General features: G+C 65.6%; 52 protein-coding genes, 1 other RNA gene and 1 pseudogene (2 of these 54 running past the window's edge). 36 read left to right on the top strand and 18 right to left on the bottom strand.

What is annotated here, in order from left to right:
- Together OU994_RS08755 and OU994_RS08760 are read right to left on the bottom strand one after the other, a co-directional pair.
- Nucleotides 1–1,966 carry the 5' portion of a S9 family peptidase gene (locus OU994_RS08755; protein ID WP_281610438.1) on the bottom strand. It extends 251 nt beyond the left edge of the window, so 1,966 of the gene's 2,217 nt are visible here — the first part of the coding sequence; the start codon lies at nt 1,964–1,966; its stop codon lies beyond the left edge, outside the window.
- Nucleotides 1,967–2,102: 136 nt separating this feature from the next.
- Entirely contained in the window at nt 2,103–3,491 is a 1,389-nt protein-coding gene (locus OU994_RS08760; RefSeq protein WP_281610439.1) for an MATE family efflux transporter, read from the bottom strand.
- 165 nt (nt 3,492–3,656) lie between these two features.
- On the opposite strand from OU994_RS08760, the gene OU994_RS08765 reads away from it, so the two are divergent.
- From OU994_RS08765 to OU994_RS08775, 3 genes and pseudogenes are all read left to right on the top strand, one after another.
- A complete protein-coding gene (locus OU994_RS08765; RefSeq protein WP_281610440.1) occupies nt 3,657–4,298 on the top strand; it encodes a beta/gamma crystallin-related protein in 642 nt (213 codons plus the stop codon).
- 66 nt (nt 4,299–4,364) lie between these two features.
- A pseudogene (locus tag OU994_RS08770) lies at nt 4,365–4,535 on the top strand (DnaJ domain-containing protein); the annotation flags it as partial.
- 7 nt (nt 4,536–4,542) lie between these two features.
- Nucleotides 4,543–4,773 (top strand): chaperone modulator CbpM, encoded by a 231-nt coding sequence (locus OU994_RS08775; RefSeq protein WP_281610441.1) that lies wholly within the window; start codon nt 4,543–4,545, stop codon nt 4,771–4,773.
- Between the two features lie 341 nt (nt 4,774–5,114).
- Here OU994_RS08775 and OU994_RS08780 read toward each other — a convergent pair whose 3' ends face one another.
- Nucleotides 5,115–6,461, bottom strand: coding sequence for a hypothetical protein (locus OU994_RS08780; protein ID WP_281610442.1), 1,347 nt, complete (start codon nt 6,459–6,461; stop codon nt 5,115–5,117).
- 131 nt (nt 6,462–6,592) lie between these two features.
- On the bottom strand, nt 6,593–7,510 hold the full coding sequence (locus OU994_RS08785; protein ID WP_281610443.1) for a LysR family transcriptional regulator: 918 nt from the start codon (nt 7,508–7,510) through the stop codon (nt 6,593–6,595).
- A gap of 100 nt (nt 7,511–7,610) precedes the next feature.
- On the opposite strand from OU994_RS08785, the gene OU994_RS08790 reads away from it, so the two are divergent.
- From OU994_RS08790 to pncB, 3 genes are all read left to right on the top strand, one after another.
- On the top strand, nt 7,611–8,225 hold the full coding sequence (locus OU994_RS08790) for an FMN-dependent NADH-azoreductase (protein ID WP_131147224.1): 615 nt from the start codon (nt 7,611–7,613) through the stop codon (nt 8,223–8,225).
- A gap of 264 nt (nt 8,226–8,489) precedes the next feature.
- Nucleotides 8,490–9,356 carry a cysteine hydrolase gene (locus OU994_RS08795; RefSeq protein ID WP_281610444.1) on the top strand — a complete coding sequence of 289 codons (867 nt, stop codon included), beginning with the start codon at nt 8,490–8,492 and terminating at the stop codon, nt 9,354–9,356.
- 1 nt (nt 9,357) lies between these two features.
- Nucleotides 9,358–10,578, top strand: a complete 1,221-nt coding sequence (gene pncB, locus OU994_RS08800; protein ID WP_281610445.1) for a nicotinate phosphoribosyltransferase — start codon at nt 9,358–9,360, stop codon at nt 10,576–10,578.
- A 115-nt stretch (nt 10,579–10,693) separates the two neighbouring features.
- Here the strand turns inward: pncB and OU994_RS08805 are convergent, their stop codons facing one another.
- Entirely contained in the window at nt 10,694–10,996 is a 303-nt protein-coding gene (locus OU994_RS08805) for a hypothetical protein (protein WP_281610446.1), read from the bottom strand.
- Between the two features lie 138 nt (nt 10,997–11,134).
- Nucleotides 11,135–11,434: an antibiotic biosynthesis monooxygenase gene (locus OU994_RS08810; protein WP_281610447.1), complete on the bottom strand. Its 300-nt coding sequence runs from the start codon at nt 11,432–11,434 to the stop codon at nt 11,135–11,137.
- Nucleotides 11,435–11,492: 58 nt separating this feature from the next.
- On the opposite strand from OU994_RS08810, the gene OU994_RS08815 reads away from it, so the two are divergent.
- Nucleotides 11,493–12,038: a GNAT family N-acetyltransferase gene (locus OU994_RS08815; RefSeq protein WP_281610448.1), complete on the top strand. Its 546-nt coding sequence runs from the start codon at nt 11,493–11,495 to the stop codon at nt 12,036–12,038.
- A 47-nt stretch (nt 12,039–12,085) separates the two neighbouring features.
- Here the strand turns inward: OU994_RS08815 and OU994_RS08820 are convergent, their stop codons facing one another.
- The 5 genes from OU994_RS08820 to OU994_RS08840 all read right to left on the bottom strand — a co-directional run bounded on the left by OU994_RS08820 (nt 12,086) and on the right by OU994_RS08840 (nt 15,374).
- Complete coding sequence (locus tag OU994_RS08820; protein ID WP_281610449.1) at nt 12,086–12,484, bottom strand: hypothetical protein; 399 nt, start codon at nt 12,482–12,484, stop codon at nt 12,086–12,088.
- Between the two features lie 168 nt (nt 12,485–12,652).
- Nucleotides 12,653–13,201 carry a PEP-CTERM sorting domain-containing protein gene (locus tag OU994_RS08825; protein WP_281610450.1) on the bottom strand — a complete coding sequence of 183 codons (549 nt, stop codon included), beginning with the start codon at nt 13,199–13,201 and terminating at the stop codon, nt 12,653–12,655.
- Between the two features lie 73 nt (nt 13,202–13,274).
- Entirely contained in the window at nt 13,275–13,805 is a 531-nt protein-coding gene (locus OU994_RS08830) for a PEP-CTERM sorting domain-containing protein (RefSeq protein ID WP_281610451.1), read from the bottom strand.
- Nucleotides 13,806–13,874: 69 nt separating this feature from the next.
- A complete protein-coding gene (locus tag OU994_RS08835) occupies nt 13,875–14,402 on the bottom strand; it encodes an FxDxF family PEP-CTERM protein (protein WP_281610452.1) in 528 nt (175 codons plus the stop codon).
- A gap of 363 nt (nt 14,403–14,765) precedes the next feature.
- Nucleotides 14,766–15,374, bottom strand: a complete 609-nt coding sequence (locus OU994_RS08840) for a PEP-CTERM sorting domain-containing protein (protein ID WP_281610453.1) — start codon at nt 15,372–15,374, stop codon at nt 14,766–14,768.
- Between the two features lie 1,573 nt (nt 15,375–16,947).
- On the opposite strand from OU994_RS08840, the gene OU994_RS08845 reads away from it, so the two are divergent.
- Nucleotides 16,948–17,448, top strand: a complete 501-nt coding sequence (locus OU994_RS08845) for a PEPxxWA-CTERM sorting domain-containing protein (RefSeq protein WP_281610454.1) — start codon at nt 16,948–16,950, stop codon at nt 17,446–17,448.
- Between the two features lie 676 nt (nt 17,449–18,124).
- Here the strand turns inward: OU994_RS08845 and ssrA are convergent.
- The 5 genes from ssrA to ompA all read right to left on the bottom strand — a co-directional run bounded on the left by ssrA (nt 18,125) and on the right by ompA (nt 22,200).
- Nucleotides 18,125–18,455: a transfer-messenger RNA gene (ssrA, locus tag OU994_RS08850) on the bottom strand.
- A gap of 210 nt (nt 18,456–18,665) precedes the next feature.
- Nucleotides 18,666–19,637, bottom strand: a complete 972-nt coding sequence (locus OU994_RS08855) for a hypothetical protein (RefSeq protein ID WP_281610455.1) — start codon at nt 19,635–19,637, stop codon at nt 18,666–18,668.
- Between the two features lie 93 nt (nt 19,638–19,730).
- Nucleotides 19,731–20,420 (bottom strand): HAD family hydrolase, encoded by a 690-nt coding sequence (locus OU994_RS08860; RefSeq protein WP_281610456.1) that lies wholly within the window; start codon nt 20,418–20,420, stop codon nt 19,731–19,733.
- A gap of 43 nt (nt 20,421–20,463) precedes the next feature.
- Entirely contained in the window at nt 20,464–21,165 is a 702-nt protein-coding gene (ubiG, locus tag OU994_RS08865) for a bifunctional 2-polyprenyl-6-hydroxyphenol methylase/3-demethylubiquinol 3-O-methyltransferase UbiG (RefSeq protein ID WP_281610457.1), read from the bottom strand.
- Nucleotides 21,166–21,486: 321 nt separating this feature from the next.
- Nucleotides 21,487–22,200: an outer membrane protein OmpA gene (gene ompA, locus OU994_RS08870; protein ID WP_131147211.1), complete on the bottom strand. Its 714-nt coding sequence runs from the start codon at nt 22,198–22,200 to the stop codon at nt 21,487–21,489.
- Nucleotides 22,201–22,689: 489 nt separating this feature from the next.
- Here ompA and gyrA point away from each other — a divergent pair, with 489 nt between their 5' ends.
- From gyrA to OU994_RS08955, 17 genes are all read left to right on the top strand, one after another.
- Nucleotides 22,690–25,416 carry a DNA gyrase subunit A gene (gyrA, locus tag OU994_RS08875; protein WP_281610458.1) on the top strand — a complete coding sequence of 909 codons (2,727 nt, stop codon included), beginning with the start codon at nt 22,690–22,692 and terminating at the stop codon, nt 25,414–25,416.
- 85 nt (nt 25,417–25,501) lie between these two features.
- Nucleotides 25,502–26,083, top strand: coding sequence for a DUF2059 domain-containing protein (locus OU994_RS08880; RefSeq protein WP_131147209.1), 582 nt, complete (start codon nt 25,502–25,504; stop codon nt 26,081–26,083).
- A 10-nt stretch (nt 26,084–26,093) separates the two neighbouring features.
- Nucleotides 26,094–27,182: a 3-phosphoserine/phosphohydroxythreonine transaminase gene (gene serC / locus OU994_RS08885; RefSeq protein ID WP_281610459.1), complete on the top strand. Its 1,089-nt coding sequence runs from the start codon at nt 26,094–26,096 to the stop codon at nt 27,180–27,182.
- Between the two features lie 147 nt (nt 27,183–27,329).
- On the top strand, nt 27,330–28,403 hold the full coding sequence (gene pheA, locus OU994_RS08890) for a prephenate dehydratase (protein ID WP_281610460.1): 1,074 nt from the start codon (nt 27,330–27,332) through the stop codon (nt 28,401–28,403).
- A 27-nt stretch (nt 28,404–28,430) separates the two neighbouring features.
- Nucleotides 28,431–29,567, top strand: a complete 1,137-nt coding sequence (gene hisC / locus OU994_RS08895) for a histidinol-phosphate transaminase (RefSeq protein WP_281610461.1) — start codon at nt 28,431–28,433, stop codon at nt 29,565–29,567.
- On the top strand, nt 29,557–30,480 hold the full coding sequence (locus OU994_RS08900; protein ID WP_281610462.1) for a prephenate dehydrogenase/arogenate dehydrogenase family protein: 924 nt from the start codon (nt 29,557–29,559) through the stop codon (nt 30,478–30,480). Before hisC ends, OU994_RS08900 begins: the two co-directional genes overlap by 11 nt.
- 13 nt (nt 30,481–30,493) lie before the next feature.
- On the top strand, nt 30,494–31,846 hold the full coding sequence (gene aroA, locus OU994_RS08905; protein WP_281610463.1) for a 3-phosphoshikimate 1-carboxyvinyltransferase: 1,353 nt from the start codon (nt 30,494–30,496) through the stop codon (nt 31,844–31,846).
- 217 nt (nt 31,847–32,063) lie between these two features.
- The gene (gene cmk, locus OU994_RS08910) at nt 32,064–32,732 is read left to right on the top strand and encodes a (d)CMP kinase (protein ID WP_281610464.1); all 669 of its coding nucleotides are present in this window, start codon (nt 32,064–32,066) and stop codon (nt 32,730–32,732) included.
- A gap of 151 nt (nt 32,733–32,883) precedes the next feature.
- Nucleotides 32,884–34,560 (top strand): 30S ribosomal protein S1, encoded by a 1,677-nt coding sequence (gene rpsA / locus OU994_RS08915; protein WP_130185743.1) that lies wholly within the window; start codon nt 32,884–32,886, stop codon nt 34,558–34,560.
- Nucleotides 34,561–34,599: 39 nt separating this feature from the next.
- Nucleotides 34,600–34,905 (top strand): integration host factor subunit beta, encoded by a 306-nt coding sequence (locus OU994_RS08920; protein ID WP_130185742.1) that lies wholly within the window; start codon nt 34,600–34,602, stop codon nt 34,903–34,905.
- A 108-nt stretch (nt 34,906–35,013) separates the two neighbouring features.
- Complete coding sequence (locus tag OU994_RS08925) at nt 35,014–35,313, top strand: lipopolysaccharide assembly protein LapA domain-containing protein (protein WP_131147203.1); 300 nt, start codon at nt 35,014–35,016, stop codon at nt 35,311–35,313.
- 48 nt (nt 35,314–35,361) lie between these two features.
- Nucleotides 35,362–36,537: a lipopolysaccharide assembly protein LapB gene (gene lapB, locus OU994_RS08930; RefSeq protein ID WP_281610465.1), complete on the top strand. Its 1,176-nt coding sequence runs from the start codon at nt 35,362–35,364 to the stop codon at nt 36,535–36,537.
- Between the two features lie 117 nt (nt 36,538–36,654).
- The gene (gene rfaE1 / locus OU994_RS08935) at nt 36,655–37,596 is read left to right on the top strand and encodes a D-glycero-beta-D-manno-heptose-7-phosphate kinase (RefSeq protein WP_281610466.1); all 942 of its coding nucleotides are present in this window, start codon (nt 36,655–36,657) and stop codon (nt 37,594–37,596) included.
- Between the two features lie 149 nt (nt 37,597–37,745).
- Nucleotides 37,746–38,315 carry a transcriptional regulator gene (locus tag OU994_RS08940; RefSeq protein WP_281610467.1) on the top strand — a complete coding sequence of 190 codons (570 nt, stop codon included), beginning with the start codon at nt 37,746–37,748 and terminating at the stop codon, nt 38,313–38,315.
- Nucleotides 38,316–39,368: a sensor histidine kinase gene (locus tag OU994_RS08945; RefSeq protein ID WP_281610468.1), complete on the top strand. Its 1,053-nt coding sequence runs from the start codon at nt 38,316–38,318 to the stop codon at nt 39,366–39,368. It abuts the gene before it with no gap.
- On the top strand, nt 39,365–40,105 hold the full coding sequence (locus OU994_RS08950) for a LytTR family DNA-binding domain-containing protein (protein WP_281610469.1): 741 nt from the start codon (nt 39,365–39,367) through the stop codon (nt 40,103–40,105). The genes OU994_RS08945 and OU994_RS08950 overlap by 4 nt, the downstream gene beginning before the upstream one ends.
- A gap of 194 nt (nt 40,106–40,299) precedes the next feature.
- Nucleotides 40,300–40,605 (top strand): helix-hairpin-helix domain-containing protein, encoded by a 306-nt coding sequence (locus OU994_RS08955; RefSeq protein ID WP_281610470.1) that lies wholly within the window; start codon nt 40,300–40,302, stop codon nt 40,603–40,605.
- 172 nt (nt 40,606–40,777) lie between these two features.
- Here the strand turns inward: OU994_RS08955 and OU994_RS08960 are convergent, their stop codons facing one another.
- Complete coding sequence (locus OU994_RS08960; RefSeq protein ID WP_281610471.1) at nt 40,778–41,152, bottom strand: hypothetical protein; 375 nt, start codon at nt 41,150–41,152, stop codon at nt 40,778–40,780.
- 374 nt (nt 41,153–41,526) lie between these two features.
- On the opposite strand from OU994_RS08960, the gene OU994_RS08965 reads away from it, so the two are divergent.
- Both OU994_RS08965 and OU994_RS08970 read left to right on the top strand, forming a co-directional pair.
- Nucleotides 41,527–42,267: a PEP-CTERM sorting domain-containing protein gene (locus OU994_RS08965; RefSeq protein WP_281610472.1), complete on the top strand. Its 741-nt coding sequence runs from the start codon at nt 41,527–41,529 to the stop codon at nt 42,265–42,267.
- Between the two features lie 70 nt (nt 42,268–42,337).
- Nucleotides 42,338–43,303, top strand: a complete 966-nt coding sequence (locus OU994_RS08970) for a questin oxidase family protein (protein ID WP_281610473.1) — start codon at nt 42,338–42,340, stop codon at nt 43,301–43,303.
- A gap of 26 nt (nt 43,304–43,329) precedes the next feature.
- On the opposite strand, the gene OU994_RS08975 is transcribed toward OU994_RS08970, so the two are convergent.
- Nucleotides 43,330–45,087, bottom strand: a complete 1,758-nt coding sequence (locus OU994_RS08975; protein ID WP_281611605.1) for an FAD-dependent oxidoreductase — start codon at nt 45,085–45,087, stop codon at nt 43,330–43,332.
- A 313-nt stretch (nt 45,088–45,400) separates the two neighbouring features.
- Between OU994_RS08975 and OU994_RS08980 the strand changes: the two genes are divergently transcribed.
- The 9 genes from OU994_RS08980 to OU994_RS09020 all read left to right on the top strand — a co-directional run.
- Nucleotides 45,401–46,480, top strand: coding sequence for a LacI family DNA-binding transcriptional regulator (locus OU994_RS08980; protein ID WP_281610474.1), 1,080 nt, complete (start codon nt 45,401–45,403; stop codon nt 46,478–46,480).
- Nucleotides 46,481–46,482: 2 nt separating this feature from the next.
- Nucleotides 46,483–49,341 (top strand): TonB-dependent receptor domain-containing protein, encoded by a 2,859-nt coding sequence (locus tag OU994_RS08985; protein ID WP_281610475.1) that lies wholly within the window; start codon nt 46,483–46,485, stop codon nt 49,339–49,341.
- Nucleotides 49,342–49,350: 9 nt separating this feature from the next.
- A complete protein-coding gene (locus tag OU994_RS08990) occupies nt 49,351–50,772 on the top strand; it encodes a glucoamylase family protein (protein WP_281610476.1) in 1,422 nt (473 codons plus the stop codon).
- Nucleotides 50,773–50,792: 20 nt separating this feature from the next.
- On the top strand, nt 50,793–52,049 hold the full coding sequence (locus OU994_RS08995; protein WP_281610477.1) for a sugar ABC transporter substrate-binding protein: 1,257 nt from the start codon (nt 50,793–50,795) through the stop codon (nt 52,047–52,049).
- Nucleotides 52,046–52,921, top strand: a complete 876-nt coding sequence (locus tag OU994_RS09000; RefSeq protein WP_281610478.1) for a carbohydrate ABC transporter permease — start codon at nt 52,046–52,048, stop codon at nt 52,919–52,921. Before OU994_RS08995 ends, OU994_RS09000 begins: the two co-directional genes overlap by 4 nt.
- On the top strand, nt 52,918–53,727 hold the full coding sequence (locus OU994_RS09005; protein ID WP_281610479.1) for a carbohydrate ABC transporter permease: 810 nt from the start codon (nt 52,918–52,920) through the stop codon (nt 53,725–53,727). Before OU994_RS09000 ends, OU994_RS09005 begins: the two co-directional genes overlap by 4 nt.
- Nucleotides 53,724–56,909: a discoidin domain-containing protein gene (locus OU994_RS09010; protein WP_281610480.1), complete on the top strand. Its 3,186-nt coding sequence runs from the start codon at nt 53,724–53,726 to the stop codon at nt 56,907–56,909. Before OU994_RS09005 ends, OU994_RS09010 begins: the two co-directional genes overlap by 4 nt.
- Complete coding sequence (locus OU994_RS09015; RefSeq protein ID WP_281610481.1) at nt 56,906–57,145, top strand: hypothetical protein; 240 nt, start codon at nt 56,906–56,908, stop codon at nt 57,143–57,145. The genes OU994_RS09010 and OU994_RS09015 overlap by 4 nt, the downstream gene beginning before the upstream one ends.
- A gap of 123 nt (nt 57,146–57,268) precedes the next feature.
- Nucleotides 57,269–57,369 carry the 5' portion of a GH36-type glycosyl hydrolase domain-containing protein gene (locus tag OU994_RS09020; protein WP_281610482.1) on the top strand. The gene runs 3,685 nt beyond the window's last position, so only the first 101 of its 3,786 coding nucleotides appear in the window; it begins with the start codon at nt 57,269–57,271; its stop codon lies off the right edge, out of view.

Below are 57,369 nucleotides of genomic sequence, written 5' to 3' on the forward strand. Positions count from 1 at the left end.
TGTCGGCATAGCCTTCCTTGTTCTCGGACGGCTTGTCCATGAAGCGTTCCGTGTAGTGCGTGTCGTACAGCGCCCAGTCGGTGACGGGCGCGCCGGAAACGCCGGCGGCGATCTTGTCCGAGCCCTGCGACAGCAGGCGCAGCGTCATGAAGCCGCCATAGCTCCAGCCATACACGCCGATGCGCTTCGGATCGACGAAGGCCTGCTTGCCGAGGAAGTCGATGCCGGCCAGCTGGTCCTGCACTTCCACCTTGCCCAGGTTGCGGTAGATCGCGTCCGTGAAGGCGCGTTCGCGGCGGCCCGAGCCGCGGTTATCGAGGCGGAACACCACGTAGCCCTGCTGCGCCATGAACATGTCGAACGGATCGCCCCACTTGCGCGACACGTGCTGCGGGCCCGGGCCGCCGTAGGTGGACAGGTACACCGGATACTTCTTCGCCGGATCGAAGCGGTAGGGCTTGATCATCGACCAGTACAAGGTCTGCCCGTCGCTGGCCTGCAGGGTGCCGTATTCCACCGGCAGGTGGTCCGACTTGTACTGGTAGTACGGGTGCGAGGCATTCACCTCGTTCTTCTCCAGCCACGTCAGGATCGCGCCATCGGGTTTGCGGATCGACACCTGCGGCGGGTTGGCCGGATCGGACCAGGTGTCGACGAACAGCTGGCCGTTGCGCGCGAACGTGGTGTCGTGCCAGCCGTCGGCCTGCGTTACGCGCACGGGCTTGCCGGCGTTGCGGCCGTCCAGCGAGACCGCGTAGGTCTGCTTGTCGATGATGGCGTCCTTGTTCGACGAGAAGTAAACCTTGCCGGCCTGTTCATCCACGGCCAGCAGGTTGTCGATGCCCCATTCGCCCTTGGTCAGCGCATGCTTCACGTTGCCGTCCATGTCGAACAGGTACAGGTGGTTGCGGCCGGTGCGGTGCGACGACCAGACGAAGCCACGGCCGCCGGACAGGAAGCGCAGGTCGTCGTTGATGTCGGTCCAGGTCTTCGCCGTTTCGGTGACGAGCACCTTCTGCGCCAGCGTGGCGGTATCGACGGCGATCAGTTCCAGCTTTTTCTGGTCGCGCGTCTGGCGCTGGAACAGCAGCTTTTTACTGTCGGCGGAAAAATCGGCGCGCACCAGGTAGATATCCTTTTCCGCGCCCAGGTCGATTTCCTTCGTCGCGCCGCTGACCGGATCGACGATGCGCAGTTCCACGATCGCGTTCTTGTCGCCGGCGGCCGGGTAGCGCTGCTCGATCACGTCGGTGCGGTCGGCATAGATCTCGAAGCGGCGCGCCACCGGCACCTGCGCCTCGTCATAGCGGCGGTAGGCGATGGCCGAATCGTCCGGCGCCCAGTAGTAGCCGGTGTACTGGTGCATCTCTTCCTGAGCGACGAATTCCGCCTCGCCGTTGTGCAGCGTGCCCTTGCCATCCGTGGTCAGCGCTTTTTCCTTGCCGGTCGCCAGGTCGATCACATACAGGTTCTGGTCGCGCACGAACGACACGTACTTGCCCTTCGGCGAAATCTTCGGATCGGTCACGTTGCCCGAAGCGACCAGGCGCGCCGCATCCGGTTTGGCGACATCGATCAGGTACAGGTTGCCGGCGATCGGCACCAGCAGCCGCTTGCCGTCGGGCGACCAGCTGTAGTTGATGATGCCTTTCAGCGCGGCGGTGCGCTCGCGCTCGCGGCGCGCCTTCTCGGCATCCGACAGGTTTTCCTCGGCCACCAGCACCTTCGAGTCGACCAGGCGGCGCGTCGATTTGTCCTTCAGGTTGAATTCCCACAGGTCCATCTGGAACTGGTTGTCCGGGCGGCCGCGCAGGAACGTCACCCGGGCGCCATCCGGCGACACCTTCAGCGCGCGCACGCCGTTGCCGGCAAGGGCGGGATCGCTGTGCAGGCGGTCGAGGGTCAGGCGGTCGGCGGATGCCGTGCCGGCGGCCAGCAGGGCCAGGATACTGAGAGCGGTGCGCATGGGAGTCCCGAAATGAACGGTTTGTTATTGGAAGGAAAGCGCAAAACGATACCAGACTGGACAGCGCCTGACGAGGCAGGAAAATTCGGAATACAAGTGCTGCTGCCGACTTTCCTTCGGCAAGCCAGGGAGCCCTTCAGGCCCCGGCCAGCGCCCGCTGGCGCGACAGCCGCTGCAGGTACAGCGTCAGCAGCACGGCCGCGATCGTCAGGCCCAGCACCAGGCCGATCCAGAAGCCGGTGGCGGACATCGGTTCGCCCGGCGCGAACGGCAGCCATTGCGGCGCCAGGCCCAGCACGCAGCCGACCGGCAGCGCCACGCCCCAGAACGCGATCAGCTGGATCACCATCGGCCCGCGCGTGACCTTGTAGCCCCGGATTGCGCACGATGCCGCCACCTGCGCCGCGTCGGACAGCTGGAACAGCGCGGCGAACAGCAGCAGGTGCGCGCACATTTCCTGCACCGCCACGTCCGACGTATAGGCCGCGGCGATGTGGTGGCGGAACACGGCGATGAACAGGGCCGACAGCACCGCGAAGCCGGTGGACATCCACAGGCCCACGAACGAAGCGAAGCGGGCGCGCTGCGGATTGCCTTCGCCCAGCGCCTGGCCGACGCGGGCTATCATCCCGATGCCGAACGACAGCGGCACCATGAAGGTCAGCGAGGCGAAGTTCAGCGCGATCTGGTGCGCGGACACGGTGACCACGCCGAAGCGCGCCACCAGCAGGCTGACGGCGCCGAACACGCTGACCTCGGCGAAATAGGTGACGCCGATCGGCACGCCCAGCTTCAGCATGTTCCACACCTCCGGCCAGTGCGGCCATTCCCATTTGTCGAACGGGTACGAGGTGCGGTAGGCGGGGGCGATGCGGATCCACAGCACGATCGCCAGCAGGTCGAGCCAGACCACGGTGCCGGTGGCCACCGCGCAGCCCAGCGCGCCCATCTTTGGAAAACCGAGGTTGCCGAACACCAGCACCCAGTTGACGGCGATGTTGACGAGCAGGCCGATGATGGCGATCACCATCACGGGCTTGGTCTGGTTGATGCTGGCGCTGTAGCCGTACAGCGCGCGGTAGGCGGCAAATGGCAGCAGGCCGATGCTGACGATGTGCACGAACATCGAGGCGCGCGCATTGACCTCGTCATCGAGCTGCAGGTGGTCGAACAGCAGCGTGGCCAGGTTGGCCGCCAGCGCGGCGACGATGCCCACGCCCACGGCCTTCCACAGCGCCTGCCGCACCGAGTGCGGGATCCGGTCGAACGCGCCGGCGCCCACCTGGTGCGCGACCACCGTGTTCACGGCCATCATGGTGCCGTTGACGGTGACGAGGATGATCGACCATACCGAGGCGCCCAGCGACACCGCGGCCAGCTCGGCGGCGCTGGTGTGGCCCGTCATCGCCACGTCCGCCACGCCCATGCCCACCGTCGCCAACTGGCCGATCAGGACCGGCCAGGCCAGCTGCCACAGCGCGGCGGCTTCTTTGCGGATATTGGGCAAGGTGAACGAATAGGGCATGGGCAGGGGCGGAAACGGGGGAACTTGCGATTCTACCCATGAACGCCTGGTGGCCGCAGTAGGAATTTGTTACAGCTGGCGCGTGCACCGGCCATGCCGCCATTGCGTTATGGGAAGCATGCCGCGCGCGCGTCGCGCCCGGCCAACGCACCAGATGGAGTACACATGAAACGCCTGTTCGCCGCCGCCACGCTGCTGGCATCCTTCAACCTCGCCGCCGCCGGCGAATTGGCGCTGTATTCGCAGCCCGATTTCCGCGGTGCCCAGATCAGCGTGCGCGACACCGTGCGCAATTTCCAGGACACCGGCTTCAACGACCGCGCATCGTCGGCCACCGTCCTCTCCGGCGCCTGGGAAGTGTGCGAGCACAAGGACTTCGGCGGCCGGTGCACCGTGCTGGAACGGGGCGAGTACCGCGACCTGGGCCACCTGGGCAACGCGATTTCGTCGGTGCGCGAACTGGCGCGCGGGGACGACGGCCGCCGCGACCGCAGGGACGACGACCGGCGCGGCTGGCGCGATCGTGGCGATCGTGACGAGCGTGGCAATGATCGGCGTGGCCCGCCGGTCGAGCTGTATTCCACCCGCCAGTTCGGCGGGGACCGCGTGGTGCTGGCGGGCGATGTGCACAGCCTGCGATCGCGCGATTTCAACGACCGGGCCGGCTCGATGGTGGTGCGCGAAGGCGAGTGGGAAGTCTGCGAGCATGACGACTACCGCGGCCGCTGCAGGGTGTACGGGCCGGGCCGCTATCCCGCGCTCGAAGGCTTGAACAACCAGGCCTCGTCGGTGCGCCGGTTGCGCTGACGAAGGTCTTGCAGCGACATCGTTGTAACCTCATGTTCCTCTGGACGACGACCTGGAGAGCATGACGTGGACTACAAGGATTACTACGCGGTGCTGGGCGTGCCGAAGTCGGCCAGCGCCGACGAGATCAAGGCGGCATACCGCAAGCTCGTGCGCAAGTACCATCCGGACGTGAGCAAGGAAACCGACGCGGACGCCAGGACCAAGGAACTGAACGAAGCCTACGGCGTGCTGGGCCTGCGCCGTGGAACGGGGCTGGGTGGTGCAGCGGGTGCGCACCGGCATCCTGCTGGGCGGCACCGGCGATGCACCGGAAGCGTGGCGCTTCACCAGCGTCGACCTGGTGCGCGCGCGCAGTCTCCTGAGGATCGAGCGCGATTTCGACGCGAACGAAGAGGTGGCGGCACTGGTGGTGGATTTGACGGAAGAGGTGCGGCGGCTGCGCCGGCGCTTGCGGGCGGCCGGCTTGCAGTAAGCCGCGCCGAGGCGCGAATGCTGTTCAGCTAGCGACTCAATACGGCCAGCAACGGTCGCGCCTTGGGAGTGAATGTTGGCTTTCGGACCCCAACGGCAAATTCCGGGGTCAGGGTGGAGAACTGGCTGGTAGGCCAGTACCGCTACGCCGGCAAGGAGCGATGCTCCTTGAAACCCCGGCTACGCCCCGGCGGGGTGAAGCAGGGGTTTCGCGAAGCATGCTTCGCGCCTGCGGAAGGGTGCTGGCATGCAGGCCAGCATTCCTTCCTGACCCCAGCCCTTCGCTGTTGGGGTGAATGCATGCGCTTTCAATGTGCCGGATGACGCCCGGCACCGTCCAGCCTATCGCTGGTCTTCCGACCCGCCCCGCGAGCCGCCACCGCCGGACTGCTTGTTGCCCAGGTCATCGATATCGTGACCCGGTTCACCCGGCGAGCCCTGCATGCCGAGCTGGCGGTCGGCCTGCTCGTTGTCGCTGCGGTTGTTCGGGCGCGCCTGGTTCGACCAGGTGTCGGCCTGGGCATTGCCGGCCTTGTCCGATTGCTGGCTGTGGCCACGGCTGCCCATGCCCACGCGCTCGCCGCCCATCGCATCGGCCGGCAGCGCATCGAGGCTGTCGCGGTCGGCCGACTGGCTGCCGCCGCTGCCCAGCGTGGTCTGGCCGATCAGGTTGTCGCCGGATTGCTGGTTGCCCTTGCTGGACCCCTGCATTTCGACGTTGTTGCCGCCCAGGCCGCCGCGGCCCGTCTGGCCGCTCTGCGCGCCCACGTTGTGCAGGTCGCCGCCCCGTTCACCGCCCATGCCGCCCGAGTGCTGGCCGCCATGGCCGCCACCCGTGCCGGCGCGCGGCTTGTCGGCCGATTGTTCCATCTGCTGAGACTGGCCGTTGCCCGGGCCGCCTTGCTGCTGCTGTTCCTTCATTTGCGACAGGCCATTGCGGCCAGGACCGCCCTGGCTGTTCTCGGACTGCTGGTTACTGGATTGCTGACTACCGGATTGCTGGTTGCCGGGACCGCCCTGCTTGTTGGCTATGGTGCCCGAGCCGCCCAGGCTGCTCGACTGCAGGTCACCCCCTTCACCGCTACCCTGCTGCGGCTGTTGCTGCTGCTGGGAAGACCCGCCGCGGTAGTTTTCCTGCGGCGCGCGCTGCACCCCGCCATCGTCGCGGCCGGCGCTGTGCTGCGATGCCTGGCTGCCGCCGTGGGCGACCTGCTGCTGGCTGCGGCCGTCGCCGACTTCGCCCGAGGTGGCGCCCGACTGTTGCGCGCCATAGCTGTCGCGGTTGGATTCCTGCGGGTCGAGCTGGGTGCGCGGGTCGTTGCGCACGCCACCCTGGCCGCCGGGCGAGCCGCCCAGGTAATCCGATTGTCCGTGCATCGAATGGCCTTGCGAGCTTTGCTGGCTTTGCCCGCCCTGGTCGATGCCCTGGCCACTCTGGCCGCCCTGCGTGCCGGATGGGGTGCCGCTGATGCCGTCCTGCGCGCCCTGGCCGCCGATCGATTGTTGTGTCATGTCCGTTCCTCCCGAGCTGCCGGCGGGGCTGCTTTGCTTGCTTGCCGCCTGGTTGATGTTGGGTGCCCTGTTGACTTGCGTGGTGTCGTTGGCAGGCTCGCCGGCGGCATGGTTGCCGCTCTGCGTGTAGTAGCCCGCGTCTTCGGTGTTGGTGAGCTGGTCCTTCTCTCTGGTCATGTCGATCTCCTCTTCAAGTCGCGGCCGGAGCGGCTGTCACGCGGCCCCGGCAGAGGTTTATCGTAGGACGGCAGGCGCGCAGCGGGTGTCAGCGCACATGCCGCGCTGCTGTAGGAGTCTTGAAATGGAAGTCAATACGCCTCGTGCGGCAAGGCATAGTCCAGCGCGAGGATCTGTTCTTTCAGCCAGCGGCCGGCCGGGCCGAGCTGATTGTCGGCACGGTGGATGACGAACAGCGGGTATTGCAGCGCCGCGCCGTCCTGCAGGTGCAGGCGGACCAGCCGGCCGCTGGCCAGGTCTTCGCTGATCATCGCTTCCGGCATGCTGCCCCAGCCCAGGCCCCCGCGCAGCAGCGCATGCTTGGAATGCAGGTCGGCCAGGCGCCAGTCGCGCAGGCCCAGCACGCCGAAGTCCTGGCCCGACGTCAGCGGGCTGCGGTCGGTCAGCACCAGTTGCAGGTGTTCGCGCAGCGCGGCGGTGGGCACCACACCCTCGTACCGTGCCAGCGGATGGAAGGGCGCGCAGACGGGCATCATCGTGACGTGGCCGGCCAGTTGCCGGTCGATATTGTCCGGCAGGTGTACCGGCATGCCGCTCACGCCCAGCTGGCAGCGGCTGTCCAGGACCATTTGCGCCACGCCGCACAGCGCCTCGGTATGCAGCCGCAGCGCCACCGTCGGGTACTCGCGCTGGAACGACTCCAGCAGCATGACAAGGCGGCACATGGGGAACATCACATCGACCACCAGGCATATTTCCGCCTCCAGTCCCGCGCCGAGCGCACGGGCGCGGGCGCGCATGCCGTCCACCCTGGCCGACACGGCACGCGCATCGGCCAGCAGCGCCTTGCCCGCTTCGGTCAGCGTGACACGGCGCTTGCCGCGGTCGAGCAGCGCGATGTTCAGCTGTTCTTCCAGGTTGGCGATGGTGTAGCTGATGACCGATTGCGTGCGGTGCAGCGCCCGCGCGGCATGGGCGAAGCCGCCATGGTCGATCACGGCGATGAAGACCCGAAGCTGGTCGAGGGAGGGGAGACCGGGTTCTCTCATATCAATAAAATCGATCAAGTCGATTGAAATTATGTGGATTTCATCGATATTAAACCCGTTCTATGATGGCTGCAATTCACCACTTATCGAGGAGTTCATCATGGCAAACGTCCTGTACATCAATAGCAGCGTGCGGTCTTCCGGTTCGCTTTCGCGCCAGCTGTCGGCCGAGTTCATCACCAAATGGAAAGCCAGCCACCCGTCGGACACCGTGGTCGAGCGCGACCTGGCGGCCCGGCCGGTACCGCACCTGACCGAGGAAATGCTGGGCGCGTTCTTCACGCCGCCCGAGGCGCGCAATGCCGAGCAAGCCTTTACCGTGAAGCTGTCGGACCAGCTGGTCGACGAAGTGCTGGCCGCCGACGTGATCGTGATCGGTGCGCCGATGTACAACTTCTCCGTACCGTCCGGCCTGAAGGCTTATATCGACCACATCGCCCGCGCCGGCCGTACCTTCAAGTACACCGAGACCGGCCCGGTCGGCCTGGCCGGCGGCAAGAAGGTGTACGTGTTCACCGCCAGCGGCGGCGTCTACAGCGAAGGCCCGGCGGCCGGCTACGATTTCCTGGCCACCTACCTGCGCGCCGTGCTGGGCTTCCTCGGCATCACCGACATCACCTTCGTCCAGGCCGAAGGCGTCGCGCTGGGTGAGCAGGCGCTGGCCGACACTCTGGCGAAAAGCCGCCAGTCGATCGACGCCCTCGCCGCCGCGTAATGCGGCCTTGCCGCGGCCCAGGCCGTGTCATGGTGTAAGGCACCGTGACACGAGCTCTGCTGCAAGAAATGGCTCAGGCCGTGTCATGGGGGTGATGGAGGGGTTTCGCGAAGCCTGCTTCGCGCCTCCAGAACGGTGCAGCCTTGCAGGGCTGCACTCCTTCCAGGCACCGTGACACGAGCTCATTCATTCGATTTTGCAGGTGTTTGGTCGATTTTCATGCCAGCCGGTATGATGGGGCTTGCTGTCCGACGGAGCCTATCAATGAAAGACCGACTGCACCTGCTTGTCATCGATCCACAGAACGACTTCTGCGACCTGCCCCCCGAATCCCTGCCGATCGACACGGAAACCGGCCGCGCGCGCATGCCCGCGTTGCCGGTGCCGGGCGCCCACGACAACATGCTGCGCCTGGCGCAACTGATCGAACGGGGCCGCGCCGGCCTGGCGGCGATCACCGTCACGCTCGATTCCCACCACCGCTACCACGTGGCGCACCCGACCTTCTGGGTGGCCGGCGATGGCGGGCCGGTCATGCCATTCACCGAGATCACCGCGGCCGATGTATGTGCCGCGCGCTTCCTGCCGCGTGATCCGCGCGGGCGCGAACGCGCGCTGGCCTACCTCGACGCGCTCGAGGCGGCCGGCCGCTACCGCCTGATGGTGTGGCCGGTGCACTGCGAAATCGGCACCTGGGGCCACAACGTGCATGACGCCGTGCGCAACGCCTACAACCGCTGGGAAGACGCGGCGCTGGGCGTGGTGGCGAAAGTCGCCAAGGGCTCGAACCCGTGGACCGAGCACTATTCGGCCGTGATGGCCGAAGTGCCCGATGCCGGCGAACCCGATACGCTGGAAAACCGCCAGCTGCTGGCCAGCCTGCGCGATGCCGACCGCGTGTACATCGCCGGGGAGGCCGGCAGCCATTGCGTGAAGTCGACCGTCGAGCACATCGCCGAGCGCTTCGGCGCCGATGCCTCGAAGCTGGTGCTGATCACCGATTGCATGAGCCCTGTGCAAGGCTTCGAAGCGCAGCAACAGGACTTCTTCGACCGGATGCGCGCCGCGGGCGTGGGCTTCGCGCAAGCCTCCGATGTGGTGCAGGAACTGCTCGTCAACGCTGGGCGCTGACATGACCGATATGACCGACATGACCGAAAACTTCCAACCCGTCGTCCGCAGCCTGCTGGAAACCGACCTGTATAAATTCTCCATGTGGCAGGCGCTGCTGCACTGGCACCCGGGCGCGCAGGCCGAGTATGAATTCAAGTGCCGCAACCAGCCGGCCTATCCGCTGGCCGAATTGAAGGACGAGATCGAGCGCCAGCTCGACCACCTGTGCACGATGACGTTCCGCGAAGAGGAACTCGAGTATCTGCGCTCGCTACGCTACATCAAGAGCGACTTCGTCGACTTCCTCACCGTGTTCCGCTTCCAGCGCAAGTTCATCTCCGTGGAAACCAATGGCGACGAACTGCTGATCCACGCGCGCGGGCCGCAGGTGCACGTGATGGGCTTCGAGATCTTCGTGCTGTACATCGTCAATGAACTGTATTTCCGGCGCTTCGACCAGGAAGCCGCGCTGGCCGAGGGCCGCCGCCGCCTGGACGCCAAGATCGCCGCGCTCAAGGCGTTCGGCAAGGAGCCGATGCAGCGCAACCCGTTCGAGTTTTCCGACTTCGGCGTGCGCCGCCGCTTCTCGGGCGAATGGCACGACGAAGTGGTGCGCCGGCTGGCGGCGGAAGTGCCGGAATTCTTCAAGGGCACCTCGAACGTGTACCTGGCGATGCGCTACAAGATCCACCCGATCGGCACCATGGCGCACGAGTACATGCAATCGTTCCAGGCCTTCGGCGTGCGCCTGCGCGACTTCCAGAAAGCGGCGCTGGAGGACTGGGTGCAGGAATTCCGCGGCGACCTGGGCACGGCGCTGACGGACGTGGTGGGCATGGATGCGTTCCTGCGCGACTTCGACCTGTACTTCGCCAAGCTGTTCGACGGCCTGCGCCATGATTCGGGCGACCCGGTCGAATGGGGAGAGAAGGCCATTGCCCACTATGCGCGGCTGCGCATCGATGCCAACACGAAGCGGCTGGTGTTCTCCGATGGGCTGGACCTCGACAAGGCGATCCACCTGTACCGCCATTTCGCCGACCGCATCATGACCGGCTTCGGCATCGGTACCTGGCTGACCAACGACCTGGGCGTGAAGCCGCTGAACATCGTGATGAAGCTGGTGCGCTGCAACGGCCAGTCGGTGGCCAAGCTGTCGGACTCGCCGGGCAAGACGATGAGCAAGGATGAAACCTTCCTCGCTTACCTGCGGCAGGTATTCGAGCATCCCGCTGCCTGACAGGAACTGACGGGGAAACTGGCCGGGAAACTGTCATGGAGCGATGCCTGGCTGCGCTGAGCGGCAAGGCATCGCTGATGCCGCGCCGCGCCCCGACCGTTCCAGGCCCGCGCGGTCAGGCTTCGGTGCCGCCGTAGCGCAGCATCAGTGCGGTGGCCTGTTCGCGCTGCTCGCCGCTGTCGACATCGACGGACAGCAGCGCGGCGGGGCGGTGCACCGGACGGTCGGTATCGTCCGCATCGTCCGGCGTCAGCGATTCCATGATGTTTTCAACGGCCAGGGTGGGCGTGTCGACAGCGCGCGCGTCGTGCAGGTTCAGTTGCACGGACGAGCCCTGGAAGCCGGCTTCCAGCAGCGCGGCACGGGCCGATTCGGCATCCTCGACCGTCTTGAAGTTGCGGTGAATGGTGTCTGGCATGGCAGTTCCTGTAAGGGTTGACCTGCCCGCATTGTGCTGCAAAAACAACAATGGCGGCGCGCCGATGCGGGGCGCCACGGTCTGCCCCGAAGCCGCGGGACCCTCCGTGCGGAGCACATCCCGTGCCCCGCCATCAGGTCAGAACCCGTTGACCACCGTCTCCAGGTGCTCGACCTTCGGCGGCTCGGCAAAATAACCGCCCACCAGCGCACGCCAGGCCTGGAAATCCTCGCTGCCGCGGAAGTCCACGGTATGGTTCTCGAGGGTTGCCCAGCCGATCAGCAGGCGATAGGTTTCCGGGCGTTCGATGGTGCGGTCGATGCGCATGGATACGCACCCTTTGGCACGCCGGAACAGCGGCACGGCTTCGCGCACGGCGGCTTCGAAGGCTTCCGCGGTGCCCGGCTTGATGGTGATTTCGGCGATTTCGTGGATCATGAAATGTCTCCTGATGAGTAATCCAGGCATTGTGCCTCAACCTTCCCATGAACGCAGCGTGGTGTTGACGACCGACAGGCTGCTGCTGCGCCTGTGGCGCGACGCCGACGTGGCGCCGTTCGTGGCGCTCAATGCCGACCCGGCCGTGACGGAATACCTGCCCGGCCCCGTGACGCCGGAACAGGCCGTGCAATTCTTCAGCGCGCAAAACGCGATGCATGCGCGGCATGGCTGCTGCTACTTCGCCGCCGAGCTGAAGGAAACGGGCGAACTGGCCGGCTTCGTCGGCTTGAAATACCAGGATTTCGCCACGTCTTTCGCGCCCTGCCATGAGGTGGGCTGGCGGCTGGCGTCGCGCCATTGGGGCAAGGGCCTGGCCAGCGAAGGGGCGCGTGCCGCCTTGCGCTTCGGCTTCGGGCGTCTCGGCCTGCACGAGATCATGTCGTTCACGGTGGCGGAGAATGCGCGCTCGCGGCGCGTGATGGAGAGGCTGGGGATGGTGCGCGACCCGGATGGGGATTTCGCGCACCCGGCGTTACCGGTGGAACATCCTTTGTCGCAACATGTCCCGTACCGCCTGCCAAGGGCCGCTTTCGGCACCTGATCGGCAGGCTCGGCAACGCCACCGGCTCGCGGTGGCGCTACCCGGCATCAACCCTGCTGGTCGTCGCCGCTCGATTGCTGGTTGCCGGCCGAGCCTTGCAGGCCGGTCGGATCGCTGGGGCGGCCGCCGCCGGACAGGCTTTGCTCACGATCCTCGTTGCGATCCTTCTGGCGGTTGCCCGCGCCCGAGCCGCTTTCGCTGCCCAGGGTATTGGTGCCGTCGCTGGCGTAGCCCTGGCCATCCTGGTCCGCGGCCGAACCGTCGGACAGCAGGTCATCGGTGCGCGCCGTCTGCATGCTTCCTTGCCACGGGGTGTTGGCCGCTTCGTCGTAGCCTTCGTCGGTGCCGGTGCGGCCCGTGCCGCCCGTGCCCATGGTGCCCGCGCTGCTCGTACCGTTATGGGTTTTCTGGTCCAGGGTACGTCCGCCGTTGCCTTGATTTTGCATGATGGTCTCCTGATTGATTGATTGCAGGCCATCATAGGACCCGGCCGGAGGGGGCGGAATAGGCGCGCGGGAGTGGTGGGTGTAGGAGGACAGGCAATGAAAAACGGCGGGGCCGCAGCCCTGCCGTGCGTGTCGCGTCAGTGCGTGTCGCCTCAGTGCGTGCCCGCCTCAGCGCAGCAGCGCTTTGCGGCGGGCCGTGAAGCCCACGGCCGCGAGACCCAACCCGAGCATCAGCCAGGTGGACGGTTCAGGCACCGCCGCCACGGGCCCCGGCATGATGGACCCCGGGCCGCCGATGGTGAAGCTGTATGCCCCGAATTCCGAGTCGTTGAAGCCGGTGATGACGAACGTGTATTGCAGCCCGGCCGTCAATTCCGCCTGGAAGCCGGACGTGTTGGGTGTGAGGATGTCGTCGTTGAACCGGATCAGGTTGTCGTTCGGCGCGCTGGCGTCGAAACCGCCTTCATACAGGATGATCATGCTGTCGAAGCGGGCCGCGGCCAGGAATTTGTAGCGGCCGTCCGTGTCGACATGGAAGTCGAACGCCTGGTAGGGCACGGCGGTTCCCACGCCATTGAAGGCGGCATCGACGTCCCAGGTGGGCTGGCCGGTGGAGTCGCCGACATGGCTGAAGAATTCTGCGCTGGCCGTGCTGGCGAAGCCGGTGAACAGTGCGCATGCCGCGAGCGCGGCGCTGAAAAATTTCCTGATATTCATGACGTTCCTCGTGAATGGCTCGATGATGGTGGACAGCTAACTGGACAGCTGGACAGCTGATAACTGCGGCGCTTCAGCGCCGCGCGGCGCGCTGGCGTGCATGCGCGATGGCGGCCAGGCCCAGGGCCAGCATCATCCAGGTGGATGGTTCCGGCACGGGCGCCACACTGCCGGGTCCGCCGATGGTCAGGCTGTATTTGCCGAATTCGTCATCCTCCAGGCCGGTCACCACCAGCGTGTAGCTCAGCCCGGGAAACAGGTTCGAGACGAAGCCGGAAGTGTCCGGCGAGAAGATGTCGTTGTTGTGCCGGATCAGGTTCGTGGTCGGAGAAGCTGCGTCGAACTCGCCCGCATACAGGAAGATAGCGCTATCAAAATCAGCCATCGCGAGGAACTGGTACGTGCCGCCAGCGCTCACCGTAAAGGTCAGCTGGTCGTAGGGCACGGCGTTGCCGGCATCGATGTAGATGGCGCCCACGTCCAGCGTGGCAAGGCCGGTGGTATCGCCGCGCTCGATGTGGAAATCGGCCTTGGCGGTATGCATGAGTCCGGCGAACAGCGCACAGATCGTGAGCGCGTTGCGGAGCAGTCTGGTGATATTCATCGCAGGTTCCTTATGGGAGTGGGTGGGGAGATGAATGCATGGCGGAGCGCGAGCCCCGCCATCGGTGAATCAATGCTGCGTTTTGCGGCGCGCCGTGTAGCCGACTGCCGCCAGGCCGACGCCCAGCATCAGCCAGGTCGAAGGTTCGGGTACTGCGGAGATCAAGCCAGGGCCGCCGATCGTCGCGCTGTAGAAGCCATATTCCGGATCGTCGGACCCGGTGACGATAAAGAAGTAGGTGGAGCCGGTTTCCAGGTCCGCCGCGAAGGCAGCCGTGGTGGACGAGACATTGTCGTCGCTGCCGTTGACGAAGTTGGCCGTGGTATCGGCTGGATCGAAGCTGTTTTCAAACAGCAGGATCGCGGCGTCGTATTCGGCTGTTACCTGGAAGGTATATTCGCCTGCGGTATCGACCGTGAACGCGTATTGGGTGTAAGGAATCGCGCTGCCCGGGAACGCCCACGGTGTCAGGTCGAGGGTCGGGCCGCCGGTGGTGTTGCCCGTGTGTGTCGTGATTTCAGCGTTTGCTGTCTGTGCAATACCGATGAACAGTGCGCTCGCAGCGACCGCCGTACGCAGGAACTTCGTGATTTTCATGTCTTCTCTTGCTCCAATGATGAGTTTTTTTTTGCCGAAGAGTTATCTCAACGGTAGGGCAAGTATTGCATGACTTTTTTACATGGATGCGCAGGGGTTTAAGCTTTATTTAAGTATGTGTTTATGATGTTTTTTATGGAAAATAAGAGTTTCTTTATGGAAGCTTCTCCAGAGGGAAACGTGTGCGAACTGATGAATAGAGAGCGCACATGCAGTGTTGGAAATTAGCGACACTGCGTTACGCCGCAGTGTTGTTGACAGGGGCGTGGGCCTGGACAGCGTGCGGTGGGGCAGGACGACGGCGGGGCGCCAACGTGAAAAAACCCGCACGCGGCGGGTTTTAGCGGAACGACGCAGGCTTGCTCAGGCGTTATGACGGCGGCGGGCCAGCCACCCCAGCATGCCACCGCCGACGAGCAACATGCCCCAGGTCGACGGTTCCGGCACGGCCGACACGTGCAGGTCGTCGTAGGCGTACGCATCGTTGTTACCGATCAATTCCACGCGGGCGATGCCATTGCCTGCCACACTGAGCTGCGTCCAGTTCGTCGAGAAATCCGCGACCGCGCTGTCGAGCAGCGTGCCGGCGGCATCGTAGGCGTTCATCGTGAACGTTCCGCCGGAGCTGCTGGCACCCCAGATCGACACGAATGCCGATGCGGTGGCGAACGCAATATTCTCGACATTACCGGTCGTCGGGGCATTGAACGCCAGGAAGTTCGTGCCGCTGAGGGCGTCGAAGCCGAAGTTGCTTGCCTGGTCGAGGATGTAACCGCCGCGGGTGTTTTGCGGGGTCGTCGTGCCGCTGAAGGTGATGCCGAGTGGCGCGTAGCGTTCGGTGAGCGGGGTGCTGTAGATGAACAGGGAGCTTTCGGCCTGTTCGTCGAAATTGAGCGTGGTCGCGGCACTGGCAGCGCTGGCAGCGAGGACGGTGGTGGCGGCGAGGGCGAAGACGGATTTGACGAAGGCCATGATGGATCCCGGGTTGAAAGTTGAGAATTTATCATGCATCTTAACAATATACAATTATAATTTCCTAAAGAATATGTCTCTCTGCAGCGCGTAATGCCAGATGAACTGCGGCGCGCGCTATCCGTAGCGGCAGGGTCGGCAGACGCGCGCGGGGATGGCTTGGCGTACTGATATACTGTATAAAAACACAGTATATTTTGCGTCGTGAGTAACTTTTATCCTCCATCGCTCACAAAAGAGCAGCTTCACGAGATAGGCCTGCGGCGGCATGAGCCGGCGCCGGGAGATGTCCAGGCATTGCTGTGGGAGATTGCACGCCTGCGTTCGATTGCTACCAGGGCGCACCAGTATCTCATCGGGCCTGATGGGCTGATCGAGGATGTGCTGCGGCGCGAGCTGGACGAGTGTGCATGTGTGAAGGAGCAACAGCGCATGCGGGAAGAGGGGGCCAGAAAGGAATAGAGCCAGTCGTGCGGGGGCGATAGCGGTGGACCGCTATGGATGGCATCGCACTATTGGGGAGGACGGCACTTAGTCGTTGTGGTGACACTGGCAGTGCCAGCCCGAGCAGGATCAGGTCGGCACGAATGCCCTGCACCAGCATCGCACCGGGATGCCGGTACCGTAGTGCCTGCTACGTTGCCGGCGAAGTCGGGCTAGTGGTGGCAAGCAAGCCCGCCGGGCGGTAGCGACCTCGCGGAGCGAGGTCGTGAATGGGCGAATCAGAGAGCCCGGAGGGTTGCGCTGGTAAGCGCAACCCGCTTGGCAGCGCGCCGCAGTGCGGCGTGAAACCCTGCCAAAGCCGCTTGCAAGCGCAAGTCCCTTTGGCGGCACCGAGCGGTACTCGGTGAGACTCCGCCAAGCCCATCGGCCACCGCTGGCAAGCAAGTGGCCGCTCCATGGGCAGGCCGCAGGCGGCCTGAATTCACCGTTCCGCCGTCCGTGAACGGATGCGGATAGGAGTCCCGGAGTCGGGACCAGAGAATAAAAGAAAATGGCCCAGGCAAAGATACCCCCGCGCATGGGCTGTTGGCTCATCTGCTGCCGAAGGCCGATCGCCGAAATGGCGCAAAACTGTGCCGCGAAATTTCGCAGTAGTTCGCATCCGTGTGCGTACGAAGTTCGTATGAAGCCGCCGCCGCTTGCAACCAGCCAGACGAAAGTTGTCCGCTTGGTCTGCACCTGGCAATCGCCGATATTTTGAGGTCACATCACGGCGGTGGCCGGCTTTCGACACGGCATCTGCTGAATTAACAGGGATTTGCTGATTCAACAGCCGCTTTAATAAATCAATATTCGGTTTTCCCATGTGAATCAGTGTCTTAGGTCGATTACGTTTGATTAACACGTTCAAAAGGGAGGGCGGGCGCGTGGGGAATAAGGGTGTCCAGTGGTCGAGACCCCAGACTTTGCACCGCCCCCTGTCAACAGCTAGCCTCCCGGTCTACTTTGCAACGATGACAATAAGACAAGGGAGTTGAACAAAATTGAGTCAGATCATGCTAATCTGACAATGTCATGTCGGTGCAGGCCATCGCATGACATCCATATCAACCACTTTCTAAGGACTGAAATGAAATCGACCCGCATATTGAGCAGCGTCGTGTTTGCGGCTGCGCTACTCTCGGCTAGCGCCGCTAACGCAGAACTATATAAGTTCACCGTAAGTGGCGACTATTCGGCCACGTGGCAGCTTGATAGCGATGAGGCGCCGGCTGCCGTCTTTCTAGGGCAAAGTTTTCGTTACGACGGCGTCAATGGCTTGTTTTCCGGATCTCACGAGGGGACTGCCGACCTATATTTCCGGAACGGCTCGAAACGCGGTGGACTGTTTATTGTTGATTACCCACGCAACGTCGCCCTGATGCTCAGCTACGGCCCGCAGCTCTATAGCGGCAGCGAAGATAATTTCGAGTTCAAGGCAGGTACCTTTGAGCTGACCGATACCTGGTTCGGGACGGAGCGATACACGCTGACCATTTCCGCCGTTCCTGAACCGGCAACGTACGGAATGATGCTGGCCGGCCTAGGCTTGGTCGGTATCGCACTGCGCCGTCGCCAAGCTAATGTCTAAGTGAGCGGTGCGCGCTAACCTGGCGGCATGGCCACGAGCGCCGTCCGCGTGAATGGCGCGCATCCCCGGGTCCTTCGCCGCTGGTCAGTCGATCGAGTGGCCACCGTTGATCCTGCTCGGCGCTGGCGGGTCATTTCCGCCAGCATCGCGCGCGTGCGCGTACTGGTCGCAAATGCCGCGGTCGGAACAGAGAACAAGAGAATTGGGATCAGGCAAAGCCCGCCGGGCGGTAGCGACCTCGCGGAGCGAGGTCGTGAATGGGCGAATCGGAGAGCCGGGAGGGTTGCGCTGGTAAGCGCAACCCGCTTGGGCAGCGCACCGCAGTGCGGCGTGAAACCCTGCCGAAGCCGCTTGCAGGCGCGGGTCGGATTTGCGGCACCGAGCGGTGCTCGGCAAAACCCCGCCAAAGCCCATAGGCCCCCGCTGGCAGGCGGGTGGCCGCTCCACGGGCAGGCCGCAGGCGGCCTGAATTCCCCGTTCCGCCGTCCGTGAACGGACGCGGATTGGATTCCCGGAGTCGGAACCAGAGAACAAAAGAAAACGGCCCAAGCAAGCCCGCCGGGCGGTAGCGACCTCGCGGAGCGAGGTCGTGAACGGGCGAATCGGAGAGCCCCGCGCTGGTAGGCGCGGGTCGGATTTGCGGCAGCGAGCGGTGCTCGCCGAAACCCCGCAAATCCCCCGCGTCCGCAAGCACTCCACAGACAGTTCTACATACTTAGCACTATCAATTAATTTAACCGGAACAACGGGGACGTGCACCCTTTGTTCAAGCGAGTTACCTTAAATTTCGGAAGCAACCAAGTAACCCGGTTGAGTCCTAGCCTCTGTAAATGACTCCACAGCTTTTAACGGCCCACCCCAGAGGCGAGGTGTTGTGGAGCTAACAGCGATTAAGCTGCCAGTGCGTACGAGTTATCGTTTGCAGTTAGTTTGTTTCTGGATGTATTTACGAGGTGACCAGCCCTCGGTATGCCCTGTTCTGCTTTGCAACCCACGTCGAAGCCAGGTCGTCCCCACAGAAGGAAAGAGCATTGTACCCCAAAGCGGCGGCCAGTGCATGCGAATGCAGCGCGGCTGTGCAGGTTCCGGCGCCGTTTAAGCGCCGGTTAAGGGGCGATCGAGCGTCGAAGGAGCGTAGCCTGAGATTCGCCTAGGCGCCGAGCGACCGCCGTGTGAGCGTTGCCTGAGCATCGATCACGCGCCGCCGAAAGCCCGGATCAGGCGCGCAGGACAGGCAGGGGCCGAGCGTTGTCGGGCAAGCGCTGGATAACAGGTGCACCCGCCGTGAACGAGCACTCGAACAGGTGACGGCGCGAACGGCCGGCCTGGGCGGATTCCAGGTCGTAGAACCCATCGGCACCCTGGAAACCGAGGTCGACCGTCAGCTTCGTCAGGAAATACGTGTATTGCAGCTCGGCCAGGTGGTCGCGCCGGTTGCCCAGTTCGATCTCGCTGCGCAGGCGCGACGTGGGACCCTCGAAATAGCCGATCAGCGCGCCTTCCAGCAGATCCACGTGGGTGCGCATCGATGCTTCTTCGGAAAGGTCGGTCGCAGCCGTCTCCACCTTCACATCGAAACGCTGGATCAGCAGGAACATGTCGCTATCCACCATGCCAGCGTCGCGTGCCCGGTTCACCGCCATGTGATGGCCCTTGGCCAGCCGGCCGGCCGGGTCGTGCGTCTGGCCGACGTAGAGCACGGTGCCGGGGAACGCCAGCCCCGTCTCGTAGCGCTGCACCAGGTCGTGGATGCTGAGCGTTTCCACCAGCGCGCCCCAGTTCAGCAGCAGGAATTTGTCCTGCACCTGCACGAGCGGTTTCTTGTAGGTGGCTTCGAATGGAACGTCGAGGTCGATGGTGATCGTGCTCTTGCGCTCTTCCGCGCCGATCAGCACGGGAATGGTCAGCTTCAGCGAGAAAAAGCTCCAGCTGACATTGCGCTGCAAGTCGAAGCGCAGGCGCGGGCGGGCGACGAGGAAGTACAGCAGGCGCTTTTCCATCGTGCCGTCGATGGCGAACTGCACGCGGCGCAGGTAGCGGCCGACAGGGTCGCGGAAGTCCGGCAGCGGACTGCCATCCACCAGCAGGTCATACCAATAGAATTTCGTCTCTGCTACCGTGGCTGTCCAGACTTGCGGCGCACTGCTGCGCGGGATGTGAGACGGTTCGGTCGCGTTTTCGCCAGGCATTGCTGCCTCCCCGGTGAAAGTTGCTGGTTAATTAATACGTGTTACCTCTATGGTACGACGATTACTTAACTTAGGGCAACTTGAATTGGGTGATCAAGCCGCCAGCGTGACGCCGCCGACGGAAGCCAGCACGAGCGCCAGCAGTGCTTCCGGCGTATCGACCAGGTGGTCCGCCTCCCAGCTGGCCGGTTCCGATGCGCCACAGTAGCCCCACTGGCACGCCACCGTCGTCATGCCGGCGGCGCGGCCACCCTGGATGTCGCGCAGGTCGTCGCCCACGTACCAGCATTGTTCAGGCGCGACGCCGATGCGGCGCGCCGCTTCCAGCAGCGGGGCAGGGTGCGGTTTCGCGTGCGGCGTGGTGTCGCCCGAAATGACGCAGCCGGCGTGATCGAGGCCGATCAGCGGCATCAGCGGATCGGTGAAACGGGCCGACTTGTTGGTGACGATGCCCCAGGCCAGGCCGGCGTCCGCGAGGCCGGCAAGCAGGGTGCCGACGCCGGGGAACAGCGAGCTGTGCACCATCATCGCGTTTTCGTAGTAGCTGAAGAATTCATCGCGCAGCTCCACGAAGCCTTCGTCTTCCGGCTTCAGCCCGAAGGCGGCGCCGATCATGCCACGCGCGCCGTGCGATGCGGTCGGGCGCAGGATGTCGTACGGCGTGGGCGCCAGGCCGCGGTCGGTGCGCAGCCGGTTGACGGCGGCCGCCAGGTCGGGGGCGGTATCGGCAAGGGTGCCATCGAGGTCGAACAGGATGGCGCGCGGGGCGGTCGTGAAGCTCATGGTCGGAGTCGTTCAATTATGGGCGGCCGGGCGGCCGCCCGGGTCACTCAGGGCGAATGCACGACATCATGTAGTTCACACTGGTGTCGTTGTTCAGCGAATAAAACTTGGTCAGCGGGTTGTAGCCCAGCCCCTTCAGGCTTTCCACCTGCAGCCCGGCGCTGCGCACATATTGCGACAGCTCGGCCGGCGTGATGAATTTTTCGTAGGTATGCGTGCCCTTCGGCAGCATGCGCAGCACGTATTCGGCGCCGATCACCGCAAACAGGTAGGACTTCGGATTGCGGTTCAGCGTGGAGAAGAACACGTGGCCGCCCGGCTTCACCAGCGTGGCGGCGGCGCGCACGATCGCGGCCGGATCCGGCACGTGCTCGAGCATTTCCATGCAGGTCACCACGTCGTACTGGCCCGCTTCCTCGGCTGCCATGTCCTCGGCGGCGATCAGCTTGTAGCGCACCGGCACGCCCGATTCCAGGCTGTGCAGGTCGGCCACCTTCAGGGCGCGCTTCGACAGGTCGATGCCCGTCACGGTGGCACCCTTCTTCGCCATCGATTCGGACAGGATGCCGCCGCCGCAGCCGATGTCGATCACGTTCTTGCCCGCCAGCGGGGCGCGCGCGTTGATCCATTCCAGGCGCAGCGGATTGATGTCGTGCAGGGGGCGGAATTCAGACGTCGGGTCCCACCAGCGGTGGGCCAGCTCGCTGAATTTTTGCAATTCAAGTGGGTCGGCGTTTGCGTTCATGACGCGAATCATAACGGTTATTGGTCGGGTTCCAAAGTACGGCTGAAAAATGTGCCCCAGGAAACGTTGCCGAAAATCGGGGACAGTCCCTAATGCCGCTAAGTTAAGCGTTGCCCGATACGTTGGAAGCGCATGCATTCACCCCAACAGCGAAGGGCTGGGGTCAGACCCGCCGGGTCTGACCCCGGAATTTGCACTTGGGTGGGCTTATCTAAGCGGCATTAGGGACTGTCCCCGGTGTTGTAAAGCTACCAGCAGGCGCGGCTGTGGGATGGGCAAAAAAAATCCCGCCGAAGCGGGATTTTGTGGCGTGAGCCGGGATTACTTGTTGCGGGTACCGACGACTTCGATTTCCACGCGGCGGTTCTTCGCGCGGCCTTCGGCGGTCTTGTTGTCGGCGACCGGCTGCTTCTCGCCCTTGCCTTCGGTGTACACGCGGTTCGCGTCGACGCCCTTCGACAGCAGGTATGCCTTCACGGATTCGGCGCGGCGCACGGCCAGCTTCTCGTTGTAGGCATCGGTGCCCACGGAGTCGGTGTGGCCGACGGCGATCACGACTTCCACGTTGATGCCGCCCAGCTTGCCCGACAGCTCGTCCAGCGCCTGCTTGCCTTCCGGCTTCAGCACGGCCTTGTCGAAGTCGAAGAACGCATCGGCGTTGTAGCTGACTTTTTCAGACGTCGGCACCGGTGCCGCGGCTGGTGCAGGTGCCGGGGCAGGGGCCGGTGCCGGAGCGGCCGGCGGCGGCGGTGCCACGCACTTGCCGTTTTCCAGGCGCTCGGGTTCCACGCAGATCGGCAGGTCGCAGCCTGGCACCGCGTCGGCCGGCGTCCAGTAGCCGGTGCGCCAGCACAGGCCGAACGGGTTGCGGGCGATCACGCCGCGCTGGTCCTGCACGTAGGCGCTCTTCGGTTTTGGCGCCTGGATATCCTGGGTCACGGGCGCGAAAGGCGGCGCGGTCGGCTTGTCTTGCGCGACTGCGGTGCCAGCAAGGACGGCCGACGCTGCGAAGATGCTGGAGATCAATTTTTTCATGTTTTTGTTTCCTTTCGGTGTGTTATCGGCAGCCTGCGCCGCGCGACGTACGTTGCATATTGCTAAAGTGCGAGCGGCGCGAATACTAACATGTGGCTCGGTATTGGGTCCCCGACCCCGGCGATATCCGATGAGGCGCGGGGAAGTGACTGCCGATTTGCGATTCAGCCAAGTTTGTATTTCCGTCATTTTGCCATACGCGCTGGCATCGCACGAATCGCGCTCCGACCCGGCCGCCCGCCGCATTCGACCAAAATGTTGTGTTGTTGCAACGCTCATATAACACTTATGGCATTGTGCGGCGATGGTAAGCCGTGAATATGTCGGCACGATTACATGTCGATTCTGCACCGTCCCCGGCGGACGTGGCGCGCAGTGGCTGAGAGGAAAGTTGCGGATCGGCCGGGGTACATGGCCGCATGGTAAAATCCCACGATTGTCTGCGGTCCCAAGCAGCCTGAACCAACGTCAGAGAAGATCGACCCGCCAATGGATCAATTCGCAAAAGAAACAATCCCTATTTCCCTCGAAGAAGAGATGCGCAAGAGCTACCTCGATTACGCCATGAGCGTGATCGTGGGCCGGGCCTTGCCGGATGCACGCGATGGCCTGAAGCCGGTACACCGCCGTGTGCTGTTCTCCATGCACGAAAGTAATTACCACTACAACCGGCCGTACGTGAAGTGCGCCCGCGTGGTGGGTGACACGATGGGTAAATACCACCCGCACGGCGATGCGTCGATCTACGACACGCTGGTGCGGATGGCACAGGACTTCTCGCTGCGCTACACGCTGGTGGATGGCCAGGGTAACTTCGGCTCGATCGACGGCGATGCCGCGGCGGCCATGCGTTACACCGAGTGCCGCCTCGACAAGATCGCCGGCGAACTGCTGGCCGACATCGACAAGGAAACCGTCGACTTCCAGCCGAACTACGACGGCAAGGAAAAAGAACCGACGGTGCTGCCGACGCGCGTGCCGAACCTGCTGATCAACGGCTCGTCCGGCATCGCGGTCGGCATGGCCACCAACATCCCGCCGCACAACCTGGCCGAAGTGATCAGCGGTGCGCTGCACGTGCTGGCCAACCCGGACTGCACGGTGGACGAGCTGATCGAACTGATCCCGGCGCCAGACTTCCCGACCGGCGGCACGATCTATGGCGTGTCCGGCGTGCGCGACGGCTACCGCACGGGCCGCGGCCGCGTCGTCATGCGCGCCAAGACCCACTTCGAGGAATACGGCAAGGACGGCGGCCGCATGGCGATCATCGTCGACGAGCTGCCGTACCAGGTCAACAAGAAGTCGCTGCTCGAGCGTATCGCCGAGAACGTGCGCGACAAGAAGCTGGAAGGCATTTCCGACATCCGCGACGAGTCCGACAAGTCGGGCATGCGCGTGGTGATCGAGCTGAAGCGGGGCGAAGTGCCGGAAGTGGTGCTGAACAACCTGTACAAGCAGACCCAGTTGCAGGACACCTTCGGCATGAACATGGTGGCGCTGGTGGACAACCAGCCCAAGCTGATGAACCTGAAGGACCTGCTGTCGGTGTTCCTGTCGCACCGCCGCGAAGTGGTCACGCGCCGCACCGTGTTCGAGCTGCGCAAGGCGCGCGAGCGCGGCCACGTGCTGGAAGGCCTGGCCGTGGCGCTGGCCAACATCGACGACTTCATCGCCATCATCAAGGCCGCGCCCACGCCGCCGCTGGCGAAGACGGAGCTGATGGCGCGCGCCTGGGATTCGTCCCTGGTGCGCGAAATGCTGGCCCGCACGGGCGATGGCGGCATCGTGGACATCAACGCCTTCCGTCCGGAACACCTGCCGAAGCATTACGGCATGCAAGCCGATGGCCTGTACAAGCTGTCCGACGACCAGGCGCAGGAAATCCTGCAGATGCGCCTGCAGCGCCTGACGGGCCTGGAACAGGACAAGATCGTCAACGAATACAAGGACGTGATGGCGCAGATCGCCGATCTGCTGGACATCCTGGCCAAGCCGGCCCGCGTGACGGCGATCATCAGCGACGAGCTGACCGCCGCCGTGACCGAATACGGCGCGAAGGACGTGCGCCGCTCGACGATCGAGCACAACGCCACCGACCTGGAAACGGAAGACCTGATCACGCCGCAGGACATGGTGGTCACGCTGTCGCACATGGGCTACATGAAGGCGCAGCCGATCTCCGAGTACCGCGCCCAGAAGCGCGGCGGCCGCGGCAAGCAGGCCATGGCCACCAAGGACGAGGACTGGATCGACCAGCTGTTCATCGCCAACACGCACGACTACATCCTGTGCTTCAGCAACCGCGGCCGGATGTACTGGCTGAAGGTGTGGGAAGTGCCGCAAGGCTCGCGCAATTCGCGCGGCAAGCCGATCGTCAACATGTTCCCGCTGCAGGACAATGAAAAGATCACCGTGGTGCTGCCGCTGTCCGGCGAAAACCGCACCTTCCCGGAAGATCACTATGTGTTCATGTCCACCAGCCTGGGCACCGTGAAGAAGACGCCGCTGAAGGATTTCAGCAACCCGCGCAAGGCCGGCATCATCGCCGTGGACCTGGACGAGGGCGACTTCCTGATCGGCGCCGCGCTGACCGACGGCAAGCACGACGTGATGCTGTTCTCCGATGCCGGCAAGGCGGTGCGCTTCGACGAGAACGACGTGCGCCCGATGGGCCGCACGGCGCGCGGCGTGCGCGGCATGAACCTGGACGAAGGCCAGAACGTGATCGCGCTGCTGGTGGCCGAGAACGAGCAGCAGACCGTGCTGACGGCCACCGAGAATGGCTACGGCAAGCGCACGCCGATTACCGAGTACACGCGCCACGGCCGTGGCACGAAGGGCATGATCGCGATCCAGACCACCGAGCGCAACGGTAAAGTCGTGGCCGCCACGCTGGTCGATCCGAGTGACGAGATCATGCTGATCACCACCGGCGGCGTACTGATCCGCACGCGCGTTTCCGAGATCCGCGAGATGGGCCGCGCCACCCAGGGCGTGACGCTGATCGCCGTCGAGGATGGCACGCACCTGTCGGGCCTGCAGCGCATCGTCGAGGCGGATGCCGACGAGGTGGATGCCCTGGCCGAGGCCGCGGCCGGTGCCGTGGCCGATCCGGCGCCGGAGGCCGCGGCCGGCGATGCGCCAGCCGACGATCTGCCGGGCGACGATTCGCCGGCAGCTGATTCATCTGACGCAGACCCATCAGCAGAGTAAGTACAGCCCGCGGGCCCCGTCCGAACCACCGGACCGGGCCCGCGGTTTTTTGTCCCACTGGTCCCACTGAACGGATGCCCTGAACATGAAAAAAATCGCTGCAACCCTGCTCGTATCGCTGGCCTGCGCCGGCGCCTTCGCCCAGAACGCGCCGGCACCGCTCACCACCCAGGCACCGGCGCCGGATCCCAAGGCCGCCGCCGCCGCGCGCGAACTGCTGGATGCGATGAATTACCGCGCCACCACGGCGGCCGCCATGAAGCAGATGACCAACAACATGCCGGCCATGATGCGCTCGGGCGCGGAAGGTTCGATCCGCAACAACCCCAAGCTGTCGGAGAAGGAAAAGGCCGACAAGCTGGCCGAGCTCGACAAGATGGTGCCGCAGGCCGTGAACGCCGTCAAAAAAGTGCTGGAAGATCCGAAGCTGGCCGACGAGATGATGGCCGAAGTGGTGCCGCTCTACGCGCGCTACTTCACGGCCGACGAGATGAAGCAGCTGGCCACGTTCTACCGCACGCCGATCGGCAAGAAATCGCTGCAGGTGATGCCGCAGCTGATGGGCGAGGGCATGCAGGTGGGCCAGCGCGTCATCGGTCCCCGCATCAACAAGCTGATGCAGGAACTCAACCAGCAGCAGCTCAACCAGCAGCAATCGAAGAAATAAGGAGCCGCGCGTGACGACCATCTACAACTTCTCCGCCGGCCCGGCCGTACTGCCGAAGGAGGTGCTGCAGCAGGCCGCCGCCGAGATGCTGGACTGGCACGGCAGCGGGATGTCCGTGATGGAGATGAGCCACCGCGGCCCCGAATTCATTTCGATCTACCGCCAGGCCGAGAGCGACCTGCGCGAGCTGCTGGCCGTGCCGGACAATTACCGCATCCTGTTCATGCAGGGTGGCGGCCTGTCGCAGAACGCGATCATCCCGATGAACCTGGTCGGCAGGAAGGGCCCGGGCGCCACCATCGACTTCGTCCATACGGGTTCGTGGTCCGGGAAGTCGGTCAAGGAAGCCGCGCGCTACGCCAAGGTCAACGTGGCGGTATCGGCCGAAGCCAGCCGCTATACGGTGGTGCCGCCGCAGTCGGAATGGAAGCTGACGCCGGATGCGGCCTACCTGCACCTGTGCACCAACGAGACCATCGACGGTGTCGAGATCGACTTTGCGCCCGAGGTGCCGGCCGGCGTGCCGATCGTGGCCGACATGTCGTCGCACATCCTGTCGCGCCAGGTCGACGTGTCGAAATACGGCCTGATCTTCGGCGGCGCGCAAAAGAACATCGGCCCGGCCGGCGTCACCGTCGTCATCGTGCGCGACGACCTGGTCGGCCATGCGCTGCCGGCGTGCCCGTCCGCGTTCGATTTCAAGAACGTGGCCGACAACGAATCCATGTACAACACGCCGCCCACGTACGGCATCTACATCGCCGGCCTGGTGTTCCAGTGGCTGAAGAAGAACGGCGGCGTGGCGGCGATGGAACAGCGCAATATCGAGAAAGCCAGGCTGCTGTACGCGGCACTGGATGCGGACGACTTCTACCAGAATCGCGTCGCCCCCCAATACCGCTCGCGCATGAACGTACCGTTCTACCTGCGCGACGAATCGCAGTACGAGGCATTCCTGGCCGGCGCGAAGGCGCGCGGGCTGCTGCAGCTGAAGGGCCACAAGTCCGTCGGTGGATTGCGCGCATCGATCTACAATGCGATGCCGATCGAAGGCGTCCAGGCGCTGGTCGATTATCTGAACGAGTTTGCAAAGCGGTAGTTCCTGCAATCGATGACGCAGCGGGACTACCGGCTGCGTTAGCCCCAAGGGCGTAACCCTGGGGTCGGACCCGCCGGGTCCGACCCCGGCATCTGCCTCGGGGGTATGCATGAGCAATCGTTTCGCTACCAGATCCCAAGCAAAACCATGACAGACAAACTGAAACCCTTGCGCGACCAGATCGATGCGATCGACGCGCAAATCCTGTCCCTGCTGAACCAGCGCGCCAAGGTCGCGCAGGAAGTGGGGCATGTAAAAGCCGAAACCAACGCCCCGGTATTCCGCCCCGAACGCGAAGCCCAGGTGCTGCGCAGCGTGGCCGAGCGCAATCCGGGCCCGATCGGCGATACCGAGGCGCAAACGATTTTCCGCGAGATCATGTCGGCCTGCCGCGCGCTGGAAAAGCGCGTGACCGTCGCCTACCTGGGCCCGTCCGGCACGTTCAGCGAACAGGCCGTCTACCAGCAGTTCGGCCACGCCGTCGAGGGCATGCCGTGCGCTTCCATCGATGAAGTGTTCCGCGCCACCGAGGCCGGTACCGCCGAGTTCGGCGTCGTGCCGGTCGAGAACTCGTCCGAGGGCGCCATCAACCGCACCCTCGACCTGCTGCTGCAGACACCGCTGATCATCAGCGGCGAAGTGGCGATCGCCGTGCACCACAGCCTGATGAGCAAGACGGGCACGATGGGCGGCGTGACGGCGATCTGCGCCCATTCGCAGGCGCTGGCCCAGTGCCAGGTCTGGCTGAACGAGCATTATCCGCACGTGGAGCGGCGCGCCGTCGCGTCGAACGCCGAAGCGGCGCGGCTGGCCAGCCTCGATCCTTCGGTGGCCGCGATCGCCAGCGAGATCGCCGGCACCCAGTACAACCTGGGCATCGTCAACAGCCATATCCAGGACGATCCGCACAACCGCACCCGCTTCGTCATCGTCGGCCAGCTGCAGCCGGGGCCGTCCGGCAGCGACCGCACCTCGCTGGTGCTGGCCGTGCCGAACAAGGCCGGCGCCGTGTACCAGCTGCTGGCGCCGCTGGCCAGGCACGGCGTGTCGATGACGCGCTTCGAATCCCGTCCCGCGCGCGTGGGCACGTGGGAGTACTATTTTTATGTCGACATCGAAGGCCACGTCCAGAACCAGGCCGTGACGCAGGCGCTCGCCGAACTCAAGGGGAACGCCGCCTTTTTCAAGGTGCTGGGCTCTTACCCGACCAGCCTGAACTGACGCAGTTGAACCCTAGAGAGAAAATTTATGTCCAAGCAATTTGGTCCAGCGCATTTTGGCCCCGAATATGTCCGCGCGATCGCTCCCTACCAGGCGGGCAAGCCCATCTCGGAAGTGGCGCGCGAGTTCGGCCTCGACGAGGCAAACATCGTCAAGCTGGCATCCAATGAAAACCCGTTCGGCGTGCCCGAATCGGCCCAGCAGGCCATGGCCAAGGCCGCAAGCGACCTGGGCCGCTATCCCGATGCCAATGCCTTCGAACTGAAGCAGGCCCTGTCGCAGCGCTACGACGTGCCGCCCGAGTGGATCACGCTGGGCAACGGCTCCAACGACATCCTGGAAATCGCCGCCCACGCGTTCGTGGAACGGGGCCAGTCGATCGTCTACGCCCAGTACTCGTTCGCCGTATACGCGCTGGCCACCCAGGGTGTCGGCGCGCGCCATATCGTGGTGCCCGCGAAAGACCATGGCCACGATCTCGACGCCATGCTCGACGCGATCGAGGAAGACACCCGCCTGGTCTTCATCGCCAACCCGAACAACCCCACCGGCACCTTCGTGCCAGGCGCAGAGATCGAAGCCTTCCTGCAGAAGGTGCCGTCCAACGTGGTGGTCGTGCTGGACGAGGCCTACAACGAATTCCTGGCCGAGGAAAACCAGTACGAATCGGCGAGCTGGGTGCGCCAGTACCCGAACCTGCTGGTCTCCCGCACGTTCTCCAAGGCCTATGGCCTGGCCGGGCTGCGCGTCGGTTTCGCGCTGGCGCAGCCGCAGCTGACGGACCTGATGAACCGCATCCGCCAGCCGTTCAACGTCAACTCGCTGGCGCAGGCCGCCGCGATCGCCGCCCTGAACGACAAGCAGTTCCTGGAAAAGAGCGCGCGCAACAATGCCGCCGGCTACCGGCAGTTCGTCGAAGCGTTCGAAGCGATGGGCCTGCAGTACGTGCCGTCGTACGGCAACTTCGTGCTGGTCAAGGTCGGCGACGACCTGGCCGCCGGCGCCCGCGTCAACCTGGCCTTGCTGAAGCAGGGCGTCATCGTGCGCCCGGTGGGCAACTACGGCCTGCCCGAGTGGCTGCGCATTTCCATCGGCCTGCCGCAGGAGAACGCCGTGCTGATCGCCGCCTTGCAGAAGGCGCTGGCGGACGGCCGTGCTGAATAAGATCGTCGTTTATGGCGTCGGCCTGATCGGCGGCTCGTTCGCGCGCGCCCTCAAGGCGGCCGGCGCCGTGCGGCACGTGGTCGGCATCGACCGCTCCGAGGCATCGGCACTGCGCGCGCTGGAGCTGGGCATCATCGACGAGGCAGTGGTGGGAGCACAAGCGGATGCGGCAGCGGAAGCGGCAGCCATTCGGAGTGCCGATCTGGTGGTGCTGGCTACGCCCGTCGCGCAAACCGCGCGCATCCTTCAAGGGCTGCTGCCGCATCTCGGCGCGCAGACCATCGTCACCGATTGCGGCAGCACCAAGGCCGATGTCGTGGCGGCGGCGCGCGCCGTGCTGGGCGACCGCATCGGCCAGTTCGTGCCGGGCCATCCGATCGCCGGGCGCGAGACCAACGGGCCGGATGCGGCGATCGCCGACCTGTACATCGGCAAGAAGTTCGTCGTCGCGCCGCTGGCCGAGAACGCACCGGAAGCGGTGGCACGCGTGACGGATGCATGGCGGGCCTGCGGGGCGATCATCCATCGCCTGACGCCGGAAGAGCACGACAAGGTGTTCGCTTCCGTCAGCCACCTGCCGCACCTGCTGGCCTACGCGCTGGTCGACGATATCGCCGGCAAGCCGCATGCCGACCTGCTGTTCCAGTACGCCGCCAGCGGCTTCCGCGACTTCACCCGCATCGCCGGCTCGTCGCCGGAAATGTGGCGCGACATCAGCCTTGCCAACCAGGCCGCGCTGCTGTCCGAACTGGACGCCTACATGGCGCAACTGACGCACCTGCGCGAACGCCTGGCGGCAGGCGACGGCGCTACCCTCGAAGCCGTGTACGGCAACGCGCAGCGCGCGCGCCGGCGCTGGATCGAGGCGATCGAGGCGGCCGAAGCGCCGCCCCCAAAAGACACCGCAGAATAAAAGGATTTCTATCATGGCTGAATTGAATCACCCGCCGTTCATCGACCTGAAGCCGGTGATGCACGTGGAAGGCGTGGTCCGCCTGCCGGGCTCGAAGAGCATCTCCAACCGCATCCTGCTGCTGGCCGCGCTGGCCGAAGGCGAAACCAAGATCGTCGACCTGCTCGATTCCGACGACACGCAGGTGATGCTGGCCGCGCTGCGCACGCTGGGCGTGGAATGGAAGGAAGAACCGCAGGAGGCAGTGAACGGCACCGCGCGCACGATCCACCGCGTGCACGGCGCCAACGGCAGCTTCCCGAACCGCCAGGCCGACCTGTTCATGGGCAATGCCGGCACCGCGATCCGCCCGCTGACGGCGGCGCTGGCCGTGATCGGCGGCGACTACAAGGTGAGCGGCGTGCCGCGCATGCACGAACGCCCGATCGGCGACCTGGTCGACGCGCTGAACGCCGTCGGCGCGAACATCGAGTACACTGGCAATGCCGGCTTCCCGCCGCTGCATATCCGCGATGGCCAGTTCAACACGAACAAGCTGTCGGTGCGCGGCAACGTGTCGAGCCAGTTCCTGACCGCGCTGCTGATGGTGGCGCCGCTGATGGCGCATTCCCATGCGGTGACGATCGAGGTCGAGGGCGAACTGATCTCCAAGCCGTACATCGAGATCACGCTGAACCTGATGCGCCGCTTCGGCATCTCGGTGGAGCAGGACGAATGGCAGTCGTTCACGATCGCCTCCGGCCAGCGCTACCAGAGCCCGGGCAACATCCATGTCGAAGGCGATGCCTCGTCGGCGTCGTACTTCATGGCGGCCGGCGCGATCGCCGGCGGCCCGGTGCGCGTCGAAGGCGTGGGCCGCGATTCGATCCAGGGCGACGTGCGCTTCGTGCACGCGCTGCAGGAAATGGGCGCGCAGATCACGATGGGCGACAACTGGATCGAAGCGAAATCCTCCGGCCCGTTGAAGGCCATCGACGCCGACTTCAACCACATCCCGGACGCCGCGATGACGATCGCGATCGCCGCGCTGTACGCCGAAGGCACCAGCACGCTTCGCAACATCGCCAGCTGGCGGGTGAAGGAAACCGACCGCATCGCCGCCATGGCCACCGAGCTGCGCAAGCTGGGTGCCGAGGTGGAAGAGGGCGCCGACTACCTGAAGGTGACGCCGCCGAAGGTGCTGTCCGCCGCCACTATCGACACCTATGACGATCACCGGATGGCGATGTGCTTCTCGCTGGCCTCGCTGGACGGCGCCGCCCGCCGCGGCGCCGACGTGCGCATCAACGACCCGAAGTGCGTGGCCAAGACCTTCCCCGACTACTTCACCGCCTTCGCCGGCATCGCGCACGACGCGAAGTATTAATCTCCAGCAAGCCGTTGGCGTAATTCAACCCAGCGGCAACTGCCGGGGGCAGAACCGTCGGGGTGAAGCAGGGGTTTCGCGAAGAATGCTTCGCGCCTGCGGAACGGTGCTGGCATGCAGGCCAGCACTCCACCCTGACCCCAGGGTTTGCTTCTGGGGTTGATTTTGGCGCCACCAACGCTCTGCTTATCACAGCCGCCGGGTTAAAATCCGCCCCATGCCTACCTCCCACATCCCCGTCATCACGATCGACGGCCCCACCGCATCCGGCAAGGGGACCGTTGCCCACAAGGTCGCCGACAAACTCGGCTTCCACCTGCTCGATTCCGGTGCGCTGTACCGCCTGACGGCGCTGCAGGCGCTGCGCCGCGGCACGCCGCTGACCGATGAACATGCTCTTGCGAAACTTGCCGAGCACCTCCACATCCACTTTTCGGGCGACGCGATTTTCCTGTCGAACGAAAACGTGAGCGACGCCATCCGCGCGGAAGAAGTCGGCAATACCGCATCGAAGATCGCCGCGTTGCCCGCCGTGCGCCAGGCGCTGTACGGCTTGCAGCTGGGTTTTCGCAAGGCGCCCGGCCTGGTGGCCGATGGCCGCGACATGGGCACGGTAATCTTTCCACATGCGCAATTAAAAGTGTTCCTGACCGCAAGTGTGGAAGCGCGCGCGGATCGCCGCTATAAGCAATTGATCGGCAAAGGAATTTCTGCTAATATGGACGACCTCCTGATGGATTTGCGAGCGCGCGACGACCGGGATACGCACCGGGCCATCGCACCTCTCGTCCCCGCAGAGGGGGCGCATGTACTCGATACCTCGAACATGACGGTGGAAGCCGCCGTAGAACAGGTGCTGGGATGGTATGCGGCCGCCGGGAGGTAGCGAGTAGTAAGGCTATGAAGCCATGCAAGGCTTTGAAGCTATGTTGTAGAGCAGGAGCTGCGGCGTGCTCTGTCCGTGCGCAGTGTGTTTAACCCCTAACCCAGTTGAAGTCGCATGTTGCGAGCCTTACTGGATAACCTGGAATATTTAAATGGAAAGTTTCGCAGCCCTCTTCGAAGAGTCCCTGTCGCGTCAAGACATGCGCTCTGGCGAAGTGATCTCCGCTGAAGTCGTGCGTCTGGATCACAACTTCGTGATCGTTAACGCCGGCCTGAAATCGGAAGCTTTCATCCCCGTTGAAGAATTCAAGAATGACCAGGGCGAACTGGAAGTCAAAGTAGGCGACTTCGTTTCCGTGGCCATCGAATCGCTGGAAAATGGTTTCGGCGATACCATCCTGTCGCGCGACAAGGCCAAGCGCCTGGCATCGTGGCTGGCACTGGAAAAAGCCATGGAATCGGGCGAGATCGTCACCGGTACCGTGAATGGCAAAGTCAAGGGCGGCCTGACCGTTCTGACCAACGGCATCCGTGCCTTCCTGCCGGGTTCGCTGGTCGACACCCGTCCGGTCAAGGACACCACCCCGTTCGAAGGCAAGACCCTGGAATTCAAGGTCATCAAGCTGGACCGCAAGCGTAACAACGTCGTCCTGTCGCGCCGCGCCGTCATCGAAGCATCGATGGGCGAAGAGCGCCAGAAGCTGATGGAAACGCTGAAAGAAGGCACGGTCGTGACCGGCGTCGTGAAGAACATCACCGACTACGGCGCGTTCGTGGACCTGGGCGGCATCGACGGCCTGCTGCACATCACCGACCTGGCATGGCGCCGCGTGCGTCACCCGTCGGAAGTGCTGACGGTTGGCCAGGAAATCACCGCCAAAGTGCTGAAGTACGACCAGGAAAAGAACCGCGTTTCGCTGGGCGTGAAGCAGCTGGGCGACGATCCTTGGACCGGCCTGTCGCGTCGTTACCCGCAAGGCACCCGCCTGTTCGGTAAAGTCACGAACCTGACCGACTACGGCGCGTTCGTGGAAGTGGAACAGGGCATCGAAGGCCTGGTCCACGTGTCCGAAATGGACTGGACCAACAAGAACGTGGCCCCGAACAAGGTCGTGCAGCTGGGCGACGAAGTCGAAGTCATGGTTCTGGAGATCGACGAAGAGCGTCGCCGTATCTCGCTGGGCATGAAGCAGTGCAAGGCCAATCCTTGGGACGACTTCGGTGTCACCCACAAGAAGGGCGACAAAGTCCGTGGCGCGATCAAGTCGATCACCGACTTCGGCGTGTTCATCGGCCTGGCTGGCAACATCGACGGCCTGGTGCACCTGTCCGACCTGTCCTGGACCGAGTCCGGCGAAGAAGCCGTGCGCAAGTTCAAGAAGGGCGACGAACTGGAAGCCGTGGTTCTGGCGATCGACGTCGAGCGCGAGCGCGTTTCCCTGGGCGTGAAGCAGCTGGAAGGCGACCCGTTCAACAACTTCGCAGCCCTGAACGACAAGGGTTCGCTGGTGACCGGCACCGTGAAATCGGTGGAGCCGAAAGGCGCCGTGATCCAGCTGAACGAAGAAGTCGAAGGCTACCTGCGCGCTTCCGAAATCTCCCGCGACCGCGTGGAAGATGCCGGCACGCACCTGAAGGCTGGCGACAAGGTCGAAGCACTGGTCATCAACATCGACCGCAAGGCACGCAGCATCCAGCTGTCCATCAAGGCCAAGGACAATGCTGAAACCGCCGAGCAGATGCAGAAGATCGCTTCCGACAGCAACGCCGCATCGGGCACCACCAGCCTGGGCGCACTGCTGAAGGCCAAGTTCGACAATAAGAACTAAGCACGAAGTAAATAACCAACAGACTTTTCTGGAACGCAGATGACCAAGTCCGAACTGATCAACCGCCTGGCTGAGCGTTATTCGCAGCTGGTGGCCAAGGATGCGGAGTATGCCGTGAAGACCATTCTCGACGCGATGACCGGTGCCTTGTCGGCCGGCCAGCGCATCGAGATCCGGGGCTTCGGCAGCTTTGCCCTGAACAGCCGGCCACCGCGCATCGGCCGCAATCCGAAGTCCGGTGACAAGGTGATGGTGCCTGAAAAACGGGTACCGCACTTCAAGCCGGGCAAGCAGTTGCGCGAGCGCGTGGACGCGATGGTCGGGCAACCGATCATCGAGGATTGAAGTCTCCGCTTACAGATGGTCGAAAAGGGGTGGGCGAAAGCCCGCCCTTTTTTTTTAGCCTGAAAAGTTGTAATGTCCGGCATGAGTGAAAAACGGGAACGCTAAAGCATGAAAATCATTTCCACGGTCGTTGGCATAGTGCTGTTTATCCTGTTCTTCGGCTTTGCCCTGAAAAACACCCACGAAGTCGACCTGCACCTGTTCCTCAACTACGAATTGCGCGGCCCCCTGGTGCTGGTGCTGCTGGCCTTCTTCGCGGCCGGCGCCGCCCTCGGCGTGCTCGCACTGACACCCTCGATCGTCCGCCAGCGCCGCGAAGCGACGCGGCAAAAGACCATGATCCTCACGCTGCAAAGCGCCGCGCTGCAGGTCAACCGCGCGCCCGACAACGTCAACGCGCAGCAGTAACGCCGCCGCCGCCGCGGCCCCCACTTCAATAAGAACAAACACGCACACATGGAATTCGAACTCTGGTGGTTACTGGGCATCCCGGCCTTCTTCGGCCTGGGCTGGATTGCCGCGCGCGTCGACATCCGGCAACTGGTGTCGGAATCGCGCACGCTGCCGCGCGGCTATTTCAAGGGCTTGAACCACCTGCTGAACGACCAGCCGGACAAGGCGGTCGACTCCTTCATCGACATCGTCAAGCAGGACCCCGAATCGACCGAGCTGCATTTCGCGCTGGGCAACCTGTTCCGCCGCCGCGGCGAGACCGAGCGGGCGATCCGCATCCACCAGAACCTGCTGTCCCGCCCCGACCTGCCGGCCGACGAGCGCGCGCACGCGGAATATGAACTGGGCCAGGATTACCTGAAGGCGGGCCTGCTGGACCGCGCCGAGGAAACCTACACGCGCCTGCTCGACACGTCGTACGCGGTGCAGGGCCGCCGCGCACTGCTCGAGATCTACCAGCGCGAAAAGGAATGGCAGCGCGCCATCGAGGCGGCGATCGCCCTGCAGGAAGCCGGCGCCGGTTCGCGCCAGAAGGAAATCGCCCAGTTCTACTGCGAGCTGGCCCAGGACGCGCTGGTGCACATGCATCCGGACGATGCGATGCCATTGCTGGACAAGGCGCTGCACGCCGACCGTACCAGCGTTCGTGCCACCATCCTGTGCGGCGACGTGCACATGGCCAAGGGCGACGCGGAAGGCGCGCTGGCCATGTGGCGCCGCGTGGAACAGCAAAGCGTGCCGCACGTGGCGCTGGTGGCCCAGCGCATCATGGACGGCTACAGGAAAGTGGAAAGGGCGCCAGAGGGCCTGTCGCTCCTGAAGTCCTACCTGCAGCAGGCCTCGTCGATCGACCTGCTCGAAGTGGTGTTCAAGGCCGTGCTCGACCTGGAAGGCGTGGAAGCGGCGCGCAACCTGGTTGGCGACGAACTGCGCCGCACGCCCACCTTGCTGGGCCTCGACAAGTTCCTCGAAGCGCGCATGCTGGACGCCTCGCCGGCCGTGCTGGCCGAGCTGTCGCTGGTGCAGAACCTGGTGCACGGCTACACGCAGAAGCTGGCGCGCTACCAGTGCAGCCATTGCGGCTTCAAGGCGCGCCAGTTCTACTGGCATTGCCCGGGTTGCAGCCGCTGGGAAACCTACCCGCCGCGCCGCACCGAAGAATTGAATGTGATGAATTAATTTGTTGGGAGGGCATGAAGCAACCCAGCGGCAAATACAGGGGTCGGACCCGCCGGGTCCGACCCCGGCTTTTGCTCCTGGGGTGGCTCCAGCCGACCGACACTAAAGGACTTGATCTTGACCCTCACCCCCTACACCACCCCCGCCCTCGATAAAGTCCGCCTCCTCGTGGTCGGCGACGTCATGCTCGACCGCTACTGGTTCGGCGAAGTCGCCCGCATCTCGCCGGAAGCCCCGGTGCCCATCGTGCGCGTTGAAAAGCGCGAAGCCCGGCTGGGCGGCGCGGCCAACGTGGCCCGCAACGCCGCCGCGCTGGGCGCGCAGGCCGGCCTGCTGGGCGTCGTCGGTGCCGATGAAGCGGGTACCGAGGTCGAACGGCTGCTGGCCGGCGGCGGCATCCACAGCTACCTGAAGCGCGACGAGGCGATTTCCACGATCATCAAGCTGCGCGTGATCGGCCGCCAGCAGCAGATGCTGCGCATCGACTTCGAGGAGCCGCCCAGCGACGTGGTCCTGCGCGACAAGCTGCTGCAATACCGCGCGCTGCTGCCGGACCACGACGTGATCGTGCTGTCCGACTACGCCAAGGGCAGCCTGGTCAACGTGACGGACATGATCATGGCCGCCCGCGCGGCGGACAAGATCGTGATGGTCGATCCGAAAGGCGACGATTTCACCCGCTACACGGGCGCCACGGTGCTGACCCCGAACAAGGGCGAGCTGAAACGCATCGTCGGCAGCTGGAACAGCGAGGAACAGTTGACGGACAAGGCGCAGAACCTGCGCGAGTCGCTGCTGCTGGAAGCGCTGCTGCTGACCCGCTCGGAAGAGGGCATGACGCTGTACACGAAGGACCAGCGCTTCCACATCCCGGCCGATGCGCGCGAAGTGTTCGACGTGTCCGGCGCGGGCGATACCGTGATCGCCACCATGGCCGCCATGCTGGGCGCCGGCGCTGGCTGGCAGGAAGCGGTGCAGACGGCGAACCGCGCCGGCGGCATCGTGGTCGGCAAGCTGGGCACCGCCACCGTCACCCGCGAAGAACTGTTCGGCGGCTGACGGGAGCGTCCGTCGTACCCGAGCACTTATCGCGCCGGCGCGGCGCTTGTCCACGTTGGGCGGCGCCCGTCGCAACGCTCCCACGCGGGGCAGGCAACACGGCACAGTGATGGCATGACAGCTTCGTCATGCCTCTTGGAGACCACCGTATGAAACCGCATCTCGTCGTCATGGCGGCCATCGCCGCCGCTTCCGTCATCGCCATCGCCTCGCCCGCCAAGAGCCTGGGCGAGCCGTGGATCAAGGCGGGCGAAACACCCGGCCAGTACGAGATCGGCGTCGATGCCGAAGGCTACGGGCGCGGCGGCAATGCCAAGTTCCTGCGCCAGGTGAGCGGCGACGGCAATGGCTGGAGCACGCTGATGCAGCAGATCTCCCCGGTCGACTACCGCGGCAAGCGGGTGCGCTTCTCGGCGCAGGTGCGCACGCGCGACATTTCCAGGTGGAGCGGGCTGTGGATGCGCGTCGACAGCCCGGGCAAGCACGGCGCGTCGTTCTACAACAGCCAGGACAAGCCGATCAGCGGCACCACCGGCTGGCAACCGCGCAGCGTCACGCTGGATGTGCCGGAAGATGCCAGCGTGCTGGCCTTCGGCGTGATCGGCGCCGGCAAGGGCACCGTGTGGATCGACGACCTGAAGATCGAAGTCGTCGGCAAGGACGTGCCGGTCGACAGCATGGGCCCGGCCCAGAAACTGGCCACCAAACCCTCGCTGTAGATGCCGGCCCAGGTTCCGAACAGCGACTGGCCCGGCGCGCAGGAAGCGCTGCGCCAGCTCGCCGGCACGCCGCGCCAGGCTGCCGCCGGTGCGGTGCTGGCAGCCGCGCTGGCGGCGGCCGGCTGGGCACTGCGCGCCGAAGCCTGGTTCGCGCTGTTCGTTGCATTGCTGGCCGCAGCGGTGGTCATGACGGCCGGCATGGCGCTGTTGCGGCGCGTGCTGCCGCGCGGCGCCGGCTGGCTGTGGCCCTGGCTGTTCCTGCCGCCGGCGCTGCTGGCCGGCGCATGGGTTGCCGTGCGCGCCTACCATGCCTGCGACGTGTCCGCGCCCTCGATACTGGACGATACGCAGCTGTTCGGCTGCGCACTGGCCTTTGGTGCGGCGATGTTCGGCGTGCCGCTGATGAATGCGCAGCGCCAGTCGCAGGCATTGCAGCTGGCCCACCTGCGCCAGGCCGCGCTGGCCGCCGAACTGAAATCGCTGCAGGCCCAGGTCGAGCCGCACTTCCTGTTCAACACGCTCGCCAATACCCGCTACCTGGCAAGGCATGCGCCGGACCAGGCGGTACGCATGCTCGATCACCTGATCGCCTACCTGCGCGCGGCGCTGCCGGACTTGCGCAGCGAAGCCTCGACCCTGGGCCGCGAATGCGAACTGGCCGAACACTACCTGGCGCTGATGGCGATCCGCTTCGGCGACCGGCTCGATGCGCAAGTCGATTGCCCGGCGGCCCTGCGCGCGGCCAGCCTGCCGCCGCTGATGCTGATGACCTTGGTGGAAAACGCCATCCGCCACGGCGTGGAACCGAAGCCGGGCAAGGTGCGCGTGCGGGTCTCGGCATCGGCGGGGCAGGGCATGCTGCGCATCGTGGTGGCCGACGATGGCGCGGGCCTGGGCGGCACGGTGCTGGGCAGCGGAGTCGGCTTGCGCAACCTGCGCGAACGCCTGGCCGCGCTGCATGGCGGCCGCGCCGGTTTCGAACTGCGCACCGGCAGCGGCGGCTGGACCGAGGCCGAACTCGCGCTGCCGCTGCCTGCCGGGGTCCTGGCATGACGATACGCCCCCGTGTCCTGATCGCGGACGATGAACCGCTGCTGCGCGGCGCGCTGCGCGAACAGCTGGAGCAACTGTGGCCCGAGGCGGAACTTGTGGGCGAAGCGGCCGATGGCTATGAAGCGCTGCGGCTGGCGCGCGAGCTGGCGCCGGACCTGGCCTTCCTCGATATCCGCATGCCCGGCCTGTCCGGCCTGGAAGTGGCGCGCACCTTCGGCGGCCGTACCCACGTGGTGTTCGTCACGGCCTACGACGAACACGCCGTCGAGGCATTCGACCAGGGCGCGCTCGACTACGTGCTGAAACCGGTGGAGCCAGTGCGGCTGGCGCGCACGGTGGCGCGGGTGCGCGAGCGGATCGCGCACCCGCCACCGGACCTCGCCCAGCTGGCGCAGCGGCTGCAGCCGGCGGCCGCGCCCTCGTGGATCCAGGCATCGGTCGGCCAGACCATCCACTTCATCGACCTGCACGACATCGTGTATTTTTCCGCCGAGGCGAAGTACACGCGCGTGGTCACGGACCGTCTCGAAGCGCACATCCGCACGCCGCTGAAGGAACTGGCCGACATGCTGGGCGAGGCCGGCTTCTGGCAGGTGCACCGCGGCTACGTGGTGGCGGTGCGCCGCATCGCCGCCGCGATGCGCGATGCCGATGGCGCCATGTGGCTGACCTTGCGCGACCACCCGGCGCGGCTGCCCGTCAGCCAGCGGTTCCAGGCGCGCTTCAGGGGCATGTAACAGGGGCATGTAACCCGGGCATGCAGCTGGGGAATGCAGCAGGGGCATGCAGCAAGCCATCGCGGCGAAGTTCCGCGCATCGCCGGGCCCGCTGACCGGCAGCAACGGCGCGCCGCATGGCCGTGTGCTTCGCACTCCAGTTCGCTAATCTGTGTCGGGACGCAGCCGCGTCCATCCACCCATTGGAGAACACCATGCTGAAGAAACTATTGCTCGCCATCGCCGCCATCGCCGCCACGATGGGCATCGCGTTTGCCCAGGTCGACGTCAACAAGGCCGACCAGGCCGCCCTCGATTCCGTCAAGGGCATCGGCCCGGCCAAGTCGAAAGCCATCCTGGACGAGCGGGCGAAGGGCGAATTCAAGGACTGGGCCGACTTCCAGCAGCGGGTCAAGGGCGTCGGCGACAAGAACGCGATGAAGCTCTCCGAAGCGGGCCTGCAGATCAACGGCAAATCGCGCGACGGCGCGCCGGTCAAGGTGGCCGACGCGAAGAAATGAGCTGGCGAAGAAACGCTGTCATGCATCAATGACCCGGGCCCGAGCCAGCCGCTTACGTTAGGCGTCCTAGCCTCGCCAATAGCGCCTGCAATTACCCCAAGGACGAACTGCTGGGGTCAGACCCGACGGGTCTGACCCCCGATTTTGCACTTGGGGTGGCGGGCACTGGTCCTTAACAGCTGACTGTTCCGATGCTCTTTCCGGTGCGAAGGTCGATCCCGATCCAGCAATCGTATCCCTTGTTCCTTCCTTCGGCAGTGTAGGTACACTGCACTCCCTGCTTTGCTCGTTGCCTGTCTCCTTCGTCTTGCGAGCAGGTGTAGCGCAAGTCGGGCCCGATGGAATCGAATATTTCTTTTGCCGGCTTCCCTTCGATGAGGATGGAGAGCTTCCTTTCTGTCGGGGTGGGCGCTTCCCGATCGGACAGGATCAGCCCGGAGAAGATCGTGTAGCGGGCCTGAAGTGGCCGCCATGATTCCAGGGGAGCAGCCTTCGCTAACGTAAAAATGGCTGCCCCAAGAAGGACAAGTCCCAATGGTTTCTTCATGTCGGATCCAGATGGTTACGTGAAAATGGTTGTCGTGATGGGTGCTTGCCAGCGTAAGCCTGGTCACTGCTCGCGAGGCATGCCGAGATCAACGAAAACACCAGGAGCGCCGCAATTGCTCCCGATCCCACGAAAAGCCGCAAGCCTGGCTCGCTGAGCTGCAGTTGGAAGGGGAAGCTTGCTTAGGCCATGTGATTTCTCCTAACCGAAGTCGGCAGGGGCCGACCACCACGGTGCATGTCGACAATCCGCGACATCCGGCGGCCTGGCCTGCCTGACTGCACGATACTTGCAGAAATTTATTTTCCTTATGTATATAATTATTGCTATCAGTTATTAACTTATTCCTTAGCCAGCAACCCGGTCACGATCCCATGCGCAAATCATTCGGCACTCTCACTGCGGCGCTGCTGCTGTCCGCCACGCTCGCGCTGCCCACGCAGGCCGCCAACGTGGCCATGGGCTGGAGCTGGTACTACACGCCCACGCTGGCCGACAACCTCACGGCGCGTGGCGACCAGGTCAGCGTGCTGCAGGACTACGACGCCGCCACGCTGTCCGCGTTCGACGTGTTCATCCTGGATGGCACCACGCGCGCCAACGCGGCCGAACTTGATGCCTTCGTGTACCAGGGCGGCACGCTGATCCTGCAGCCGCTGTCCATGCGCTACGCGGGCATCACGCCGGGCCTGTCCGTCGCCGGCGGTTACCACCACATGGCCCATGCCGAAAGCCAGCCCGGCATCGAGGTGCTGGCGGACTACGACTGGCTGCTGAAAGGAGTCACCTTGCCGGCTGCCGGCAGCGCGACGGTCGGCCGCGAGATCGGCACCGCGTTTGCAGAAGGGGCAACCCAGGTGCTGGAATGGGAAGACGGTGCCGCCTTGCTGGGCTACCGCCAGTATGGCGCCGGCACCGTGATCGGCTTCAACGTGAACCTCGTCACCGGGGATGCCAGCCCGCTCGATGCCGAATGGTCGAACCGCATCGTCTACAACGCCATCGATGCGGCCGCCGTCAGCGCCGTGCCGGAGCCGGCCACTCACGTAATGCTGGGCGCCGGCCTGCTGGCCCTGGCCGCATGGCGGCGCCGCGCACGGGACACTAAGAGATAAGTAAATAAATCAGTTTATTTATACGCGCGGCGGGAGTATAGTCGGGTCATCCCTTTCCAAGGAGACCGCCATGACTGCCGCTGCCATTTCCTCCGCATGCTCGGCCTTGCTGGCCGACGCCCAATGCCACGGTCCGCTGTACGGTCCGGGCTTTTCCAACCACTTGCCGATGGCGCTGATCGCGCTGGACCGGATGGGCGCGCCGCCCGCCGTGCTGGAGCGCTTCGCCACCGGCCACCGCCCCCGGCTGCAGCCTGCCGGCGAGGCTGAACCGGTCGGCGATCCGCTTGCCTTGCTGGGGCGGCACGCGAACTACGCGGGGCTGGTGCGGTTCTTTACCGCCGCTGTCGCGGCCGATGGCGAAGACGCCGTATTGCGCCACTGGCTGCCGGTGCTGGTGCCGGGGCTTGCCGCGGCCGGCTTCCACGCGATGATCCGGCTGGCCTATGCGCTGGACGCAGGGGACCGCGGCGAACTGAGCGCCGCGCTGGCGTTCTGGGTGCTGGCCTGGAAACCCGTGCCGGTACCGGCCGGCCGCCGCGATGAACCGCTCGAAGCGATCGCGGCGCGCATCGTCAAGGCGACCGGCGACGGCGGCGGGGCAGGGCCGACCATCGGCTCGCGCATGGCCGCCGTGGAGCGGAATCCGGCGCTGGCCGATGCGCAGCCGGCGGCGCTGGCGCTGCGCGACGTGGCCGCGTTCGCGCTGGCCGCCTTCCATGCCAGTCCGGATTTCATGCTGCTGCATACCGTCACCGCATGCCACGCATTCCGGACCGTCGTGCGGCATGTGGAAGACCGGGAAGGCGCGCTGCGCCAGTTGTGGCAGGCCGTGCTGGTGGCATGGCTGGCGGCGCAGCGCGAAGGCCGCCGCGCGCACCCCACGCGGGCCGGCTGGGACGAAATCGAAGCGTGCGCGATCCAGTCGACGGACGACCATGTGATCAAGCTGTGCCACACGGCGCGCGTCGAATTCGCCGAATACGGCGATGCCCGCTACGTGGAGATCGCCGCCCGCGCCGTGGAACCCTGGTGAAGCACTAGCGTAGAACCAGTGAAAAACTAGACAGCCAGCGGCAGGTTGGCCAGGAACGCGTGGATCTGCGACACCACCTGCGCGCCTTCGCCCACGCCGGCCGCCACGCGCTTGGTGGAGCCGGCGCGCACGTCGCCGATGGCGAACACGCCGGGCACGCTGGTTTCCAGCGGCGCCCGCTGCGGCTGGTCCTTCGGGTAGATGCCCTGTTCGAAGTTGGCGCGGCACTGGGCCTTCGTCACGTCGTGGCCGGTGCGGATGAAGCCTTGCGGATCGACGTCCACGCCGCAATCGCCCAGCCAGTCCGTGTTCGGGTCGGCGCCGATGAACAGGAACACACGGCACACGGTCGAATCGTGCTCTTCGCCGGTGCGGTTGTTGCGCAGCCGGACGCCTTTCAGGCCGTCGTCGTCGCCTTCCAGGCCAACGATTTCCGTATGCGCATGCAGTTCGATATTGCCCGTGGCGTGGATCCGCTCGATCAGGTAAGTCGACATCGTGGCCTTCAGGCCGTCGCCGCGGATCACCATGTGCACCCGCTTGGCGTGGCCGGACAGGAACACGGCCGCCTGGCCCGCCGAATTGCCGCCGCCGACCAGGATCACTTCCTCGCTCTGGCACAGGTTGGCCTCGATGCGCGACGCCCAGTAGTAGATGCCGCGGCCTTCGAACTGGGCGATATTGTCCAGCGCCGGGCGGCGGTAGCGCGCGCCGCACGACAGTACCACGGTGCGGCCCTTGATCCGCTTGCCCTCGGCAAGCTGCACCTCGAGCGGGTAGGTGTCGCACACCAGGCGCGTGGCGGGCGCCGGGATGGCCAACTCCACGCCGAATTTCTGCGCCTGCACGAAGGCGCGGCCGGCCAGCGCACCGCCCGAAATCCCGGTGGGGAAGCCCAGGTAATTCTCGATACGGGCACTGGCCGCCGCCTGGCCGCCGTACGCGCGCTGCTCCAGCGCCAGCACCGACAGGCCTTCGGAGCCGGCATACACGGACGTGGCCAGGCCGGCCGGACCGGCACCGACCACGATCACGTCCCACACCTTGTCCTCGTCCAGTTCCGGCAGCAGGCCCAGGCAGCGGCCCATGTCCGCATTGCTCGGGTTCTTCTTCACGCTGCCGTCCGGGCACACCACCAGCGGCCAGTCGTCCGGCCCCGGCTGGTAGTACTCGCACAGGCTGCGCGCCTGTTCGTCTTCCTTCGGGTCGAGCACCGTGTGCGGATACGCATTACTGGACAGGAAGCTGCGCAGCTGGTGCAGCCGTCCATGGCCGGCGGGCGCCACCAGCACGGGGCCGCCCGAATTCGCTTCCAGCAAGCCCACGCGGCGCAGGATCAGCGCCCGCACGATGCGCTCGCCCAGCTCGGCCTCGGCGATCACCAGCGCGCGCAGGCTTTCCGGCGGGATCACCAGCGCTTCCACGTCGCCCACGGCGAATGCGTTGACGAGGGTGGGGCGCCCGGCCAGCTGCGACACCTCGCCGGTGAATTCGCCGCGGCCGTGTTCCGTGATGGGCCATGAATTGCCCAGGCCATCGTAGCGGCTGATGGCAATGTGGCCGGCCAGCGTGACGATCAGCCCGAAGGTGGTGTGCCCCGCTTCCAGGATGCGCACGCCGTTCCCGTAGGTGCGCACGGTGCCGAAGCGCTGCAGCTTCTTGATTTCCGCCTCCGACAGCACGGGGAACATCTGGTAGCGCCGCGACTCGAGGTTTTGCGACACGGGCGGTACCGCGTCGTGGCGGCTCGCTTCGGGCACGAACTGGGTCGGGGTCAGCTGCATGTTCGCCATGGCGGTTTCCTGCGTGATGTTGATGATGGTGAGGGTCGACTGGGGGACTGTGCCGGACTGCGGTGGCTGGCCGCCAGTGTAGCCGATCACCCGCCGCCAAAGTGCCGCCAGCGCCCCCGGTATCCCGTTCGGCAGATGTCGCGCCCCGCCCACACGGTGGCCGCGCACCGAATAAACTCTTTGCATGTCGAAATGTAAACGGTTACATTCTTGCAAGCGAACCCGGCCTTGCAACCTTGCACGGCCGCTTTTTTTCCTGGCGATGTAACCGCTTACATCAGGCAAGAGAGGAGACCCGACGGCAATGGCGGTGACGATCAAGGACGTGGCGCAGGCGGCAAACGTGTCGGTGGCATCCGTGTCGCGCGTCCTCAACGGGCATGCCACGGTGACCGAGGAAACCCGCGCGCACATCCTGGCCATCATGAAGCAGTTGCGCTACGTGCCGCACGTGGGCGCGCGCAGCCTGTCCACCAGTCTCACCAACACCGTCGGCGTGCTGCTGCCGGACCTGTACGGCGAGTATTTTTCCGAAATGATCCGCGGCATCGATGGCGCGGCGCGCCGCCGCGGCCTGCACCTGCTGGTGGCCAGCCTGCATGGCGGCGCGGACGAAGCGGCGACGGCGCTGCGCACGATGCGCGGCCGCGTCGATGGCCTGCTGGTGATGTCGCCGCACGCCGATGCCGCCTTCCTGTCCGACAACCTGCCCGAGCACCTGCCGATCGTGCTGCTCAACAGCGGCGCCGGCGGCGCCGCCTATGCCTCCGTCTCGATCGACAACTACAGCGCGGCCTATGCGATGGTCGAGCACCTGGCCGCCAGCGGCCACCGCAGCATCGGCTTCATCACGGGCCCGGCCGGCAACTTCGAGGCGCAGGAACGGCTGCGCGGCTACCGCGCCGCGCTGGCCGCGCTGCTGCCGGGCGCGCGCGAGGAACTCCACGAAGGCGATTTCAGCGAAGAAGCCGGTGCCCGCGTCGGCGCCGCGCTGGCCCGCAGGATGGGAGCAAGGACAGGAGCAAGGACAGACGCGAGGAAAGAAGCAGACAAGCGCTGCCCGCACGCGCTGTTCGCCGCCAACGACATGATGGCGATCGGCGCCCAGCTGGCGCTGCAGGCCGCCGGCGTTGACGGGCCGGGCGAGATCGCGCTGGCCGGCTTCGACGACATTCCCGTGGCCCGCTACGTGACACCCGCATTGACGACCGTGCGCGTGCCGATCGCCGGCATGGGCGAGCAGGCGCTGGACCGGCTGGCCGGCCTGGTTGCCGGCGAGGCCGGCGGCGGCGCGCAAACCCTGGAGGCGCAACTCGTGGTGCGGGCCTCCAGCGGCCATACCGGCCGCGCTGCATCGCACAGGATTCCCATAAAAGGAGACTGACCATGAAGAGCACTTCCTGCCACCCGCTGCGCCTGTCCGTGATGGCCGGCGCGCTGGCCTCGGCCCTGCTGGCGGCCGTGCCCGCGTCGGCGCAGCTGTCCACCGCCACCTTGCGCGGCCAGGTCACGGCGGCCGGCGCGGCCAGCCCCGCGGGCACGCCCGTGACGGCCACCAACGAGGCCAACGGCTATACCTACCGCACCACCACGCGGGGCGACGGCGGCTACGTGCTGACCGGCCTGGCGCCCGGTTCGTACCGGATCCAGGTCGGCGGCCAGGTCACCGAAACGGTCACGCTGGCGGTCGGCCAGACCAGCACGCTGGACTTGAACACGGCCGCGGCCAGCGGCGACCAGCCGCAGCGCATCGTCATCACCGGCTCGGCCGCGCGGCGCGACGTAGCCACTTCCGAAGTCGGCACCTCGGTCTCGCGCGAGCAGATCGAGCGGCTGCCGCAGGTGACCCGCAACTTCCTGTCGTTCGCCGACCTGGCGCCGGGCGTGCGCTTCGACGTCGACCAGTCCGGCAACGTGACGCTGCGCAGCGGCGCGCAGAACCAGGACAACGTCAACGTGTTCATCGATGGCGTCAGCCAGAAGAACAACATCCTGCGCGGCGGCGTGTCGGGCCTCGATTCGAGCCGCGGCAACCCGTTCCCGCAATCGGCCATTGCCGAATACAAGGTGATCTCGCAGAACTACAAGGCCGAGTTCGACCAGGTGTCCAGCGCCGCCATCACGGCCGTCACCAAGTCCGGCACCAACGAGCTGCATGGCGACGTGTTCTGGGACCATACCGGCACCAACGTCACGGCGATGGACCCGTTCCAGAAGAAGGCCGAGGCGCAGGGCATCGGCCGGCCCGATTCCAAGCAGGACCAGTTCGGCATGACGCTGGGCGGCCCGATCAGGAAGGATGTCGCGCACTTCTTCCTGGCCTATGAAGGCAAGAAGATCGACGATCCGCGCCAGATCCTGCTGCAGAACCGCAACCTGCTGCCCGATGCCGGCGTGGTGCCGTCGCTGGTGGCGCAGCAGGGCGCCACCACGTCGAAATTCGACGAAGACCTGTTCCTCGGCAAAGTGAATGCGCGCATCTCGGATGAACACGAGCTGGAAGCGACCCTGCGGGTGCGCCGCGAAACCGACCTGGTACCGGAAGACAAGCTGCTCAGCCTGCCCGGCAACGAGGTGGCGCGCGACAACGACGAAGACCGCTTCGACGTGAAGCACACCTGGACCACCGACAACTTCGTCAACGAAGCGCGCATCGGCTACGAGAAGTACACGTGGAATCCCCATTCGACGGCCACCGAGCCGTACATCAAGTACCTGGTCTCGCCGACCAACACGCGTGACAACGTGGTCAGCGTGGCGATCGCCGGCGGCTCGCCGAACGCCCAGTTCCGCGAGCAGAAAGGCCTGCTGCTGCAGGATGACTTCACCTTCACGGGCCTCGACCGCCACACGCTCAAGGGCGGCTTCAAGGTCAAGCGGATGGAGTACGACCTGTCCGGCACGGCGCGCGCCATCGACATGTTCGAGCAGCTGATCGACAACCGGACCGGGGTGCCGACCGTGACGAAGACCGACCTGGCCATCGCGCCGATCGGCGTGAACTTCAAGAACACGCAATACGGCATCTACCTGCAGGACGACTGGCAGGCCACGCCGAAGCTGGAACTGAACCTGGGCCTGCGCTACGACTACGAAAACAACATGCTGAACGATGGCTATGCCACGCCGGCGGACCGGGTGGCGATCTTCGGCCAGCAGGATCCCCGCACCGGTGCGCCGGCCGGGCAGACCTACGCGCAGTCGCTCGCCAAGGGCGGCGTGAACATCGCCGACTACATCAGCAACGGCAGCAGCCGCAAGGCGTTCAAGGATGCCTGGCAGCCGCGCCTGGGCTTTTCGTTCGACATCAAGGGCGACCGCAGTTCCGTGCTCTTCGGCGGCTGGGGCCGCGCCTACGACCGCGCGGTGGCCAACTACGCGCTGGACGAACTGCAGAAGAACGCCCAGCGCAACGGCGAGATCTGGATGATCCGCAACGACCACAAGGCGCCATACACCGACCAGTTCAGCTTCGGCCTGCGCCAGGCCCTCGGCATCTGGAACGGCGAGGCGGGCTACACGAATTCACGCAGCCGCAACCAGTTCAACTGGTTCGGCGGCAACCGCGATCCGCAAGGCGGCTGGCGCAACCAGAGCCCGATCGATCCGCTGTGGGGATCGGTCGATCCGTACGGCACGCTGGTCCTGGGCGACTTCATCAGCCAGGCGCGCACCGAGACCGTGTACTTCAAGCTGGACAAGCCGTATTCGCGCGCCTCGCGCTGGAGCCTGTCCGCCACCTACACGTACAGCGATGCGCAGACCACCAACAAGGAGTGGAAGAACGACATCTTCAACTGGACCTACGGCCGCTACCCGGGCCAGTGGAATCCTTCCGCGGACGTGGAAAAGCACCGCCTCGTCGTGGCCGGCACGTCCGGCGACCTGCTGCCGTGGGGCCTGCTGCTGTCGGGGAAGGCGACCTTCGGTTCCGGCCTGCCGTTCCGCATGACCGATTGCCACCTGGGTGCCACGCAATGCGTGTCGATCCAGGGCGAGAGCGACAACTTCAAGCAGGTCGATGTCGGCCTCGCCAAGGACATCGCCTTCCGCTTCGGCGCGCTGACCCTGCGGGCCGACGTGATCAACCTGTTCAACAGCATCAACTATGGCGGCTACGACGGCTGGGTGGGCCAGCCCGGCTCGGCCAACCGCTATGGCGGCGACAACCCGAACGTGGGCCTGGCCAATGCGATGGGCGGGCCGATGCGCACGCTGAAGCTGTCGGCGCGCTACGCGTTTTGAGGAGGGACCATGCGCCGCTCATTCGCCGCGCTGGCGCTGGCCAGCGTGCTGGCCGCGCCGGCCAGCGCCGTCAATGCCTTGCCGCCGCTGTTCGACGACCTGCAGGAACGCACCTTCCGCTATTTCTGGGAGACGGCCAATCCGGCCAACGGCCTGGTGCCGGACCGCCATCCCACGCCGTCGTTTTCCAGCGTGGCGGCGGTCGGCTTCGGCCTGACGGCGTATCCGATCGGTGTCGAGCGGGGCTACATCACGCGGGCCCAGGCGCGCGAGCGCACGCTGGCCACGCTGCGCTTCTTCCGCGACGCGCCGCAGGGCGACGCGAAGTCGGGCATGACCGGCCACAAGGGCTTCTTCTACCACTTCCTGGACATGAAGACGGGCCAGCGCCACGGCAACGTGGAACTGTCGACGATCGACACGGCGCTGTTCCTGGCGGGCGCGCTGTTCGCGCAATCCTACTTCGACCGCGAAGAGCCGGACGAAGTGGCGATCCGCCGCCTGGCCGCCGAGATCTACGCGCGGGTCGACTGGCAGTGGGCCGCGGCCAACAAGCCGGCCGTGTCGCTGGGCTGGCGGCCGGAGAACGGCTTCATCCAGTACGACTGGAAAGGCTACAACGAGGCGATGCTGCTGTACGTGCTGGCGCTGGGTTCGCCCAATCCCGCCCATGCGCTGGGGCCGGACGCATGGAAGGCGTGGACCAGCACATATGAGCGCAGCTGGGCCGCGCCCCCGTATGGCGCCGAACCCCGGCCGCACCTGACATTCCCGTCGCTGTTCGTGCACCAGTACAGCCACGTGTGGATCGACTTCCGCGGCATCCGGGACGACTACCTGCGCAAGGTGAACGAACAATACAAGGGCTTCGACTACTTCGAGAACAGCCGCCGCGCCACCTACGCGCAGCGCGACTACGCGATCGCCAATCCGCTGAAGTGCAAGGGCTATGGCGCCGACGTGTGGGGCCTGACGGCCAGCGACGGCCCGGTCGACCAGACCTTCGCGTGGCAGGGGCAGCGGATCCCGTTCCGCAGCTATGCGGCGCGCGGCATGGGCGGCCTGCAGCATTACGACGACTGCACGCTGGCGCCGACCGCCGTGGCGGGCGCGCTGCCGTTCGCGCCGGAGATCACTATTCCCGCGGTGGTGGCCATGAAGGAGCGCTACGGCGACTTCATCTACGGGCGTTACGGCTTCCTCGATGCGTTCAATCCCAGCTTCGAGTTCAAGGCAAGGCTCCAGCACGGAAAGGTGGTGCCGGGCAAGGGCTGGGTGGCCGGCGATTACCTCGGCATCGACCAGGGGCCGATCCTGGCCATGACGGAAAACCACCGCAACGATTTCGTCTGGCGCGTGATGCGCACCAATCCCGCCATCCGCACGGGCCTGGTCCGTGCCGGCTTCACCGGCGGGTGGCTGGACAAGTGAAGGAAGGGCGCCGAACCGCGATGCGCGGCCTGCTTGCCGCCGGCATTGCCGCTGGCCTGCCGGCCTGCACGCGCACGGTCGACGATGGCGCCACCGTGCTGAAATTCTGGGCCATGGGGCGCGAGGGCGAAGTCGTCACCGCGCTGATCCCGGAGTTCGAACGCTTGCATCCCGGCGTGAAGGTCGACGTGCAGCAACTGCCGTGGACCGCCGCGCATGAAAAGCTGCTGACGGCGTTCGCCGGCGAGGCAATGCCGGACCTGTTCCAGCTCGGTAATACGTGGGTGGCCGAACTGGCGGCGCTGAAGGCCATCGAGCCGCTCGACGCGCGGGTGGCGGCATCGCCCACGCTGGACCCGAAGGATTTTTTCGCGGGCATCTGGCAGACCAACGTGATCGATGGCCGGCTGTACGGCGTGCCGTGGTACGTCGACACGCGGGTGATGTTCTACAACCGCGAGCTGCTGGCGCGCGCCGGCCATGCCCGCATGCCGGCCACGTGGGAGGGCTGGATGGCGGCGATGCGCGCCGTGAAGAAGGTCGTCGGGCCGGACAAGTACGTGATCCTGCTGCCGCACGAGGAATTCGCGCCGCTGCTGGTGCTGGCCCTGCAGCAGCCGGAAGAACTGCTGCGCGACGGCGGCCGCTACGGCAACTTCCGCAGCGCGTCGTTCCGGCGCGCGCTGCAACTGTATGCGGACATGTACCGCGAGGGGCTGGCACCGAAGGAGCGGGTGTCGAACATCTACCACGAGTTCAGCACCGAATATGTATCTTTCTACATTTCCGGACCGTGGAACATCGGCGAGTTCCGCCGCCGCGTGGCGCCGGACCGGCAGCATACCTGGGCCACGGCGCTGATGCCCGGTCCGCACGGCCCCGCTGCGTCGCTCGCTGGCGGGTCCAGCCTGGCCGTGGCCAGCAGTTCGCGGCACAAGCAGGCGGCCTGGCAGCTGGTCGAATACCTGTCGCAGGTGGACACCGCGGCGGAGTTCAATGCGCTGACCGGCAACCTGCCGCCGCGCCGCGCCAACTGGAGCGATGCGCGCCTTGCCGCCGATCCCCCGGCGCAGGCATTTCGCCTGCAGCTGGAGAACGTGCGGCCCGAACCGCGCGTGCCGGAATGGGAAAGCATCCTGGCCGAGCTGCGCGTGATGGGCGAGCGGGTGGCGCATGGCGATATCGGCGTCGACGCCGCCGCCGTGGCGCTCGATGCCAGGACCGACCGCATCCTGGAGAAACGGCGCTGGATGCTGGACCGGGAGGCACGGCGATGAAGGTCCAACGGGCGGCATGGTGCTTCGTGGCGCCGGCGCTGCTGGCGATCGGCGTGTTCTTCTTCCTGCCGGTGGCCGCCGCGCTGGCGATGAGCCTGACCGATTTCGACATCTACGCGCTGGCCGACATCGGCAACCTGCGCTTCGTGGGCTTGCGCAACTACCTCGAACTGCTGCAAACGCCGCTGTTCTGGCGCGCGCTGGGCAATACCTTCTACTTTGTCATCGTCGGCGTGCCGCTGTCGATCGCCGCCTCGCTGGGCGCGGCACTGTTGCTGAACTCGCGCGTCACCGTGCTGAAAGGCCTGTTCCGCACCGTGTATTTCGCGCCGGTGGTGACCTCGCTGGTGGCCGTGGCCGTCATCTGGCGCTACGTGCTGCATACCCGCTACGGCATGCTGAACTACGCGCTGTCGTGGTTCGGCCTCGAGCCAGTGGACTGGCTGGGCGACCCGGACTGGGCGATGCCGGCCATTATCCTGTTCGCGGTCTGGAAGAACTTCGGCTACAACATGATCATCCTGCTGGCCGGCCTGCAAAGCATTCCGCACGACCTGTACGAGGCGGCCGGCCTGGATGGCGCCGGCGCGTGGGCGAAGTTCCGCTGGGTGACCTGGCCGATGCTGGGCCCCACGCTGCTGATGGTCAGCATCCTGTCGATGTCGGGCTACTTCCAGCTGTTCGCCGAGCCCTACGTGATGACCCAGGGCGGCCCCGTGCAAAGCACCGTCAGCGTGCTGTATTTCATGTACGAGCAGGGCTTCAAGTGGTGGAACCTGGGTGTCGCGTCGGCGGTGGCCTTCGTGCTGTTCGCGATCATGTTCACGATCACGCTGCTGCAGCTGCGCGTGGCCAGGGGGCTCGACGCATGAGGAAGCTCCTGCTCAATGGCGCGATGGTGCTGGCCGGCGTGCTGGCCGTGTTCCCGCTGGTGTGGATGGTGTCGGTGTCGCTGATGCGGCCCGGCGAAGCCAGCGCCTTCCCGCCGCCGCTGCTGCCGGCCGAGGCCACGCTGGCCAACTACCGGGAATTGTTCGCCCACGCCGGCATCGGGCGCTACCTGTTCAACAGCCTGCTGCTGTCGACCGGCGCGACGCTGCTGTCGCTGATGTTCAACGTCACCGCCGGCTATGCGTTCGCCAAGCTGCGCTTCGCGGGGCGCGAACGCATCTTCCGCACTTTGCTCGGCGCCCTGGTGATTCCCGCCCAGGTGGCGATGCTGCCGCTGTTCCTGCTGCTGAAGCAGCTGGGCCTCGTCAACACGTATGGCGCCGTGCTGGTGCCGGCGCTGGCTTCCGTGTTCGGCATCTTCCTGGTGCGGCAGTACGCGCTGTCGATCCCGGATGCGCTGCTGGAGGCGGCGCGCATGGACGGGGCGGGGGAGTGGCGCATCTTCCGCGCGATCGTGCTGCCGCTGCTGACGCCGATCCTCGTCACGCTGGCGATCTTCACCTTCCTCGGCACGTGGAACGACTTCATGTGGCCGCTGATCGTGTTGACCGACAAGGACCTGTACACGCTGCCGGTGGCGCTGGCCGCGCTGTCGCGCGAGCACGTGCAGGACAATGAACTGATGATGGCCGGTTCCGTGCTGACCATCGCGCCGGTGCTGCTGCTGTTCCTGGGCTTGCAGCGCTACTACATCCAGGGCTTGCTGGTGGGGAGCGTGAAGGGATGAAGACGTGGATCGGGGCAAGGGCGATGGCAACCGCGCTGGCATTCATGTTGACAAGCGTGCTGGCAAGCGTGCCGGCAACCGTGCTGGCGGCCGAGCCGGTCGGCGCGCGGCAGCTGCTGGACGATTTCGAGACCCTGGCGCCATGGCAGGCGCAGGCATCCGATGGCGTGCTGGCCGAGGCGGCGTCGGTTCCCGGTTTCCGGGGCAGGGCGCTGCGGCTCGACTTCGACTTCGCGGGCAAGGGCGGCTACGCCTTCGCGCGCCGCGCGCTGCCGCTGGACCTGCCGGACAACTACGAGATCTCTTTCATGATGAAGGGGGCCGCGCCATCGAATCATGTCGAATTCAAGCTGACCGACGCTTCCGGCGACAACGTGTGGTGGTACCGGATGCCCGACCACGTATTCCCGGATGACTGGACGCTGGTGCGGTTCAAGAAGCGGCAGGTGGCCTTCGCCTGGGGGCCGGCGAAGGATCGCGCCCTGCGCCGAGCCGACCGGATCGAGTTCGTCGTCAGCGCCGGCAATGGCGGCAAGGGATCGGTCTTCGTCGACGAACTGGCGCTGCGGCCCTTGCCGCCGCCGCCCGCGGCATGGCCGCCATTGCGCGCGGAAGCCAGCACCGCCACGGCGCCGGCCGGGCTGGCGGTGGACGGCAGGCGCGATACCGCATGGCTGGCCGGCGCCGGGCGGCAGCAATGGACGCTGGACCTGGGCGCGGTGCGCGAGTTCGGCGGCCTGGTGCTGCACTGGCTGCCGGGCCGGCATGCGCGCCGCTACGACGTCGCGCTGTCGGTGGATGGGCAGGCGTGGCAGGCCGCCAGGAGCGTGCGCGACGGGAACGGCGGCAGCGATGCGCTGCTGCTGACGGAATCGGAAGCGCGCCATGTCCGCCTGCTGGTGCACGACGGCCCGTCGGAAAGCTACGGCCTGGCCGAAGTGGAGCTGAAGGACCTGGCCTTCGGCGCCACGCCGAACGATTTCATCGATGCGCTGGCGGCGGCCGCGCCGAAGGGGCGCTATCCACGGGGCTTCTCCGGCCAGCAGCCTTACTGGACGCTGGTGGGCGTCGATGGCGGCGCGCGCCACAGCGCCCTGCTGGGCGAGGATGGCGCGATCGAACCGGCACGGGGCGGCCCGTCGCTGGAACCGTTCGTGCTGGCCGGGGGCACCTTGCACGGCTGGGCCGATGCCGAGGTGACCCAGTCGCTGCGGGACGGTTACCTGCCGATCCCGTCGGTGCACTGGCGCACGACCGGGTGGACCCTGACGACGACCGCGGCGGCGGCCGGCACGCCCGAGGCGTCGCGGCTGCTGGCGCGCTACGAGTTGCGCAACCTGAAAGACGTGCCGCAAGTGCTGGAACTGGTGCTGGCCGCGCGGCCGTTCCAGGTCAATGCGCCGCGCCAGTTCCTCAACACGCCCGGCGGCTTCGGGCCGATGCGCGCCATCGGGTGGGATGGCCGCGCGCTGGCGGCCGGTACCGCGCGCTTCATTCCCCTGCGCGCGCCGGATGCGGTGCAGCTGTCCTCGTTCGACGGCGGCCTGCTGCCGCACGAAGGCCAGCGCGATGGTGGCGCCAGCCCCCGCGCCGTGAACGACGACACCGGCATGGCTTCCGGCACGCTGCGCTGGACGGTGCGGCTGCCGGCGCGGGGCAGTGCCGTGGTCGGCGTGGTGGCGTCGCTGGCGGGGCCGGCGGAACCGGCGGCGGGCGACATCGCCTGGCTGGACCGCGAGCTGGCGCAGGTGGCCGATGGCTGGCGCGCGCGCCTGAACCAGGTCGAACTGCGGGTGCCGCCGGCCGGGCAGCACATGGCCGACACGCTGCGCTCGTCGCTGGCGCATATCCTGATGACGCGCGACGGCGCGGCGATCCAGCCGGGCACGCGTTCCTACCTGCGCTCGTGGATCCGCGATGGCGCCATGATGTCCGAGGCGCTGCTGCGCATGGGCCTGCCGGAAATCGCCGCCGACTACCTGCGCTGGTATGCGCCGTACCAGTTCGACAATGGCAAGGTGCCGTGCTGCGTCGACCGGCGCGGCGCCGACCCGGTGCCGGAGAACGACAGCCATGGCGAGCTGATCTTCCTGGCCGCGGAACTGTACCGCTACACCCGCGACAGGGAGGCGCTGCGGGCCATCTGGCCGCGCGTCGACGCCGCCGCGCGCTACATGGAAACGCTGCGCCAGTCGGAGCGGGGCGCCGCGCAGCGTGGCACGCCGCTGTATGGCCTGATGCCGGCCTCGATCAGCCATGAAGGCTATGCGGAAAAACCGATGCATTCGTACTGGGACGATTTCTGGGCGCTGCGCGGCTACAAGGATGCGGTCGCGATCGCCGAAGCGCTGGGCCGGCGCGGCGACGCGCGCCGGCTGGCACGGCAGCGCGACGAATTCCGCCGCGACCTGTATGCCTCGCTGGCCGCCGCCACGCGAGAGCACGGTATCGACTACCTGCCCGGCGCGGCCGAGCTGGGCGACTTCGATCCCACCTCGACGACGATCGGGCTGACCCCCGGCGGCGAACAGCGGCACCTGCCGCGCGCCCTGCTGGAAAACACCTACCGCAAGTACTGGGCGTTCTTTACCGCGCGGCGTGCCGGCGGCAAACCGTGGGAAGACTACACGCCGTACGAACTGCGCAACGTCAGCGCCTTCATCCGGCTGGGCTGGCGCGACAGGGCCCATGAACTGCTCGACTACTTCTACGCCGACCAGCGCCCGCGCGCGTGGAACGGCTGGGCCGAAGTGGTGGGCCGCGAACCGCGCAAGCCGCGCTTCCTGGGCGACATGCCGCACGGGTGGATCTCGTCCGACTTCATGCGCGCCGCGCTCGATGCGTTCGCCTACGAGCGCGAACCGGAACATGCGCTGCTGCTGGCCGAGGGCATCCCGCCGGCGTGGCTCGATGGCGACGGCATCGCGATCCGCGGGCTGCGCACGCCGTACGGTCCGCTCAGCTACAGCCTGCGCCGCACCGGCGGGCAACTGCTGTTGCAGGTGGAAGCCGGCCTGGCCATGCCGCCCGGCGGCATCGTGCTGCGCTGGCCGCTGGCCGGCCCGCCCGGCGTGGCGCGGCTGGACGGCCGGCGGGTGCCGCTGACGGACGGCGCCGTCACGATTCGCCGGCTGCCGGCCACGCTGGCCATCGACCTGGCGCCAGCGGCGAAGCGGCCATGACCGGCACCACGAACACGCCACGGAACGACCTGATGGACAACCGAATGAACATCCCGATGAACCTCCCCACGAGTAACCGGATCGACACACCAATGAGCAACCTGATCGACAACCCAATGAGAAGCCCGGCGAGCAAGCCCGTCCGGTTCCCCGCCGAGCCGGGCGTCGGCATGCGTGGCGACATGGTAAGGTCGCAACCGTGCGCGAACATCGCCGCCACCATGGCGCCTGCCTGAACGACGAAAAGCGAGAACACGATGGCCATCACCCCTCCCGGCTCCCTGACCGGCGCTCACCTGGATGCGGCGAATATGCAGCGAACGCATTTGCCGCCTACGCATTTACAGCCTAATGCCCGTTTGCTGTCGAACGGCCGGCTGACCACGCTGATCACCGAATCCGGCAGCGGTTTCACGCGTGCCGGCGACATCGCGCTGACGCGCTGGAACGGCGACCGCGT

This window comes from Pseudoduganella sp. SL102 (genome assembly GCF_027856995.1).
Lineage (GTDB): Bacteria > Pseudomonadota > Gammaproteobacteria > Burkholderiales > Burkholderiaceae_D > Rugamonas > Rugamonas albidiflava.

Coding starts and splice junctions, on each gene's coding strand:
- OU994_RS08985 (WP_281610475.1), top strand. CDS start 46,483: ATGAAGAGCACTTCCTGCCACCCGCTGCGCCTGTCCGTGATGGCCGGC.
- OU994_RS08790 (WP_131147224.1), top strand. CDS start 7,611: ATGGCAAACGTCCTGTACATCAATAGCAGCGTGCGGTCTTCCGGTTCG.
- OU994_RS08880 (WP_131147209.1), top strand. CDS start 25,502: ATGAAAAAAATCGCTGCAACCCTGCTCGTATCGCTGGCCTGCGCCGGC.
- OU994_RS09005 (WP_281610479.1), top strand. CDS start 52,918: ATGAGGAAGCTCCTGCTCAATGGCGCGATGGTGCTGGCCGGCGTGCTG.
- OU994_RS08825 (WP_281610450.1), bottom strand. CDS start 13,201: ATGAATATCAGGAAATTTTTCAGCGCCGCGCTCGCGGCATGCGCACTG.
- OU994_RS08940 (WP_281610467.1), top strand. CDS start 37,746: ATGAAACCGCATCTCGTCGTCATGGCGGCCATCGCCGCCGCTTCCGTC.
- OU994_RS08920 (WP_130185742.1), top strand. CDS start 34,600: ATGACCAAGTCCGAACTGATCAACCGCCTGGCTGAGCGTTATTCGCAG.
- OU994_RS08780 (WP_281610442.1), bottom strand. CDS start 6,461: ATGACCAGAGAGAAGGACCAGCTCACCAACACCGAAGACGCGGGCTAC.
- gyrA (WP_281610458.1), top strand. CDS start 22,690: ATGGATCAATTCGCAAAAGAAACAATCCCTATTTCCCTCGAAGAAGAG.
- OU994_RS08845 (WP_281610454.1), top strand. CDS start 16,948: ATGAAATCGACCCGCATATTGAGCAGCGTCGTGTTTGCGGCTGCGCTA.
- pncB (WP_281610445.1), top strand. CDS start 9,358: ATGACCGATATGACCGACATGACCGAAAACTTCCAACCCGTCGTCCGC.
- ubiG (WP_281610457.1), bottom strand. CDS start 21,165: ATGAACGCAAACGCCGACCCACTTGAATTGCAAAAATTCAGCGAGCTG.
- OU994_RS08855 (WP_281610455.1), bottom strand. CDS start 19,637: ATGCCTGGCGAAAACGCGACCGAACCGTCTCACATCCCGCGCAGCAGT.
- OU994_RS08760 (WP_281610439.1), bottom strand. CDS start 3,491: ATGCCCTATTCGTTCACCTTGCCCAATATCCGCAAAGAAGCCGCCGCG.
- ompA (WP_131147211.1), bottom strand. CDS start 22,200: ATGAAAAAATTGATCTCCAGCATCTTCGCAGCGTCGGCCGTCCTTGCT.
- cmk (WP_281610464.1), top strand. CDS start 32,064: ATGCCTACCTCCCACATCCCCGTCATCACGATCGACGGCCCCACCGCA.
- OU994_RS08925 (WP_131147203.1), top strand. CDS start 35,014: ATGAAAATCATTTCCACGGTCGTTGGCATAGTGCTGTTTATCCTGTTC.
- OU994_RS08980 (WP_281610474.1), top strand. CDS start 45,401: ATGGCGGTGACGATCAAGGACGTGGCGCAGGCGGCAAACGTGTCGGTG.
- OU994_RS08970 (WP_281610473.1), top strand. CDS start 42,338: ATGACTGCCGCTGCCATTTCCTCCGCATGCTCGGCCTTGCTGGCCGAC.
- OU994_RS08960 (WP_281610471.1), bottom strand. CDS start 41,152: ATGAAGAAACCATTGGGACTTGTCCTTCTTGGGGCAGCCATTTTTACG.
- OU994_RS08990 (WP_281610476.1), top strand. CDS start 49,351: ATGCGCCGCTCATTCGCCGCGCTGGCGCTGGCCAGCGTGCTGGCCGCG.
- OU994_RS08995 (WP_281610477.1), top strand. CDS start 50,793: ATGCGCGGCCTGCTTGCCGCCGGCATTGCCGCTGGCCTGCCGGCCTGC.
- OU994_RS08860 (WP_281610456.1), bottom strand. CDS start 20,420: ATGAGCTTCACGACCGCCCCGCGCGCCATCCTGTTCGACCTCGATGGC.
- OU994_RS08785 (WP_281610443.1), bottom strand. CDS start 7,510: ATGAGAGAACCCGGTCTCCCCTCCCTCGACCAGCTTCGGGTCTTCATC.
- OU994_RS08795 (WP_281610444.1), top strand. CDS start 8,490: ATGAAAGACCGACTGCACCTGCTTGTCATCGATCCACAGAACGACTTC.
- OU994_RS09010 (WP_281610480.1), top strand. CDS start 53,724: ATGAAGACGTGGATCGGGGCAAGGGCGATGGCAACCGCGCTGGCATTC.
- OU994_RS08955 (WP_281610470.1), top strand. CDS start 40,300: ATGCTGAAGAAACTATTGCTCGCCATCGCCGCCATCGCCGCCACGATG.
- pheA (WP_281610460.1), top strand. CDS start 27,330: ATGACAGACAAACTGAAACCCTTGCGCGACCAGATCGATGCGATCGAC.
- OU994_RS09015 (WP_281610481.1), top strand. CDS start 56,906: ATGACCGGCACCACGAACACGCCACGGAACGACCTGATGGACAACCGA.
- aroA (WP_281610463.1), top strand. CDS start 30,494: ATGGCTGAATTGAATCACCCGCCGTTCATCGACCTGAAGCCGGTGATG.
- OU994_RS08840 (WP_281610453.1), bottom strand. CDS start 15,374: ATGGCCTTCGTCAAATCCGTCTTCGCCCTCGCCGCCACCACCGTCCTC.
- OU994_RS08810 (WP_281610447.1), bottom strand. CDS start 11,434: ATGATCCACGAAATCGCCGAAATCACCATCAAGCCGGGCACCGCGGAA.
- OU994_RS08835 (WP_281610452.1), bottom strand. CDS start 14,402: ATGAAAATCACGAAGTTCCTGCGTACGGCGGTCGCTGCGAGCGCACTG.
- OU994_RS08765 (WP_281610440.1), top strand. CDS start 3,657: ATGAAACGCCTGTTCGCCGCCGCCACGCTGCTGGCATCCTTCAACCTC.
- rpsA (WP_130185743.1), top strand. CDS start 32,884: ATGGAAAGTTTCGCAGCCCTCTTCGAAGAGTCCCTGTCGCGTCAAGAC.
- OU994_RS09000 (WP_281610478.1), top strand. CDS start 52,046: ATGAAGGTCCAACGGGCGGCATGGTGCTTCGTGGCGCCGGCGCTGCTG.
- hisC (WP_281610461.1), top strand. CDS start 28,431: ATGTCCAAGCAATTTGGTCCAGCGCATTTTGGCCCCGAATATGTCCGC.
- OU994_RS08945 (WP_281610468.1), top strand. CDS start 38,316: ATGCCGGCCCAGGTTCCGAACAGCGACTGGCCCGGCGCGCAGGAAGCG.
- OU994_RS08820 (WP_281610449.1), bottom strand. CDS start 12,484: ATGCAAAATCAAGGCAACGGCGGACGTACCCTGGACCAGAAAACCCAT.
- OU994_RS08950 (WP_281610469.1), top strand. CDS start 39,365: ATGACGATACGCCCCCGTGTCCTGATCGCGGACGATGAACCGCTGCTG.
- lapB (WP_281610465.1), top strand. CDS start 35,362: ATGGAATTCGAACTCTGGTGGTTACTGGGCATCCCGGCCTTCTTCGGC.
- OU994_RS08965 (WP_281610472.1), top strand. CDS start 41,527: ATGCGCAAATCATTCGGCACTCTCACTGCGGCGCTGCTGCTGTCCGCC.
- OU994_RS08975 (WP_281611605.1), bottom strand. CDS start 45,087: ATGCAGCTGACCCCGACCCAGTTCGTGCCCGAAGCGAGCCGCCACGAC.
- OU994_RS08805 (WP_281610446.1), bottom strand. CDS start 10,996: ATGCCAGACACCATTCACCGCAACTTCAAGACGGTCGAGGATGCCGAA.
- OU994_RS08830 (WP_281610451.1), bottom strand. CDS start 13,805: ATGAATATCACCAGACTGCTCCGCAACGCGCTCACGATCTGTGCGCTG.